Source organism: Nonomuraea sp. NPDC001636 (genome assembly GCF_040298265.1).
Classification (GTDB): Bacteria; Actinomycetota; Actinomycetes; order Streptosporangiales; family Streptosporangiaceae; genus Nonomuraea.
In genome coordinates this window covers 1-49537 of the sequence record NZ_JBEOZT010000047.1, presented here as the reverse complement: position 1 = coordinate 49537, position 49537 = coordinate 1, and the positions used below count along the sequence as shown (strand labels likewise).

Annotated in this window: 49 protein-coding genes and 4 pseudogenes; 30 read left to right on the top strand and 23 right to left on the bottom strand. The window is 70.4% G+C overall.

From position 1 onward, the window contains the following. Positions 1-291 (top strand): annotated as a pseudogene (locus ABT158_RS47745) (hypothetical protein); the annotation flags it as partial. Between the two features lie 146 nt (positions 292-437). Here the strand turns inward: ABT158_RS47745 and ABT158_RS47740 are convergent. The 4 genes from ABT158_RS47740 to ABT158_RS47725 are packed head-to-tail and all read right to left on the bottom strand — an operon-like array spanning position 438 to position 3914. Further along, positions 438-1187 carry an SDR family oxidoreductase gene (locus ABT158_RS47740; RefSeq protein WP_352365549.1) on the bottom strand — a complete coding sequence of 250 codons (750 nt, stop codon included), beginning with the start codon at positions 1185-1187 and terminating at the stop codon, positions 438-440. Between the two features lie 17 nt (positions 1188-1204). Next, positions 1205-1792, bottom strand: coding sequence for an NADPH-dependent FMN reductase (locus ABT158_RS47735; protein WP_352365547.1), 588 nt, complete (start codon positions 1790-1792; stop codon positions 1205-1207). Continuing rightward, positions 1782-2408: a DsbA family oxidoreductase gene (locus ABT158_RS47730; protein ID WP_352365545.1), complete on the bottom strand. Its 627-nt coding sequence runs from the start codon at positions 2406-2408 to the stop codon at positions 1782-1784. Before ABT158_RS47730 ends, ABT158_RS47735 begins: the two co-directional genes overlap by 11 nt. A gap of 12 nt (positions 2409-2420) precedes the next feature. Then, entirely contained in the window at positions 2421-3914 is a 1494-nt protein-coding gene (locus ABT158_RS47725; RefSeq protein ID WP_352365543.1) for an MDR family MFS transporter, read from the bottom strand. Between the two features lie 84 nt (positions 3915-3998). Between ABT158_RS47725 and ABT158_RS47720 the strand changes: the two genes are divergently transcribed. Then, complete coding sequence (locus ABT158_RS47720; RefSeq protein WP_352365541.1) at positions 3999-4742, top strand: TetR/AcrR family transcriptional regulator; 744 nt, start codon at positions 3999-4001, stop codon at positions 4740-4742. A gap of 288 nt (positions 4743-5030) precedes the next feature. After that, positions 5031-5639: a ricin-type beta-trefoil lectin domain protein gene (locus ABT158_RS47715; RefSeq protein WP_352365539.1), complete on the top strand. Its 609-nt coding sequence runs from the start codon at positions 5031-5033 to the stop codon at positions 5637-5639. Positions 5640-6079: 440 nt separating this feature from the next. On the opposite strand, the gene ABT158_RS51385 is transcribed toward ABT158_RS47715, so the two are convergent. From ABT158_RS51385 to ABT158_RS47700, 3 genes are all read right to left on the bottom strand, one after another. Further along, a complete protein-coding gene (locus ABT158_RS51385) occupies positions 6080-6289 on the bottom strand; it encodes a hypothetical protein (protein WP_502911629.1) in 210 nt (69 codons plus the stop codon). Between the two features lie 38 nt (positions 6290-6327). Beyond that, positions 6328-6504, bottom strand: a complete 177-nt coding sequence (locus tag ABT158_RS47705) for an SRPBCC family protein (protein WP_502911628.1) — start codon at positions 6502-6504, stop codon at positions 6328-6330. 88 nt (positions 6505-6592) lie between these two features. After that, positions 6593-9298, bottom strand: a complete 2706-nt coding sequence (locus ABT158_RS47700; protein ID WP_352365534.1) for a helix-turn-helix transcriptional regulator — start codon at positions 9296-9298, stop codon at positions 6593-6595. A 63-nt stretch (positions 9299-9361) separates the two neighbouring features. Here ABT158_RS47700 and ABT158_RS47695 point away from each other — a divergent pair, with 63 nt between their 5' ends. From ABT158_RS47695 to ABT158_RS47685, 3 genes are all read left to right on the top strand, one after another. Further along, on the top strand, positions 9362-10090 hold the full coding sequence (locus ABT158_RS47695) for an ABC transporter ATP-binding protein (protein WP_352365532.1): 729 nt from the start codon (positions 9362-9364) through the stop codon (positions 10088-10090). Continuing rightward, the gene (locus tag ABT158_RS47690) at positions 10084-12558 is read left to right on the top strand and encodes an ABC transporter permease (RefSeq protein ID WP_352365530.1); all 2475 of its coding nucleotides are present in this window, start codon (positions 10084-10086) and stop codon (positions 12556-12558) included. Before ABT158_RS47695 ends, ABT158_RS47690 begins: the two co-directional genes overlap by 7 nt. 341 nt (positions 12559-12899) lie before the next feature. Continuing rightward, positions 12900-13943 (top strand): CLIPPER-2 domain-containing protein, encoded by a 1044-nt coding sequence (locus ABT158_RS47685; protein ID WP_352365529.1) that lies wholly within the window; start codon positions 12900-12902, stop codon positions 13941-13943. 215 nt (positions 13944-14158) lie between these two features. Here the strand turns inward: ABT158_RS47685 and ABT158_RS47680 are convergent. The 4 genes and pseudogenes from ABT158_RS47680 to hsaA all read right to left on the bottom strand — a co-directional run. After that, positions 14159-14860 (bottom strand): annotated as a pseudogene (locus tag ABT158_RS47680) (transposase); the annotation flags it as partial. A 562-nt stretch (positions 14861-15422) separates the two neighbouring features. Next, complete coding sequence (locus ABT158_RS47675) at positions 15423-16874, bottom strand: amidohydrolase family protein (RefSeq protein WP_352365527.1); 1452 nt, start codon at positions 16872-16874, stop codon at positions 15423-15425. A gap of 83 nt (positions 16875-16957) precedes the next feature. Beyond that, positions 16958-17542 carry a 3-hydroxy-9,10-secoandrosta-1,3,5(10)-triene-9,17-dione monooxygenase reductase subunit gene (gene hsaB, locus ABT158_RS47670; RefSeq protein WP_352365525.1) on the bottom strand — a complete coding sequence of 195 codons (585 nt, stop codon included), beginning with the start codon at positions 17540-17542 and terminating at the stop codon, positions 16958-16960. Then, on the bottom strand, positions 17539-18702 hold the full coding sequence (hsaA, locus tag ABT158_RS47665; RefSeq protein ID WP_352365523.1) for a 3-hydroxy-9,10-secoandrosta-1,3,5(10)-triene-9,17-dione monooxygenase oxygenase subunit: 1164 nt from the start codon (positions 18700-18702) through the stop codon (positions 17539-17541). The genes hsaB and hsaA overlap by 4 nt, the downstream gene beginning before the upstream one ends. 161 nt (positions 18703-18863) lie before the next feature. Between hsaA and ABT158_RS47660 the strand changes: the two genes are divergently transcribed. After that, complete coding sequence (locus ABT158_RS47660; RefSeq protein ID WP_352365521.1) at positions 18864-19673, top strand: alpha/beta fold hydrolase; 810 nt, start codon at positions 18864-18866, stop codon at positions 19671-19673. Between the two features lie 491 nt (positions 19674-20164). Here ABT158_RS47660 and ABT158_RS47655 read toward each other — a convergent pair whose 3' ends face one another. From ABT158_RS47655 to ABT158_RS47630, 6 genes are all read right to left on the bottom strand, one after another. Then, positions 20165-20407, bottom strand: a complete 243-nt coding sequence (locus ABT158_RS47655; RefSeq protein WP_352365519.1) for a hypothetical protein — start codon at positions 20405-20407, stop codon at positions 20165-20167. Between the two features lie 33 nt (positions 20408-20440). Beyond that, positions 20441-21010 (bottom strand): hypothetical protein, encoded by a 570-nt coding sequence (locus ABT158_RS47650; protein ID WP_352365517.1) that lies wholly within the window; start codon positions 21008-21010, stop codon positions 20441-20443. Positions 21011-21015: 5 nt separating this feature from the next. Continuing rightward, positions 21016-21549, bottom strand: a complete 534-nt coding sequence (locus ABT158_RS47645; RefSeq protein WP_352365515.1) for a hypothetical protein — start codon at positions 21547-21549, stop codon at positions 21016-21018. A gap of 374 nt (positions 21550-21923) precedes the next feature. Further along, complete coding sequence (locus ABT158_RS47640) at positions 21924-23351, bottom strand: tyrosine-type recombinase/integrase (protein WP_352365514.1); 1428 nt, start codon at positions 23349-23351, stop codon at positions 21924-21926. Next, entirely contained in the window at positions 23348-23911 is a 564-nt protein-coding gene (locus tag ABT158_RS47635) for a DUF6283 family protein (protein WP_352365512.1), read from the bottom strand. Before ABT158_RS47635 ends, ABT158_RS47640 begins: the two co-directional genes overlap by 4 nt. A 22-nt stretch (positions 23912-23933) precedes the next feature. After that, positions 23934-24218 (bottom strand): hypothetical protein, encoded by a 285-nt coding sequence (locus ABT158_RS47630; protein ID WP_352365510.1) that lies wholly within the window; start codon positions 24216-24218, stop codon positions 23934-23936. 733 nt (positions 24219-24951) lie between these two features. Between ABT158_RS47630 and ABT158_RS47625 the strand changes: the two genes are divergently transcribed. The 8 genes and pseudogenes from ABT158_RS47625 to ABT158_RS47590 all read left to right on the top strand — a co-directional run bounded on the left by ABT158_RS47625 (position 24952) and on the right by ABT158_RS47590 (position 30738). Further along, entirely contained in the window at positions 24952-25278 is a 327-nt protein-coding gene (locus ABT158_RS47625; RefSeq protein ID WP_352365508.1) for an AAA family ATPase, read from the top strand. A gap of 88 nt (positions 25279-25366) precedes the next feature. Beyond that, the gene (locus ABT158_RS47620) at positions 25367-25717 is read left to right on the top strand and encodes a hypothetical protein (protein ID WP_352365506.1); all 351 of its coding nucleotides are present in this window, start codon (positions 25367-25369) and stop codon (positions 25715-25717) included. Between the two features lie 38 nt (positions 25718-25755). Continuing rightward, positions 25756-26478 (top strand): hypothetical protein, encoded by a 723-nt coding sequence (locus ABT158_RS47615; RefSeq protein WP_352365504.1) that lies wholly within the window; start codon positions 25756-25758, stop codon positions 26476-26478. A gap of 380 nt (positions 26479-26858) precedes the next feature. Beyond that, positions 26859-28157, top strand: a complete 1299-nt coding sequence (locus tag ABT158_RS47610; RefSeq protein WP_352365502.1) for an alpha/beta hydrolase — start codon at positions 26859-26861, stop codon at positions 28155-28157. After that, positions 28073-28465 (top strand): annotated as a pseudogene (locus ABT158_RS47605) (FAD-dependent oxidoreductase); the annotation flags it as partial. The gene ABT158_RS47610 and the pseudogene ABT158_RS47605, both read left to right, overlap by 85 nt. 28 nt (positions 28466-28493) lie before the next feature. Continuing rightward, positions 28494-28868: an oxidoreductase C-terminal domain-containing protein gene (locus tag ABT158_RS47600; RefSeq protein ID WP_352365500.1), complete on the top strand. Its 375-nt coding sequence runs from the start codon at positions 28494-28496 to the stop codon at positions 28866-28868. A gap of 243 nt (positions 28869-29111) precedes the next feature. Then, complete coding sequence (locus ABT158_RS47595) at positions 29112-30125, top strand: AraC-like ligand-binding domain-containing protein (RefSeq protein WP_352365498.1); 1014 nt, start codon at positions 29112-29114, stop codon at positions 30123-30125. 259 nt (positions 30126-30384) lie between these two features. Then, complete coding sequence (locus ABT158_RS47590; protein WP_352365496.1) at positions 30385-30738, top strand: hypothetical protein; 354 nt, start codon at positions 30385-30387, stop codon at positions 30736-30738. A 443-nt stretch (positions 30739-31181) separates the two neighbouring features. Here ABT158_RS47590 and ABT158_RS47585 read toward each other — a convergent pair whose 3' ends face one another. Both ABT158_RS47585 and ABT158_RS47580 read right to left on the bottom strand, forming a co-directional pair. Beyond that, positions 31182-31772, bottom strand: coding sequence for a GNAT family N-acetyltransferase (locus tag ABT158_RS47585; protein ID WP_352365494.1), 591 nt, complete (start codon positions 31770-31772; stop codon positions 31182-31184). 13 nt (positions 31773-31785) lie between these two features. After that, a complete protein-coding gene (locus tag ABT158_RS47580; RefSeq protein WP_352365492.1) occupies positions 31786-31995 on the bottom strand; it encodes a hypothetical protein in 210 nt (69 codons plus the stop codon). A gap of 168 nt (positions 31996-32163) precedes the next feature. On the opposite strand from ABT158_RS47580, the gene ABT158_RS47575 reads away from it, so the two are divergent. From ABT158_RS47575 to ABT158_RS47560, 4 genes are all read left to right on the top strand, one after another. Further along, the gene (locus ABT158_RS47575) at positions 32164-32712 is read left to right on the top strand and encodes a helix-turn-helix transcriptional regulator (RefSeq protein WP_352365490.1); all 549 of its coding nucleotides are present in this window, start codon (positions 32164-32166) and stop codon (positions 32710-32712) included. Positions 32713-32797: 85 nt separating this feature from the next. Further along, positions 32798-33328, top strand: coding sequence for a hypothetical protein (locus ABT158_RS47570; protein ID WP_352365488.1), 531 nt, complete (start codon positions 32798-32800; stop codon positions 33326-33328). A 199-nt stretch (positions 33329-33527) separates the two neighbouring features. After that, a complete protein-coding gene (locus ABT158_RS47565; protein ID WP_352365486.1) occupies positions 33528-33674 on the top strand; it encodes a hypothetical protein in 147 nt (48 codons plus the stop codon). Positions 33675-33912: 238 nt separating this feature from the next. Beyond that, positions 33913-34725: a class I SAM-dependent methyltransferase gene (locus ABT158_RS47560; protein WP_352365484.1), complete on the top strand. Its 813-nt coding sequence runs from the start codon at positions 33913-33915 to the stop codon at positions 34723-34725. 220 nt (positions 34726-34945) lie between these two features. Here the strand turns inward: ABT158_RS47560 and ABT158_RS47555 are convergent, their stop codons facing one another. Further along, entirely contained in the window at positions 34946-35908 is a 963-nt protein-coding gene (locus tag ABT158_RS47555) for an IS630 family transposase (protein WP_352365482.1), read from the bottom strand. A gap of 216 nt (positions 35909-36124) precedes the next feature. Here ABT158_RS47555 and ABT158_RS47550 point away from each other — a divergent pair, with 216 nt between their 5' ends. The 9 genes and pseudogenes from ABT158_RS47550 to ABT158_RS51380 form a co-directional block, all read left to right on the top strand. After that, positions 36125-36595 carry a hypothetical protein gene (locus ABT158_RS47550; protein ID WP_352365480.1) on the top strand — a complete coding sequence of 157 codons (471 nt, stop codon included), beginning with the start codon at positions 36125-36127 and terminating at the stop codon, positions 36593-36595. Positions 36596-37139: 544 nt separating this feature from the next. Beyond that, positions 37140-37298 carry a hypothetical protein gene (locus tag ABT158_RS47545; protein WP_352365478.1) on the top strand — a complete coding sequence of 53 codons (159 nt, stop codon included), beginning with the start codon at positions 37140-37142 and terminating at the stop codon, positions 37296-37298. A gap of 131 nt (positions 37299-37429) precedes the next feature. Further along, positions 37430-38713: a serine hydrolase domain-containing protein gene (locus ABT158_RS47540; RefSeq protein ID WP_352365476.1), complete on the top strand. Its 1284-nt coding sequence runs from the start codon at positions 37430-37432 to the stop codon at positions 38711-38713. A 125-nt stretch (positions 38714-38838) separates the two neighbouring features. Continuing rightward, positions 38839-39456 (top strand): thiolase C-terminal domain-containing protein, encoded by a 618-nt coding sequence (locus tag ABT158_RS47535; RefSeq protein WP_352365474.1) that lies wholly within the window; start codon positions 38839-38841, stop codon positions 39454-39456. Next, complete coding sequence (locus ABT158_RS47530; protein WP_352365472.1) at positions 39453-40349, top strand: proline racemase family protein; 897 nt, start codon at positions 39453-39455, stop codon at positions 40347-40349. The genes ABT158_RS47535 and ABT158_RS47530 overlap by 4 nt, the downstream gene beginning before the upstream one ends. A 248-nt stretch (positions 40350-40597) precedes the next feature. Continuing rightward, a complete protein-coding gene (locus ABT158_RS47525) occupies positions 40598-41695 on the top strand; it encodes a HesA/MoeB/ThiF family protein (RefSeq protein WP_352365470.1) in 1098 nt (365 codons plus the stop codon). 144 nt (positions 41696-41839) lie between these two features. Continuing rightward, entirely contained in the window at positions 41840-43051 is a 1212-nt protein-coding gene (locus ABT158_RS47520) for a hypothetical protein (protein ID WP_352365468.1), read from the top strand. Positions 43052-43092: 41 nt separating this feature from the next. After that, a complete protein-coding gene (locus ABT158_RS47515; protein WP_352365467.1) occupies positions 43093-43626 on the top strand; it encodes a serine hydrolase domain-containing protein in 534 nt (177 codons plus the stop codon). A gap of 159 nt (positions 43627-43785) precedes the next feature. Beyond that, positions 43786-44457: pseudogene (locus tag ABT158_RS51380) on the top strand (tyrosine-type recombinase/integrase); the annotation flags it as partial. Positions 44458-44512: 55 nt separating this feature from the next. Here ABT158_RS51380 and ABT158_RS47500 read toward each other — a convergent pair. After that, positions 44513-44878: a DUF4158 domain-containing protein gene (locus ABT158_RS47500; protein ID WP_352365550.1), complete on the bottom strand. Its 366-nt coding sequence runs from the start codon at positions 44876-44878 to the stop codon at positions 44513-44515. A 221-nt stretch (positions 44879-45099) separates the two neighbouring features. On the opposite strand from ABT158_RS47500, the gene ABT158_RS47495 reads away from it, so the two are divergent. Further along, positions 45100-47883, top strand: a complete 2784-nt coding sequence (locus ABT158_RS47495; protein WP_352365463.1) for a DUF5005 domain-containing protein — start codon at positions 45100-45102, stop codon at positions 47881-47883. On the opposite strand, the gene ABT158_RS47490 is transcribed toward ABT158_RS47495, so the two are convergent. Further along, positions 47876-48253: a hypothetical protein gene (locus ABT158_RS47490; protein ID WP_352365461.1), complete on the bottom strand. Its 378-nt coding sequence runs from the start codon at positions 48251-48253 to the stop codon at positions 47876-47878. The genes ABT158_RS47495 and ABT158_RS47490 overlap by 8 nt on opposite strands. Positions 48254-48294: 41 nt before the next feature. Here ABT158_RS47490 and ABT158_RS47485 point away from each other — a divergent pair, with 41 nt between their 5' ends. Next, a complete protein-coding gene (locus ABT158_RS47485; protein ID WP_352365459.1) occupies positions 48295-48843 on the top strand; it encodes a hypothetical protein in 549 nt (182 codons plus the stop codon). Here ABT158_RS47485 and ABT158_RS47480 read toward each other — a convergent pair. Next, positions 48798-49304, bottom strand: a complete 507-nt coding sequence (locus ABT158_RS47480) for a site-specific integrase (RefSeq protein ID WP_352365457.1) — start codon at positions 49302-49304, stop codon at positions 48798-48800. The two genes, ABT158_RS47485 and ABT158_RS47480, sit on opposite strands and share 46 nt — an antisense overlap. Positions 49305-49537: the final 233 nt, after the last annotated feature.

Sequence of the window (49537 nt, the reverse complement as noted above, 5' to 3'; positions counted from 1 at the left end):
GGTGCGGAGACTCTTCCCGACGGGCATCCGCGCCGCGGCATGTCCGTCGTCACCGCGCTCAGCGAGTGGCTCGTCCACACCAACCGCCGCCTGAATGGGTCCTGGACCCAGCGGTACGAGCACGGCGTGCCCGTCACCGGCCTGGAGCCCATCGCCGGCGACGGTGCCACAGGGACGACTGTGCACTTTCTGCCCGGCGTGCACCTGCTCCCACTTGCCGACGACCTGCGCCGCTTCGCGAATGGATGGCCTGGCCTGGTCATGACCGTCGACGACCGCCGTGGCGGCTGACTGATCGAGGTCTGTGCCGCCAGCCACCACGGCGACCTCACCGTCGGCTGAGCTCACCTCGCCCCTTCAGCGCAACCTGAAGCCACCACCTGCAACAGCCGAGCCGGAGCGAGCAGACGAGTACGGGGCCGCTCGGCGGCGTGGGTCTACATGGTCGTCCCGCCGGAGACGTCGAGCCGGTGTCCGGTGATGTAGCGACTGTCGTCGGAGGCCAGGAAGGCGACGGTGTCGGCCACGTCCTGCGGCGTGCCCAGCCGGCCGAGGGGCGTCTGTGACGACAGCCAGGCCAGTGCCTCGCCGACCAGGCGTCCTTGGTGCATGTCGGTGTCGATGACGCCGGGGGCGACGAGGTTGACCGTGATGCCGCGCGGCCCGAGCTGCTTGGCCAGGGCGACGGTCATGACGTCGAGTGCGGCCTTGGACATGGCGTAGTCGATCGCCCTGGGCATGGCCGCCCCGCGGGTCAGCATGGTGCCCACGGTGATGATCCGCCCACCGTCGCGCAGCCGTGGCAGGGCCTGCTGGGTGATGAGGAACGGGGCGGTGGTGTTGACCGCGAACAGCCGCTCGAAGCCCTCCCGGGTGACGCCGTCGATCTCGCTCTGGCCGCCGAGGACGCCCGCGTTGTTGACCAGGACGTCCAGCCCGTCGGCGTGCGCGTCGAAGGCCGTCCACAGAGCTTCGGCGTCGCCGGGCGCGCCCAGCTCGGCCTGGACGGCGAAGGCCCGCCCGCCGGCCGCTTCGATGGCGGCGACGGTGTCCTTGGCGGCGGCGTGGTTGCCGCCGTAGTGGACGGCGACCCGGGCGCCTTCGCGGGCCAGCCGGGTGGCGATCGCGCGGCCGATGCCCCGGCTCGCGCCGGTCACCAGCGCCGTCTTGCCGGTCAATGTCGTCATGATCATGCCTTTCTGCTTTATGCGGTGTAGGGGGTGGTGGTCTTGGCGTCGCGCAGGATGCGCGCCCACCAGGTCACCTGGTCCAGCAGGGTCTTGGCGGCCGTGGCCGGGCCGGCCGGGTCCTTCGGCTGCCCGTCGGCGTCGAAGGACTCCCAGGTGCCGTGGAAGCTGACGGTGTCGCGGGTGGTGACGGCGTGCAGCTCGGCGAAGACGGCACGCAGGTGCTCCACCGCGCGTAGGCCTCCGGAGATGCCGCCGTAGGAGACGAACGCCACCGGTTTGGCGTGGAACTGCTGGTTGTGCCAGTCGATGGCGTTCTTCAGCGCGGCCGGGTAGCTGTGGTTGTACTCGGCGGTGACCACCACGAACGCGTCGGCGGCCGCCAGCCTCGGGGTCAGCCCGCCCAGGGCCTCCAGCACCGGTGCGGGCGCGGACATGGACGGGGCCACCCCGCCGAGCGGCACCTCGGCCAGGTCGATCACGTCGACGTCGAGGTCGGGGCGGGACGCGGCCTGGGCGGCGAACCAGCGGGCCACGGTCGGGCCGAAGCGGCCGTCGCGGACGCTGCCGACGATGACGGCCAGTCGCAGCGGGTCAGTGATCACGGGATTCTCCCTTCATGGTGGCGGCCCGTCGCAGGGCCGCCAGCAAGGTGGTCTCGCTCGCCGACCCGGTGAGCGGGGGCAGGTTGTCGATGAGGAAGACCGGTACGCCGGTGAAGCCGAGGCGGCGCACGCCCTCAAGCCGGGCGCGCAGCTCGGCGGCGGGCACGTGGCCGGTGCTGATGCCGATCTCGGCGGCCAGCCGGGCGAGGGTGGCGGGGTCGCCGATGTGCAGCCCGTCGGTGAAGTGGGCGCGAAACAGGCGTTCGGCCATGAGCTCTGCCTTGCCCTGTCGCGCGGCGTCGGCGATGAGGAGGTGAGCGTCGAAGGTGCCGGTGGCGATCGCCTTGCCGTACTCCAGCCGCACCCCCTCGAGGGCCGCGCTTTCGGCGAAGGTGAGCACGTCGGCGGCCGCTTGCGGGCCGAAGGTCTGTTCCAGAACCGCCAGGAGCGGCTGCCCGTCGGCCGGGGCGCCTGGGGCGAGCTCGAAGGGCAGGAACTCCACCGCCACCGGCAGGCCCTCGGCCATGAGCCGGTCCGCGGCGCGGGTGAAGCGGGTGTAGCCGAGGTAGGAGTGGACGCAGATGACGTCCATCACGAGCTGCACTTTTATCGTCATGAGTGCCCCGCCTCACGCGGCCGCGGTGGCGGGCTCGGCCGACGGGGCGCCATCACGCAAGGGGACCTCGCGGATGAACCAAGCCAGCGCGAAGGCGACGGCGCCCAGCGCGGCGGCCCCGAGCGCCATGGCGTGGACGCCGTCGGAGACGGCGAGAGGAACGGCCACCCGCGCGGCGGGCGCGAGCCGGACGAGCGCTTCGGGCGTCAAGGCGATTCCGGTGGCGGCCTCCGTGCCGAGGCGGTCGACGAGGGTGTCCTGGAGGCGCGTGGTGTACAGGGCGCCCAAGGCGGCCACGCCCAGCGAGGCGCCCATGGTGTGCCAGAGGGTGACCGAGCCGCTGGCCGCGCCCATGTCGCGCGGCTCGGCGCTGTTGATGGTGATGATCGTGGTGGACTGCATCAGCAGGCCCACCCCAAGGCCGCCGATCAGCGTCAGGGCGGAGGCGAGCGCCAGGTTGACGCCGGGGCGCAGCAGGAGCAGGGCGAGCATGCCGGCCGTCACGGTCGCGCCGCCCAGGATCGGGTAGATCCGGTAGCGGCCGGTGCGGCTGATGAGCCGGCCGGTGCCGATCAGCACGGCGACCATGCCCAGCATCGCGGGCAGGATCAGCAGGCCGCTGGCGATCGGTGAGGCGCCGTGGACCAGCTGCATGTACTGGGGCAGGAACGTGGCCGCCACCACCATGCCGACGCCGCCCAGGAAGCGGATGACCTGGGCGAGGGTGAAGTTGCGGTCGGCGAACAGGCGTAGCGGGACGATCGGCTCGGCCGCGCGCCGTTCCACCCACAGCAGGGCGGCCAGCGCCACCAGTCCGACGAGGATCAGGGCGAGGATCGGGGCCGATCCCCAGTCGTACTGGGTGCCGCCCCAGCTGGCGACCAGGCTGAGTGCGACCAGGACCACCGTCAGCAGCAGCGCTCCGGGATAGTCGATGCGCGCCCTGATCCGGCGCGGCTCCAGCCGTACGGCGGCGCCGATGAGCAGCAGGGCGGCCGCGCCGACGGGCAGGTTGACGACGAACGCCCACCGCCAGCCCACGTCGGCGAACAGGCCGCCGAGCAGCGGCCCGGCGATGAAGGCGATCGGCATCATGACCCCGAACAGCCCCATGAGCTTGCCGCTGTGCCGGGGCGGCACGAGCTCGCCGATCAAGGCCAGCGCCCCGGTCATCAGGCCGCCCGCGCCCAGTCCCTGGACCATGCGGAAGCCGATGAGCTGGATCATGTCCTGCGCGGCTCCCGACAGCCCGGAGCCCAGGAGGAAGATCACGATCGCGGCCATGTAGACGACCTTGCGGCCGTACAGGTCGCCGAGTTTGCCCCAGATCGGCGTCGTGGCGGCCATACAGATCAGGTAGCCGGTCGCCACCCAGGAGAAGTACTCCATCCCGCCGAGGTCTTTCACGATCACCGGCAGTGCCGGGCCGAGCATCATGCCGTCCAACGGGGCGGTGATCATGCCCAGCATCACGCCGATCACGCCCACATGAAGAGATCGGTCCATGCGTCCTCCAATTCGCGTACTCCGTACGTGAATGGACCATAGCCATTCAGGTACCATGTACGCAAATAGCAGGAAGGGACGCGCATGGCCGACGAGGAACCCACCAGCATCTGGACGCAGCCCGAGGCGCACGAGCGCTCCGGCCCAGGACGGCGCCCCGGCTACAGCCGTGAGCAGATCACCCGAACGGCCGTCAAGATCGCCGACGCCGAAGGAGTGGAGGCCGCGACCATGCGACGGATCGCGGGCGAGCTGGGCACCGGCGCCATGTCGCTCTACCGCTACGTACCCCGGCGCGACGACCTGTTCGACCTCATGATCGACCTGGCGATGAGCGAGATCGAGCTCCCCGACGACCCGTCCGGTGACTGGCGCGCCGACCTGACGCTGCTGGCCTGGCAGACCCGCGCCGCCGGCCTGCGCCACCCCTGGCTGATCGCGCTGCTCACCAGCCGGCCCACGCTGGGCCCCAACCTGCTGCGCGTGCACGAGCTCGCACTCAGCGCCTTCAACGGGACCGGGCTCGACATCGACGACATCACCGGCTTCGTCGGCATGCTGAACGACTACGTACACAGCGCGATCCACCGCGAGATCGGCTGGCTGGAGGAAGCCCGCCGCACCGGCCTGGACCCCGAGCGCTGGAAGCGGGACTACATGGGACCGTACGTCCGCCAGATCGTCGAATCCGGCGCCTTTCCCCTGTTCAACCGATCCGTCCTCGACTCCCGCACCGCCCACCTCGCCCCCGAGGAACGCTTCCGGCATGGACTCGATCGCATCCTCGACGCCATCGCAGCGCTCATCCCATCGCTGTCTCCTCGTTGAGCCCTCCGCCGACGCCCACACCTGGGCCGCCACGTATGGGGGCCCACGCTCCGAAGCCGCGATCGCCCAGCAGCCGCCGGCGGCCGTCCTCGCGCGGGCGGTGGAGCGGGGAAGATTCCCACCGCGGATATTCCTCCGCGCGTGCTGCGGCTGCCGTTCGATTCGCCCGGCAACGAGCCGGTCTCGACGGGAGCTGGTGAGGGGCACCCTTCGCTCAACCGTTCCTCAACACGTTCTCAACCCCTCCCCGCGCATGCTCCCTTCCTACCCCTACGAAGGGAGCACATCATGCGACAGGCGATCAGACGGCTCGTCCTCGCGGCCGGGCTGGTGACGTTCCTGGTGGTGAACGGTGGTGCGGCGCACGCCGATCCCCTGCCCGCCTCGCCTTCCCCCTCGGCCCCCGGCTCCACGGACCCGACCCCGGACCCCACCGCTGAGCCGACCTCTGAGCCGACGGGGGAGGTGACGGCGCAGGCCAATTGCCCCTTTGGGATCTGGCCCAACAACGGCAACGGCCAGTCACTGGTCCTGGACGTCGACCGAGCCGGCGGGTCGGGTTCCAAGACCATCGTCTGGACCTGGAACGGCGGCGCGAACCAGCGCTGGGAGCACGGCGGGCAGACCAACACCACCATCGTGCCGTGCCACAACAGGTCGCTGTGCCTCGACGCCGCCGGCGGGCAGACGGCCAACGGCACATGGGTCATCGTCTACCGCTGCAACGGCGGCTGGAACCAGCGCTGGGACCTCGAACACCCATGGGGAGCGGGATGGGTACGGTTCCGCCTGCACGGCACGAGCAAATGCCTCAACGTCAACGGCGGCATCGCCCGAGGTCACAACGTGATCCTGTGGCCGTGCAACAACGAGGTCAACGAACGCTGGACCAACTAGGACCCACCGCGCCCCCGCCAGGCGGCCCCGAAGACCAGGCGGTGTCGGAGACCGGGTGGTGTCGGAGATGGTCATCTGCGGCGTCACCATGACACGTCGCTCTGAGATCGACCGGCGCTACCGCGGTGGGGGTCGCTCTTTCCCGAGCAGTGGCAGCGCTTCCGCGAGGGCGTCCCCGAGGTCGAACGCGACGGTGATCTGCTGGCCGCCTACGCGCGTCCGTGGTGCGGGTGCTGTCACAGCCCGGAGTCGATCACTATGCGGTGGCGATGGCGGACCTGGAGGGCAACGAGTTCGACGTGGTGTGACGCCACCCCGGACAGCCCGCATGTCGTAGGTGATCGCGTTCTCCTGATCGATCGTAGAGGAGACGCGGCACCGGCATGGTCACGTCAGAGCCAGGTTCCGAAGGAGTTCGCGACAGCCTCGTCGGCAGAGCGTCAGCTCTCCAGGTGCTTCTTCAACGCCTCGTTCAGTCGTACGAAGTCACGTTCGGTGCCCGCGATCGTCTTGCCCACGAACGGCACCAGGACGCCCTTGAACGTCTCACTCTGCACAAGCCGCGTCCCCATAGCCGTCGGCGTGAGGGCGAACTCGTGCGCGCCGTCGAAGATGCCGGGGACGAGGAGATGTCCCAGCCACCGAAGCACCCGGCCAGGCTCGGCCTGCAAGACCTTGGGGCGAAAGGTCATGGTTTGCCGTTCTGCGGGTGCATGCGCAAGGTCAGGGTGCTTCCCACCACGGCCTGGCCGGAGCCCTGCTGGATGAAGGGGTTCCATGCCTCGTATCCGGCGAAGTCGACGAGCACGTCCCACACGCGCTCGGGTGCCGCCTGGATGTCGATGGACGCGCTGATCTGCTTCACGGGGGTACCTGCTCTCTCATCGGAACGCGGCAACTGTACCGATCGAGGGACAGAATGCGCACAAGGCCCAGAAACCACACACCCCCACCTACGGCGAGCCAGTCAGGTCGAGGCCGGCGAGTTGGGCCCTGCTGGTGACGTTGAGCTTGGGAAAGGCCCGGTAGAGGTGGTAGCTGACGGTCTTGGGGCTGAGGAAGAGCTGGGCGCCGATTTCCTTGTTGGTCCGCCCTGCGGCGGCCAGGCGGACGATCTGCAGTTCCTGTGGCGACAGGGCCGGCGGAACGTCGCCGGTCCCGGCGGTGAGAGTGGTGTCGCCGGCGGCGCGAAGCTCGTTTCGGGCGCGTTCGGCCCACGGACGGGCGTCGAGGCGCTGGAAGTTTTCGAGCGCGGCACGGAGCTGGGCGCGGGCGGCCTTCTTGTTCCGTTCCCTGCGCAGGCGCTCGCCGTACAGCAGCGCGGTGCGCGCCGACTCCCAGGGGCGCCCGCCGTGGGCGTGCAGCCTTACGGCAGTGTGGAAGAGCTTCTCCGCACGGTCATTGTCAGGTTCCAGCAGGGCCCGGCAACGGTGCAGGACGGCCTGCGCCCACGCCAGACCGGACGCCTCCGCCCAGGCCCCATAGCGGCGCAGCGGCTCGTCGGCCGGCAGGCCGAGGCGGGCGGCGGCTTCGATCTGGTCGGGGGCGAAGTGGACGGCCTGGTACTGGTGGCGTACGGGTCCGGCCATGGCCGCGTCGAGCCGGTCCAGCGCCTCGGCGAGCCGGCCCTGCCCCAGGTCGAGCAGGGCCTGAGCCCACTGTGCCCAGGCCAGGCCGTTGACGATGCCGTTGGTGTCGTAGTGCTCCAGGGAGCGGCCGGCGAGCTCGGCGCACCGGCCGACCTCGCCACGGGCGGCGGCGAGCCAGGCGAGCATGCCCTGCATGCAACCGGCCCGGCTGTGCCGTCCCGTCTCCGTGGTCAGATGCAGCCCTTCGCTCGCGGTGGCGGTGGCGTCGGTGAACCTGCCGAGGAAGATCTCGCTGCTGGCCAGCGTGATGTGGAGCACCGCGAGCTTGCTGATCTCGCCGGCCGTCCGGCATTCGTCGGCGGCGGCGCGGGCGATCTCCCACGTGGTCTGGAAGTCGCCGGTCTGGAGCGCGAAGTAGGCGGCGTTGATGCGGCGCGAGTGCATGTCGGGGGTGATCCGGCTGCTGTTGGCCACCAGCTCCCGCATGACGGGCAGCGCGGCGGCGGGCCCGTCGGTCAGCAGCATCGCCGTGCTGAGGGCGGCCTGTCCGGCGAGATCGAGGTCGTCCTGCGGGCGTAGGTCCAGTTCCCGCAGCCGGGTGGCCGCCGCGACGATGCCGCCGGCGTCGCCGAGAAGCGTGGCGTTACGCGCCGCCTCGACCAGCATCAGCCCCGCGGCGGCACGGTCGTCGCCGGCCACATCGGCGGCGCCCTTGAGCAGCAGTTCGTGCGCCAGACGCGGTGCGCCCTGGCCGAAGGCGATCCTGGCTCGCAGTGTGGGCAGCGTGGCACGGGCCGAGACGTCCGGCACCAGGCCGGTGGCGGCGTCGAGGAGCTGTTGGGCCCGGTGCGGCCGCCCCTCTTCGGTGGCGTCCACGGCGGCGTCGAGCAGCCGCCGTCCCCTGAGTTCCGCATCCTCGCTCAGCTCGGCCGCCCGCTCGAACGCGGCGCAGGCGCTGACGTTCGCGCCCCGCTCTCTGGCCCTGCGAGCTGTCTCCTCCAGGGCTCGGGCCACGCTCTCGTCCGGGCCCGTCGCGGCGGACGCCAGATGCCAGGCCCGCCGGTCCGGATCGCCGGTCAGCAGGCGGGCCAGGACCGCGTGCACCTCCAGGCGCAGATCGTACGTGCTGAACTGGAAGGCCGCGGCGCGCATGAGCGGGTGTCGGAATGCCGCCTGCCGTCCGGCGATCCTGATCAGGCCGGCGAGTTCGGCCGCTCCCAGAGCCGCGGGCTCGATGCCGAGTCCGGCACAGGCGTTGGTGATCCTGTCCAGGTCGCCGTCGTCGACCAGGGCGGTGACCAGCAATGCGGTCTGAGCGGGCCGCGGTAGCCGGCCGATGCGGTCGGCGTAGGCCAAGCGCAGCCGTTCCGGCAGCGGCAGCGGGCTGAGGTCATAGGCCGGCACGTCGGCGGTGCGCGGCAGCTCGCGCAGGGCGAGCGGGTTTCCAGCGCTCTCCTGGAGAATCCGCCGGCGCACCGGTCCGGCCAGTTCCGGGGCGACGTCGGCGAGCACCTGGGCGGCGCTCCGGTCGTCCAGTCCGGCCAGTCGCCGTTCCGGCAGGCCCGCCGGGTCGAAGCCGTCGCGCGCACCGAACACGATCACGACTCCCTCCGCGTGCAGGCGGTGCGCGGCGAAGCGCAACGCGCGAGCGGAAGCCTCGTCCAGCCAGTGGGCGTCGTCGACCAGGCACAGCAGCGGCCGGTCCTCGGCCAGCTCCGCCAGCAACGACAAGACGGCGACGCCCACGTGGAACCGGTCGTCGGCCCTGGTGGGCGCCAGCCCCAGCGCGCCCGCGAGAGCCACCGCCTGCGGTTCGGGCAGCGCGTGGAGTCGGTCGAGCCGGCCGCGCAGGAGCAGGTGGAGGGAGGCATACGGGAGGTCGGCCTCGGTCTCGACACCCAGACCGCGCAGCACGGTCATGTCGGGCGCGCGTTCCTCGGCGTAGGCCAGGAGCGAGGTCTTGCCGATCCCCGGCTCGCCCATGAACACCACAACGCCGGAACGTCCGGCGCGCGCCTGGTCGAGCAGCACGTCGATGGCCTGCTGATCAGTCTCCCGCCCCCGAAGCATGGGACGAATCCTAGTCATTTGTCCGGTACCGCCCAGATGTCGGCGTGCCTAGTGTCGTCGTCCATGAATCCCACGCAAGCGGTCGACCTGAGCTCGGTCACCAAGCACCACGCCCACGGCGTGACGGCGCTCGACGACGTGTCGATCGGGTTCGGTGCCGGTACGTTCACCGCCGTCATGGGGCCTTCGGGGTCCGGTAAGTCGACGTTGCTGCAGTGCGCCGCCGGGCTGGACCGGCCGACCTCCGGGCGGGTGATCGTAGACGGGCGGGACCTGGCCACGCTCGGCGACAGGAAGCTGACGCTGCTGCGGCGCGACCGGATCGGGTTCGTCTTCCAGTCCTTCAACCTGCTGCCGTCGCTCACCGCCGCCCAGAACGTCGCGCTGCCGCTGCGCCTGGCCGGCCGCCGGCCCGACAGCCAACAGGTACGCCAGAGCCTGGCCTCGGTAGGTCTGGCCGAACGCATGCACCACCGGCCCGCCGAGATGTCCGGCGGCCAGCAGCAGCGCGTCGCCATCGCCCGTGCCCTGATCACCAGGCCGGCCGTCCTGTTCGCCGACGAGCCCACCGGTGCTCTGGACACCGGCACCAGCCGTGAGGTGCTGCGGCTGATGCGGGACCTGGTCGACAGGCAGGCTCAGACGATCATCATGGTCACCCACGACCCTGTGGCCGCGTCCTACGCCGACCGCGTGGTGTTCCTGGCCGACGGCCGGGTGTTCGGCGAACTGCGCGATCCGAGCGCCGAGCAGGTCGCCACCAAGATGTTGCAGCTGGAGGCGTCGTGCTGAGCATCGCCTGGTCCACTCTGCGTACCAGATCGTTGTCCTTCGTCGGCACCTTCCTCGCCCTGACGCTCGGCGCGGCCCTGATGGCCGCGCTCGGCCAGGTGCTGGCCTCCAGCCTGTCGTCCCCCGACCGTGCCCCGCAGCGGTACGCCGCCGCGCCCGTCGTGGTGGCGCCCGACGAGCGGCTGACCGTCAGGAGCTCGTACGGCGAGAGCGACGCGCCGCTCGCCGAGCCACGCGGCCTGGCCCCCGAACTGGCCGACCGGCTGCCCGGCGCCGTGGTGGACCGGATCTTCCCCGCGCGGCTCGTGGACGGGCCGGCCGCCGTCGGCCGTCCCTGGTCCGCCGCCCGTACGGCGCCCCAGCGGTTGACGGCCGGCAGGGCACCGGCCGGTGACGACGAGATCGTCGTCACCGGCGGAGCCCGCGCCGGTCAGCGCGTCCGGGTGGCGACCACGGCGGGGATCAGGACGTACCAGGTGGTGGGGCTCGCCTCGGCGAGTTCACAGCCCACCGTGTTCTTCGCCGACGAGCACGCCGCACGGCTGTCGCCCCGGATCGACGCGCTCGCCCTCTGGGATCCCGTCACGGACGTGCGCGCCGCGCTGGGCCGGGCGATCGCGCCCCGTCCGGCCCAGCCGGGCACGCCGCAGGTCTCCAGCCGGACGATGGTCCTGACCGGCCAGGACCGGGCGCTGCTCGATCCGACTCGCGACGCCGACGACCGGGCACGGAACAACAGCAACACGATCATCGGCATCGCCGCGGGCTTCGCCGGATTCATCGCCACCTTCGTGGTCTCTTCCACCTTCGCCTTCGCGGTCGGTCAACGGCAGCGGGAGTTCGCTCTGCTGCGTACCATCGGCGCGACCACCGGCCAGGTCCGACGCATGGTGTACGGCGAGGCGCTGCTGATCGCGGTCGCCGCCTCCGCGCTCGGCGCGATGCTCGGCCCTCTGGGCGCCCGGCCGATCCTGCACTGGCTGATCTCGCTCGGGATGGCGCCCGCCTGGCTCACGCCGTCCACCTCCCCCGTGCCGTCCTGTGCGGCCTTCGCCGTCGGTCTGCTGGTCGCCGTGCTTGGCGTGGTCGCCGCCGCCCGGCGGGCCGCCAGGGTACGGCCGGCGGAGGCACTGCGCGCGGCGGCGGTGGAGCCGAAAGCCATGACGATCGGACGCTGGATCGCCGGAGGCGGCCTGCTGGCCACCGCGGTCGTCAGCATGACCGTCAACGCCGTCGGCGACCCGGACGGCGCGACGAACAACAAGACGTTCATGCCCGTCGTCATGCTGCTCATCGCCGCTGTCGGGCTGCTCGCCCCGGTCTTCGTCCGCCCGGTCACGGCGCTGCTGGCCGCCCCTCTCGGCCGCTTGCGCGGCGCGGGGGCGCTCGTGGTCGCGGCATGGACGGGGGCCTCGGCGCGACGTACCGCCGCCGTCGCCGCACCGGTCCTGGTCACCGTGGCCCTGGCCGCGACCCTGCTCGGGGCCGCCGCGATGACCGATGCCGCGAAGTCGGCGATGCGGACCGCTCCCGTCCGCGCCGACTACGTGGTGGTGCCCACCGGCGCGGCCGGGCTCGACCGGCAGCTCCTCGGCCGCCTGCGCGACGTGCCCGGCGCCGAGGTCGCCGCGGTCACCTCGACCAGCCTCTACACCCTTGAGGGCGCAGGCACACAGCTCGTCAAGCGGGCCGCCGAGGCCGTGAACCCGGCCGCGCTCACCAGCGCCCTGTCCGTGCCCGTCACCGCAGGATCGCTCGCCAAGCTCGGGGAAGACACGATCGCCGTCTCACCCACCTGGGAGCTGAACCTGGGGCAGCGCGTGACGTTGTGGCGGGCCGACGGCAGCCCGGCCACCCTGACGGTCATCGCGCTGCTCGGCGCCGGCTCGGCCGCCGACGCCTACGTCGCCTCGGCCCACGCCCTGTCCGCCCCGCCGTCGGTCGCGTACGTGAAACCGCGTCCCGGCGCCTCGGCCATCGAGGTCCGGCAGGCACTGGAACGGGCCACCGACGGGCACAACGCTCGCGCGCTGACCAAAGCCACCTGGGCCGCCACCACCATCGACCGTCAGACCTCCGCCAGCCGCCTCGGCCTGCTGGTCGTGCTCGCCATCATGCTGAGCTACACCGTGATCGCCCTGGTGAACACGCTGCTGATGGCGGCCCCGGACCGAGCCGGCGAACAGGCCGCCCTGCGCCTGCTCGGCGCGGCCAAGGCTCAGGTGCTGAGGTACGTCATGGCCGAGGCGCTGCTGGTGGTGGCGGTAGGCGTGGTCCTGGCCGCCGTCGCGACCGGGCTCGGACTGCTCGGGCTTTACGCCGCCCTGGCGCAACTGTCCGGGCCCGTGGCCTTCGACGTGCCCTGGGAGCCGGTCACCGGGCTGGTCTGCATCTGCGGTGTTCTGGCGACGCTGACGGCCGTACTGCCCGCGAGCCGGACCAGGATGGTGGCGATTCCCCGAGGCTGAGCCGCCAGGGCGGCCCCTTGCCGCGCAGAGATATGTATGTAGGTATGGGGCTCCACTCGGGCGCCGCGGTGCTCACAGGCATCAAGGAGTGCCCGGCGCGACTCGCTCCGGGCGCTGCCTGGCGGATCGGCCGGCCGGGCGTGCGGCTCTTCGGCCGGTCCCGGCCGCCGCCCGCCAGGCAGCGCCCACGATCCCTCAGCAGGCCACGGCTCTCAGTCGTCTCCGGCAGTTCGTGGCCGCTGCTAGGGCTGGGCTGGCGGGACGGGCAGTGGCGCGTTGGGGCAGGCGGCGGCGATGGACGTCAGCGTGTCCTTCTCTCGCTGGTCGGCCGACAGGCCCCAGTGCCGTTTGATCGCGGTCCACTCGGTGATGTAGCGGACGTCGTCCCAGCCGGCCAGACCACCACCCGGTTCGCCTTCAAGTCCATCTCCGCCGCCGGCGGCAACCCGGCGATCGGCAACTTCCTGGACGGCATCGTCTTCGGCACCGCCCCCTGCGCCGTGCTCACCAAGGCCGCCATCCCCGAGGGCGAGGTCGAGGTCGGCGACGTCATCACCTACCGGGTGAACGCCAGGAACGAAGGCGGCGCCCCAGCCGACAACCTGATCCTGACCGACGACATCCCGGCCGGCACCAGCTACGTCCCCGGCTCCCTGCGCGTCATCGACGGCCCGGGCAGCGGCGGCAAGAGCGACGCGGCCGGCGACGACCAGGCGTACGTCGACGCCGGAGCCGGCCGTGTCGTCTTCCACCTCGGCCAGGGGGCCACCGCCCAGCAGGGCGGCAGCCTGGCCTCGACAGCAGACACGCCCGACGGAACCACGGTGGAGTTCCGTGTCCGCGTCGAACGCGCTGGCGCCGGTCGTGAGATCGAGAACCAGGCCCGCGCCACCTACGACAACACCCTCGGCAACACGCCCGACCACCTCACCTCCACCTCCAACGCCACCACCACGCCGGTGAAGCGCGTCGTCGAGCTCGCCGTCGTCAAGGCCGCCGACCGTACCGAGGCCGCCGTCGGCGAGGCAGTCACCTACCACGTGGCCGTCACCAACAACGGGCCCAACGACGCCACCGGCGTCACAGTCGTCGACCAGCTCCCCGAAGGGCTGACCTTCATCTCCGCCACTGCCACCGCCGGCAGCTACGACCCGGCCACCGGCCTGTGGGACGTCGGCGCGATGGACGTCGGCACCACCCACACCCTCACCCTGCTGGCCAAGGTCACCCAACCCGGGCCGCTGACCAACACCGCCACCGCCACCGCCAACGAGACCGACGGCCCCGTCACCGACGAAGTCGTCGTCTGCGCCCGCCCACCGGCCCCCTGCCCGCCCCACGGCGGCGGCGGGTGCGGGTGCGGGTGCGGCTGCGGCGGCTGCTGAGCCGTTAGCGCCGGGCTGACTGTTGATGTGCCTCGTCCTGGCGGACGAGGCACATCAAGGCTTTCAGGACCACGTTCTCGGCCCTCTGCTCCCGCAGCTGTCCCCAGCCCCAAAGTAGCTGTGTGAGAAATCACGATTGCGGTTCGTGATCGTCACGGAGGGGACTGTAAAAACAACGGCTCTGGCCCGTAATCGGTGGCCGCATTGAGTGATCATCACTGAAGCAGGATGCGGTGGCGCAGAAGGTCGAACCCGGCCCGGCCGTGCATCTGGCGCATGATCCTCTTCGTGCGAGTGTTGACGCCCTCGGTGCGGCCATTGTGGTGGGGAAGGGTGAGGGCGGCGTTCACGGCGGCGCGGTCAAGCTCGATCCCGTTGGCGAAGCCGTGCAGGTGAGGCAGATCGGCGACGCGGATGGTGGTGATCCAGGTGGTGAGCTTGTCGTCGTTGCCTTCAGCCGGGGACAGGAGCGCGGCGAAGTCGCGGACATGGCGGGCGAGGCCGGTCAGCTCGGGACAAGCAGCGGTGAGTTCTTGCAACAGCCGGGTGTCGCTATCACGGAGTCGGTCGGGGTGAGTGAGCAGCAGACGTGCCAGGCGGCGCGGGGTGGTGACGGGCCGTTCTCCTTCGGCTCGGCCTTGAGTGATATAGCGGTAGAGGAGATTGAGACTGCCGGTGTAGCCGAGCTGTTTGATCTCACGGAACAGCTGCTGAACGGGCACGGCTGGGTCGGTGGCGCGCCGGTCGCGCAGGTGATCGCGGTAGGGATCGACGAGCGTGGGCCGGTAGCGCGGTGCACGGCGTAAAGCCTCGGGCTTGTGGGTGCGGGTGTAGCGCTTGACGGTGTTGAGCGACAGGTTCAGGCGGCGGGCACATTCCAGCAGGCCGACACCCTTGCCCAGCAGGTCGTGGATCTGCGGAGAAGGCTCTCAGCACGGCGTTGCAGGTGGACGGCGCGGTCGGGGTGGACGCCTGGCTGACCCCGCGTGAGCGGAAGGAGGCGGAAGTGTGGTTCGGCGAGCGCCTGGCCGCCGTGCGGCACCCCCGTCTGATTGGGGCGTCGATCGCCTTGCGCGGCTTGCGGTTCTTCAGGCAGGACTCCAGATCGTCCGCAACCTCGACCCGGCGCTGGTGGCGCTCGGCGTGGAGGGCAGCAAACGTTACCGGGAGGTGTAGGCCCTGAAGGAGGCTGAGTGCAGGAATTAGCGGTAGCAACCTGGGGCTTCTTCTCGTCGAGGGTCTCGACCAGGAGTTCATCATCCCCAGGCCAACGGCAGGGGAGCACCGTCGAATACATGCCTTGGCCCACCGCGGCGCTGGACTGCCTACTGGGACAGCAGGCCGGTCGCGGCGCTGATGCCGCCGCGGCCAGGCTTCGGCTTCTTGCCCGCGGCGGGAGTGGCGGTCTCCTGGTCGGCGTTCCGAAGGTTCGGTAGTCGCCTAAGCGCCCGCTTGCGGGCGCGGATATGGCGCCGATTGTCAGGACAGGCCCGGGACGCCGTCGGCGTAGGCGGAGCCGAAGGAGCGGGTGGCCATGCGCTCGGCGGTCTCCCACCAGGCGCGCAGATCCTCCGGCCGCAGGTCCGGCAGCTTGGCGTGGCCCTCGTGGACGCGGGTGAGAGCGGCCCCGGCCCGGGCGCGCACCGCGGCCAGGTCGACACCGACCAGCTCACCGTGCCGCTTGCGGATCTCGCCGTCGACCAGGACCGTGTCCACGTCCGCCGCGGTCGACTGCAGGACCACGGTGCCGACGGGGTGGCTGGAGCGGACCAGGTCCAGCCGCGGCCTGAGCACGACGAGGTCGGCCTGCTTGCCGGGGGTGAGCGAGCCGACTTGGCCGGCCAGGCCGAGCGTGTCGGCGCCGTTGGTCGTCCCCCAGGCCAGCGCGTCCCTGGTGGACAGGCCGATCGTCCACGGCATGGTGCCGGTGCGGTGCACGCGCTGGTTGTCGAGCATGCGCTGCGTCTGCAGGCCGAGCCGCAGCTGCGAGAACAGGTCGCCCGATCCGACGCAGACGATGTCGGTGCTGACGCCGGGCGCGATGCCGGCCTCCATCGCCGGGCGGAGCGGCGGGATGCCCATGCCCATCTGCATCTCGGTCTCCGGGGCGATGCTGACCCTCGCGCCCGTGTCGGCCAGCATCCGCCACTCCTGCTCGTCCAGGGCGGGGCAGTGGATGTGCACGTGACCGGGGTGCAGCAGGCCGTGGTCGCGCATCTCGCGCAGGCCCTTGAGCAGGATGGAACCGGTCGCCGCGGCGGTGTGGGAGCTGATCAGCACCCCCAGGTCGGCGGCCAGCCGCACCTCGGCCGCCGTCTGCTCGAAGGGCACGGTGCCGAAGTCGCTCAGCAGCACCCCGGGGGTGACCAGGCCCTCGCGCAGCCCGTCGCGAACCCGGCGGAGGTCGCGCAGCCGGTCGTCGTGGCCGCCGAACGGGGTGGGCGCGAAGTCCCATTTCTGCATGCCGTAGGCGTAGACGGCGCGGATGCCCGCGGCGCGCAACGCGTCGATCGCGGCGTCGGCGTGCTCGGGGGTGTTCACGCAGTCGCAGCAGTCCATGATCGTGGTGACGCCGGCGTCCAGCGCTTCCAGCGCGCCGACGAGCGCGGCCGTCCCGAGGTCCTCGGCGGTGAGGAAGGAGCCGGTGCCGCCGAAGGTCGTACCGAGGAACTGCGGCAGCGACTGGTCGGCGGAGATCGCCCGCATCAGCGCCATCCAGGTGTGCCGGTGGCTGTCGACCAGCCCGGGAAGGACGATCGCGCCGCTGGCGTCGATCACTTCGGCGTCGGCGCCGCGCAGTTCGTCCGCGTCGCGCACGACGGCGGCGATGCGCCCGTCCTCGATGAGCACGGCGCCGTCGGGCAGGTCGCCGTAGCGGTCGTCCATGGTGATGACGTGGCCGCCGGTGACGACCTTGCGGGCTGTGCTCATGTGCGTGCTACCTCCGGGAGATGTGATGGGGCGCCGTCCGGGCGGGGCGCCCGGGACGTCGGCGGGGTTCTGCGGCCGTCCGGTCAGTGCCATTCGCCGGCGGCCGCCCAGGTGAGGAAGCCCGGCTGGGCCGCGGCGGGCCCGGCGGGGGGTTCGGTGACGGTGTAGCCGCCGCGGTAGAACAGCAGCGGGCGCTCTGCGGCGCCGGCCGCCAGGTCATGCACGCGGCCGACGACGATGTGGTGGTCGCCGCCGTCGTGCACGGCGTGCACCTCGCAGTCCACCCAGGCCAGCGCGCCGTCGAGCAGCGGCGCGCCGCCGGGGGAAGGGTGCCAGGGCGCGGCGGTGAACTTGTCGCCGCCGCTGCGGCCGAACAGGGAGCTGAGGTCGCGCTGGTCGTGGCCGAGCAGGTTGACGGCGAAGCGGCCGGCCCGCCGGATCGCCGGCCAGGTGCCGGAGGTCTTCGCCGGGCAGAAGAGCACCAGGGGCGGGTCCAGGGAGAGCGCGGCGAAGGACTGGCAGGCGAAGCCGACGGGCCGCGTCCTGTCCAGTGCGGTGATCACGGCGATGCCCGTGCAGAAGTGACCGAGGACGTGCCGGAAGGCCGCATGGCCGACCGCCGGGGGTTCGTCGCGGTGGACGTCCGGCGCGCCCGGCGTGGGCGTCACAGCATGCCCGCCGTGACGGTCTCGCCGAACTCGCCGTCGCCGTACAGCTTGAGCGCCGCCTCGGGGTCGTTGGCCACGTGCACTCGGGCGGCGTGGGCGTCGCGCCAGAAGCGCTGGATCGGCGTGTCGTCCGCGAGCGCCCCCGCGCCGGAGTTCTCGAACAGTCGGTCCAGGGCGGCGATGCACCGCTCGGAGGCGCGTACCTGGTCGCGCCGCAACCGCAGCCGCAGCGTGGTCGGCACGGGTTCCCCCGCGCGGGCGGCGTCGTAGACGTCAGTGATGTTGCGGGTGAGCTGGAGCCAGGAGGCGTCGATCTCGCTGGCGGCCTCGGCCACGCGCACCTTGGCGAACGGGTCGTCCTTGACCTTCTGTCCGGCGAAGACCCGGACCCGCTCCCGCTGGTGGGCGACGTGCGCGTCGTACGCCCCGGTGGCCATGCCGACCAGCGGCGTGGTGATCGTGGTGGTCATCAGCGAGTACAGCGGGATCCGGTACAGCGGGCCGGTGTTGACCTCCTGCCCCGGGCAGACGCAGCGGAAGGAGTCGGCGAAGCTGAGCACGCGGTGCGCGGGGACGAACACGTCCTGGACGTCCACGTCGTTGCTTCCCGTGCCGCGCAGCCCGACGGTGCGCCAGACGTCGTGCACGGTGTAGTCGCGCGCGGGCACCAGGAAGGCCGCCCAGTCGACGGGCGCGCCGTCGTCGGCGAGGATCAGGCCGCCGAGGATGGCCGCGTCGGCGTGGTCGACGCCCGAGGAGAAGCTCCACCTGCCCGACAGCCGGTATCCGCCCTCGACGGCGCTTGCCCGGCCGACGGGGGCGTAGGCGGAGGAGACCAGCGCGCCGGGGTCCTTCCCCCAGACGTCGTCCTGGGCCTGGGCGGGGAAGGTCGCGACGTGCCACTGGTGGGCGCCGAGCACGGAGGCGACCCAGCCGGTCGACCCGCAGGCGCCGGCGATCATCCGGACCGCGGTGTAGAACGTCACGGGGTCGGATTCGTGACCGCCGTACCTGGCCGGCTGCAGCAGCCGGAAGAAACCGCTGTCGCGCAGGGCCTGGATGGAGGCTTCTGGCACCACGCGGGCGTCCTCGGTCTTCTGGGCCCGCTCACGCAGGATCGGCAGCAACTCGCGGACGGCGTCAAGGACCTGCTGGGTCATGGATCGCTCCGGTACGGCGTCGGGGGTGTTGACCGAATCATCAGCCGGGCCGCGGCAGAAGGACCAATACCGCTTCGAGCGTTCCGTATACCGGCACTGTCATACCGGCACCCCGGATAGGTATTTGTCCGGAACGCCTCCGGGGGCGAGGGTGTGTTGCCATGAGGACGACAACACTGAACGGCCAAGAGATCGACTTCGACGTCACGGGAACCGCGACCGACGAGCCCGCGCTGCTGCTGCTGAGCGGCTGGTGCCAGGATCATCGGCTGTTCTCCCGCGTCCTGCCGATCCTGGCCGAGGAGCGCCAGGTCATCCGCATGGACTGGCGCGGGCACGGCAGGCGGCGGGCCGTCGCGGACGACTTCGGGCCGGCCGAGATGGCCGACGACGCCGTCGCCCTGGTGGACGAGCTGGCGGTGCGGCAGGTCGTCCCCGTGTCGACGTCGCACGGCGGCTGGGCCAACCTCGAACTCGCCGACCGGCTGGGCGCCGGGCGCGTGCCCCGCGTCGTGGTCGTGGACTGGCTGGTGGGCCGGGCCTCGCCGGAGTTCGTCGCGGGCCTGCGGACCGGCTACCACCCGGACACCTGGAGGGAGGGACGCCAGGGGTTGTTCGACATCTGGCTCGACCGTTCCGACAGCCCGGACGTGCGGCGCCACCTGGAGGAGGAGATGGCCGGCTTCGAGGAGGAGATGTGGACCAGGTCCTGCCGGGTGATCGAGGCGGCGTACGCCCGGTGGGGCTCGCCGCTGGAGCGAATGCTGGCGATCAAGGAGGAACGGCCCATCGCGCACCTGTTCTCACAGCCCGGCGACCTGGCTCATCGCCGGGAGCAGCGCGCGTTCAGCGCCCGGCACCCGTGGTTCCAGCCGCGCTGGCTGGGCGGTCCCACGCACTTCCCGACCCTCGACTCGCCCGAGCTCATCTCCGAGGCGATCCTGGCGTTCACGGCGGGCGCGGGACGCTGAGCCGCGTCCAGGCCCGGGACGGCGAGCCGCGTGCAGGGCCCGGCGCCCGAACGCGTCTCGGGGCAGCGGCGTTAGCCGCCGTCGGCGGCCGAGCGGGTGGCGGTGATCCTGTTGCTGCGCGAGGACAGGATGTCGGCTTTGCGTCCGTCGAGGGACCTGAGGCCATCGCCAAGGTCACCGAGCTCCTCGCGCCCCGCCGCCGTACCCACTGATCAGCTGAGCGGGTGGCTTGGCGGGGTTGTAGGAGGTCCCCGGCCATCACGTCACGGATCACTAACAGGCGAAGAAGCCCCAGGTCGCTACCACTAATTTCTGCACTCAGCCTCCTCGAAGGCCGGTGACACGCATGACGTCGAACTGCTCGAGTGTGAAGGCTCCGAGCGGTGCGTCGCGCCGAAGCAGGGGCACGGGCCGACGGTGCGCGCGGCGGGAGGGTGGAGTCGTCGCTGCTCGGCGCAGGGCCGCACACACTAGGTGCAGGGGTTGGCAGATCAGACATCGCGTGCGGTGCGTGGGGAGCGTTCTGGCTTCGGCCGGCGTCTCAGACGCCGGACCAGGGCGGTCCAGCTCAGCCTGGCCGCATCGTCGGCCAGGTTCTGGATGAGTGCAGTGAGGTCGCCTTCGCGCTGCAGGTCTTCCTGCTCCTGATAAGGATCGGGGCTGGCCGACGGCAGGCGGGTGCAGGCCACACGCAGGCGGCCACGGTCATCGGCCTTGAGCCGCCAGTTGGCCACGTACGCGCTGTCGAGGGCGCTGCTGTCGGTGGATCATTCGGTCTCCTGCTCCTTTTGCTCAGCCCCGAGGGAGTGCCGGTGGGCGGACAACTTCAGCAGCCGCGAGGCCTCGAGGGTGCCAACCCGCGCTGCGCTCGCCACGGCGTGCGGGGCCAGGTCCCAGCGCAGCCACCGGTCGGGAAGCGGATCGGGCAGCGGCCGACCCTCGTGACGCACGTCGGCGAGAGTCATTTCGGCCAGCAGCAGGTGTGGGGACAGACCCTCGCACACGGTCAGCGCCAGCAGCGCGCAACGGTGGTGCACCCCGGCATCGGTGACGAGCTCACCGTCCAGGTCCGCCAGCACCAGCATCCGCTCAGGCAGACGCTCCCCGCACACCTGACACAGGTGAGCCTGCTGGCAGCGCAGCAGCCGGCCGCCATGAATCTGTGTCCAGTACACCACGCCATCCAGCACTGGGGTGATCCACGGCAGCCCGTGCACGCGCGGGCGTGGCCACCCCGCGGGGCAGGCATCCACGCCGGAGGCGTGCATGGCGGCGTCCTGACGCCGCCACACCTCGCTGGGCGGCGGTGCCTTCGTCACATCCTGCACAGTGGTCACGACGGTCATCCCTCCGGAGGGAGCGGATTATTGGCCGGCGTTCCCCTGCCGCCGGCAAGCGGCGGGCGGGGGCGCACGGTGCCGTCGCGGCGGGCGGCCTGCAAGGCGGCCTGCCCGGTCTCAGAGACGCGGTACCGCATGGGGTGGGTGCCGGGGGTTGGCATCTCCAGCCAGCCTCTGTCCACCAGGGTGCTCCACCAGGCTCCGTCCGGGTCGGGAACGCCGTGGTAGGGCTGCCGGTCCGGCATGACGTCGATCTGCGGGGGATCGAGCGGCCTGCCGGTGTGCTGGTCGAAGAAGCGGCCGCTGATCCACAGGCTCAGATGTCCGTCGTCGATGTCGACCAGGGTGCGAATCAAGGCCAGGTCAGCACGGCTTCGTGAGCCGTCGTCGTTACCCGCCTGGTGCTCGGCCGCCATGTGCGTCGCCCGGGTTCGGCACGCGGGGCAGCACCGCTCAAAGGTCAGCCGTCGCTGCTCGGTGCAGGCATCCAGCGGTTCACCGCAGACCTGACAGGGCGCGAGGTCGGTGCCAGCCACGTTCGCCTTCTCTCTTCAGCAAGGTCATGCACCTTCGTCGTGCCGGGCAGATGCCAGCGGGGCCTTCTCAGGCTTCGGCGCCGGGTGGGTCTTGCCCGCGTACCGTGTCCAGGACGCTTTCCATGCGCTGGAAGCGCACCCACTCCTGGGCGTCCGGCTCGAACAGGTGGCGAGGCATCCATTCCACCTCGCAGGGCACGCACTCAGGGATCGCGACCTGCCGCGCCTGACCGTCCGGCGCCGACACAGTCAGGGTCCGGAAAGTGAGGGGCTGCAGGCACTCCGGGCAGAACCCTTCGGCCACGCTCGGCTGGGCTCGCGACCAGTGGTCACGTCCGGGATTCTCGGTGTAGGGCACGAGGACGTCCAATCCGTCAGGACTCAAGTGATTGTGCCGCAGCTGCCGCCACAGCGTCGGTGAACGTGGGCGCGGGGGCCTCGCCCGCAGGCGGTGGCCCGCCGGTCGGGGAGGTCAGGGCGGACTCTTGTTGCACAAGGTCCGCTGGGGAGCTGGGGTCGTGGCTGGGCGGATCGTGTGGCGGCGCGCCGGCGGCCTGACCGGGGGCGGAAGGGGGTTGCTGGGTGAGTAGTTCGGCGAGCCGGTGTACGGCGTGCTCGTTCAGCTGCGCTTCGCCGCGGTCGTAGCGCTGGGTGGTGACGGGGGAGGCGTGGCCCAGCAGCTTCTGGACGTCCTCCACCGGGACGCCTGCGGCGAGGAGGAGGGTGGCGGCGGTGGCGCGGAGCATGTGCGGGGTCAGCTTGGCCACGTCCAGGCCGGCGGCGCGGGCGGCGCGGCGTAGCGCGGTCTGCTGTCGCCAGCGGTCGAAGCTGCGGCCGTCGGCGCGCTGCAGCAGCAGGTCGTTCGACTTGCGGCCGGCCGTCAGCGGCCGCAGCAACGCCATGGCCACCTCGGGCAGCGGCACCACGATGACGGCGCCGCCCTTGAGCCGGAAGCGGATCACCCAGTGGCCGGCCGAGCGTTCCACCCGTCCGACGGTCAGGCTCTCCAGTTCGCCGGCGCGCATGCCGGTGATGGTCAGCAAGGCCACCGCGGCGGCGTCGGCCGGATGCTTGGCGGCGATGGCCTGGGCGCCGCGCAACAGGGTGGTGCCGTCGGTCAGGTCGAGGGCGGGGGTGGTGCCGACCTTGCCGACCTCGGGCGCCTCGACCCACTGGGCCGGACTGTGGCCGATCACCTGGCGGCGGGCGGCATAGCCGTACAGCGATTTGAGGTTGGACAGGTGCCAGGCCAGCGTGGCCGGGGCCAGCGCCTTGCCGCCGCGGTTCAGATCGGCGGCGGCGCCGCTGCCGGTGCCGAGCTGGTCGAGGTAGGCGACCACGACGTCCTCGGTGACCTGCCACAGCCCGGCGCCCGGCGCGGTCAGTGCCCACCACCGGACGAACTTGGCCACCACGGCCAGCCGGTCGCGGCGGGTGGCGGCGGTCTTGCCCGCGCGCAGCCAGGCCGCCACCGTTGGCCAGCCGGCCCGCTGGTGCGTCGCCGGGTCGTCGTCGCGGGGCAGCGCGTCGATGAGGTCGACGTCGGCGCCGGGCACCTCACCGCCGTCACGCGGCCGGCGCCGGGGACGCAGCCCGGCGATGTCGCCGACCGAGGCCACCAGCGGCGCCGGCGGCGGCAGCGGCGGCTCGCCCGCCCGGCCGAGCGGGCCGACGGCTCTGCCGCCGAACCCGCCGGAGCCCGCGACCGTCGATGCGGCAGGCGGGACGGTGCTCGCGCCGGGACGCCACACCGTGGTGGGAACGAGCACCTCTTCTTCGCGGCCCATCTGCTGTCCCGTCACGGGCGGGCTCCCGCCGTTCGGCCTGTCGGGCTGTCCACGGCATCGGCATCGGGCTCGCCAGGCGTGGCCTGGCCGGGCCCCCGCGCGGCCAGCTGGGCGGCACGGCGCTCCAGGAGTTCCTCCAGGTCGAACACCAGCGGCGGCCAGGTGGTGGTGTCGGGGTGAATGGCTTCGATCGGGAGCTGGCCAACCAGCACGCTGAGCCGGGCGCGGACGTGGTGCGGGCCGACGACGGCCAGCCAGCCCGCGCACAGCCGCAGCGGATGCGCGGTGTCCGGCTGGTCCAGATGGCAGGACATCCGGCGGCCGCCGAACATCTGCTCGGCCACCTCCAGGGTGTGGGCACCGCCCCGGGTGTCGCCCTCGCTGGCCTGAATCAGCTTGCGGATGTCCTTGTCGCTGTAGGCGGTCAGATCCGCGTCACGCCGCCACGCGCACACGCGCTCGCCCCCGCACGGCCGCGAGCGGAACTCCAGCGTGCCCGCGCCCTCCGTCGTAAAGGGCGAGGGGCGGCGTGACGCGTCGCTGACCTGCTCCGGGGCCTGCCCAGGTGCTGCCATGAACACTTCCTTCGTCACGTGCTCAGCCTTCCGTGCCGTTCGGCGGAGACGTCGGCGGAGTCTCCACCACCGGCTCGTCGGGACAGGCGAGGTGGGGTTCCGTCGGTGGCGGTGCCTGCTCGATCAGGCCGGCCGGCCGGTCGAGGGCGTCCAGCTCCGCAGCCCGCCGGTGCAACTCGTCGACGGCGTGCAGCAGCCGGCGGGTGTCGCCGCTGAACACCGTGGCGTCGGCATCGGCGAACTTGCCGTCGAGCGCCCGCAGCCGTTCGACGGCGTAGCGCAGTTCCTGGGCGAAGGCTTCACGCACGTTCCGTCGCTCCAGGTTCAGGCCGTACGTCAGGTAGCGCCGGTCCGCCGCCGGGGCTCATCGGCGACTCCTCCAGTCTCCAGGGGGCCTCTCCGCGCGGGAAGCCCGGCTGCGTGAGAGTTCTCATTCTTCTGCCAGTACCGATTCTCATCGGGTTGTCAGTAAGCCCAGATGGCGCTTCATAGGAGTCAATTCTGGCATCGGGATGGAGGAACGGGCGGCCAAGCGCGAGGCGAGCGACCCTGGGTAGTCGGGCATTTCCTCACCGTCCCAGTTTCCTGGCTTCAATCGTTACGGTATGGAATCGTCTGGATTGCTGGAGTTACCATCCGGGATGTTGGCGCATGTGACCGAACTGTCCAGTGCGGTAACGCGTCTGCACGCGTGCTCACCGTCGGCACGAGGGAGCGGCATCGCGGGAACACGTCGACACCTCGAATGGGGAAGTCTCCATCAACTCCGCGGTCCCGCCATGCGCCGCCTTCTGGCCTTCGATGAGCGTCAGGAGCTCACCACTGCGCACGTCCGCCTGCTGAGCTCCTGCATGGGGATCAGCGAGCGGACCCTGTGGCGATGGATCCGCGCCGGGTGTGAGGGACGCCTCCTACCACCAGCTGCCGCGTCACCTGCCCCGCCCCTCCGGCCTCCCGCTGCCGCCGCCTGTCGCCGGATGGGTCCGGCCCGGCGAACACGCAGAAGACCCGTCGACCGGCGATGCGGCAGGAGGATGAGCGTGGAGCGGATCTGGTCGAACGACGAACCTGACGATCACCACTTGCGGCTGCCCGGCGCCCGTTCGGTGGTCACCGGCGACGCGTTGATCATCAAGGAGAACCTCGCCCAGGTGATCAAACTTCAGGGCATGTTGTGCCTGTACGGGGAGGCGGGTGTCGGCAAGACGTTCCTGACCCGCGGCGTGCTGCGGGAGCTTGCGCCGGTGAGCACGTTCTGGGTGCGTTTTCGCGCCCACCCCTACCCGCGTGATATCCGCGAGGCGCTTTTGAGTCGCTGGGCATGGCCGGGCCGGTGCCGCGCCGTGCCGGCCAGTTCGACCGGCTGATCCTTCAGCAGCTGCGCGGCGAGTTCCGGGTCCTGGTGTGTGATGAGGCCCAGTGGTTGTCGGCTGAGTGCTTCGAGCTGTGGCGCTTTTGCGGGACGACAAGAATACGAAGATCGTCCTGGTGTTCGTCGGCGGCCATAACTGCTACAAGGTGCTGCGCAGCAAGCCGATGCTGGCCTCGCGGGTGACGATCTGGCAGGAGCTCCAGCGGCTGTCGCGCGAGGAGGTCGCGACCGTCATCCCCGCCTTCCATCCGGTCTGGGCGCACGTCGCCCCTGCAGATCTGACCTTGGTCGACGCCCGCGCGGCCCATGGCAACTTCCGGATGTGGGTGACCATCACGCGTCTGGCGGTGGAGGCGCTGACGCTCTTCGATCAGCCGCGAGTTGACCGCAAGGTGCTGGAGTGGGTGTTCAGCAAACTCGGCGGCAGCCCATGACCGCCGGTGGTGACACGAGGGACCTGCGGGCGCCGGTGGTGAGCATCGTCGTGGACCACGCCGACGACCACCGGCTGACCCGGCAGGCGCTGAATGCCCAGGATCCGGCGGCCGGGTGGATCACCGTGCATCCGACCCCATCCAGCAACAGCCTGATCGACCTGGCCCACGTGCTGCCGGCCGCCACCTTCACCGTGCTGGGACAGGTGCAGGCGTTGTTCGAGCAGGCCCGCGCGCGCCGCCCGGTGCGGCCCGAACCGCCATCGCGCCCGATGCGATGCTCCAACTTGTCCACCGACACCGCTGTGGTCACCGAGGCGCTCGCCACGCCGCTGCCGCTGCTGCCGGACAGCGGGCTGACCCGGTTCCGGGCCGATCTGCGCCGCCAGCTCGGCCCCGATGCTTCGCGCTGGCCGATGCCCTGTACCGGCAAGCGATGGACTCGGCCTGCGCGTTCCTCACCGGCCACCCGGACTATCACGCCGATCCCGTGCCGCGCGCGGCCTGCCGCGCCCGTGCGCTGGCACCGGCGGGTTCACCCGCCAACGGGACCGTGGTCTGCAACCCCTTCGCTTCGACGACTCGGCCGGTCCATTCAGTTACCTGACCCAGCTGCTGTGCGGCAGCCCCAGCCCTGCCCACTCGCTGGTCCTAGTCCCACCGAGCGCGTCGATCGCCTTGGTGAGGCCGGCCACCTGGGCGTCGGCCGCCTCCGCCGGTCAGGCGGGGCAGCGGAACGACGGTCACCTCCCCGGCGCTGACGTTGACCACGACCACGGGGCTGCGTCAGTCAACACGAGTTGCTCATCGTGCAGGCGTCCAGGCGTTGAATCTGTTCGATCTTGCTCTGGGAATAGCTCTCCTCCACTCCTCCCGCTCTGACCGCCTTTCACCAGATAAGCAACTTAGGTTGACTATCCCGGATTTAGTCAACTATGGTTGCTTGCATTCCCGATGAAGGACGTCCCACATGAATCTCCCCCATGCCCTAGTCGGCGTAGTGCTGACGGGAACCACACTCCTGCCAGGCCCCACGACCACTGCCCTGACCCGTTTCTATGACCAGCCCGTCGAATGGGCGGCCTGCGGCGACCCCCTCCTGGACCATGTGGGCGCCCAATGCGCCGAGATCACGGTCCCGTTGGACTACTCCAAGCCGCAGGGCAAGACGATCAAAGTCGCGATCTCCCGCATCAAGGCCACCGACCCGGGCAAGCGGCGCGGCGTCATGCTGTCCAACCCCGGTGGTCCCGGCGGTGCGGGCCTGAACTTCATGGGCTACATCAGTCAGCGGATGACCCCCGAGGTCACCTCCCGCTACGACCTGATCGGCATGGATCCACGCGGCGTCGGCAGGAGCGCACCGGTCGACTGCGGCTGGCCGATCGGGCACATGCTCTGGTCCGCCGGGCCGACCCGGGCGAGCTTCCGCCGGGCCGTACAGACGCAGGCCGATCTCGCGCAGCGGTGCGCGCAGCGGGAAGGCGACCGGATCGCCCACATCACCACCCGGAACACCGCGCGGGACATGGACGTCATCCGCGCCGCCCTCGGCGAGGCGAAGATCTCCTACTTCGGCATGTCCTACGGCACTTACCTCGGCGCGGTCTTCACCCAGATGTTCCCGCAGCGCAGCGACCGCTTCGTACTGGACAGCGCGATCGATCCGGCCCAGTACATGGCCGGGTCGATCAGGAACAGCGGACCGGCCAACGAGGCCGCGCTCGACGACTGGGCCGCCTGGACCGCCAAGCGCGACCCCGAATACCACCTCGGCGCGACGGCACGCCAGGTGCGGGCCCGCGTCGAGAGCTTGGTCAAGGCCCCGATCCGCATCGGAGAACATCTCGTCGACGAACGCTTCCTGCCCATGGTCATCTTCACCCTGCTGCCCGACGCCAGAGAGAACGCCCGTCTGGCCGCCCGGGTGCGGCTGCTCACCGAAGCCGCCGAGGGCAAGCCGGTCCGCCCGACCGACGACTTCGAACAGGAACTGCAGTTCACGCTGCACGGCAAGCCGCAGGGCTACTCCAGCCAGGCCGCCGTCATCTGCGGCGATGCGGCAGTGCCACGCGACCCCGAGCGGTACTGGCGCGCCATCCAGCGCAGCCGGGCCACCCAGCCGGCGTTCGGACCGTATGCGAACAACATCACCGCCTGCGCCTTCTGGCCCACTCCCCGCGAGCCCGCGACCAAGGTCGGCAACAATGTCCCCGCACTGATCGTCCAGGCCACCGGCGACACCCGCACGGTCTATCAGGAGGGCGTGAACCTGCGCCGGGCGATGCCCGCCGCACGCCTGGTCACCGTACGGGACGTGCGCATGCACGGCGTCTTCGGCCGCCTGCCCAACACCTGCGTGGAGACGGCCGTGAACACCTACTTCGCCAGCGGCACCCTGCCCGCCGACGATCTCACCTGCCGCGCCGATCCGTCCTGACCGCGTGGGCCACAACCAGTCGGCCCCGTCGTCGGTCAGCGCCTCGCCGACGCACACCCGCTTCGCCCACGCCGCCCGCGCTCAGGCGGTCGGTGGTCCTCGTCGGCGCGGGGTTCCTTGGTACGGAGGTCGCCGCCGCCGCCCGGCAGCTCGGCCTGGACGTCACCCTGGTCGATCCGCTCCGCGCGCCGTTGATCGCCCGGCTCGGCGACCGGGTGGCGCGGCTGCTGGCCGGATTGCACGCCAGGCACGGCGTCCGTCTGCGTCCCGGCACCCTGGTCACCGGCCTGACCGGCCACGACGGCCGGGTGAACGGGGTGCCGGGCCGCACCCGGCGTGGTCGCCGCCGGCGACGTCGCCTCCTGGCGGCACCCCGGCTTCGGCCGCCTGCGCGTCGAACACCGGCTGAACGCCACCGAACAGGGCACGGCCGCAGCCCGGACGCTCCTCGGCGGCCAGGCCCCCTTCGCACCCGTGCCCTACTGCTGGACCGACCAGTACGACGTGAAGATCCAGGTCCACGGCGTCACCGGCGGCGACGCCCGGTTCCAGGTCGTCGCCGGGGACCCCGCCACCGGCCGGTTCGCCGGCCTGTACGGCAGGGACGGCCACGTCATCGGCGCCATGACCTGTAACCTGCCCCGGCAGGCCCGCGCCCTCCGCCGACACGTCGCCAAACGGACCCCGTGGCGCCAGGCCACCACCGGATGACCCGGCACTCGACCGCTCCTGGGCAACGGCGGCACGGACAGCGGCACGGACAGCGGCACGGACAGCGGCACGGACAGCGGCACGGACAGCGGCACGGTCGCCGGCACGGTCGCCGGCACGCACCCCGCTGCGGTCGGCCGGCTCGGCCTCAGGATGGCCGATGATGTGGTCGGCGGGGCGCATCGGCCTGGCTTCTCGTCACACCCGAGTATGTCTCGAACGCTCGAGATCATGTCATGAGAGGTGAAATTGGGAATCGTCACCCTGCACAGCACGGACCTGCCGCCCGACCAGCGATTCGACTGGTGGTGCGACCTGATCAGCCACGACGTGGCGCCCATCCAGATCACCAGCGACCACGCCGCCGACTTCCGGGCGTCGGCCGGGGCGATCGACCTGGACACCGTCCAGGTGACGACCATGTCGTTCCCCGCGCTCAGCTCCGTGCGCACACCCGCGCTGATCCGCCGCTCCGACCCCGAGAGGTACGAGCTCGCCCTGATCGTGGGAAGCACGATGTGGATCTCCCAGGGCGGCAACGACACCCGGATGGGGGCCGGCGACCTGGTGATGTGGGACACCTCCCACCCGTACCAGGGCGGCGCGTTCGACGGGCCGGGGCCGGCACGGGCGATCATCGTGCATCTGCCCAAATCCGAGCTGCCCCTGCCGTCCGGCAAGGTCGACGCGCTCCTGGCCCACGCGATGCCCGCGAACGGCGGCGTCGACGCGATCCTGGCCGGCTACCTCAAGACGCTGGTGCGCGAGGCGCGGTCCATGTCCTTACCCGAGGTACGGCGGCTCGGTGCCGCCACGCTGGACCTGGCCCTGGCCTTCCTCGCCCACCGGCTGAACGCACAGGACCGCCTGCCCCCCGAGACCCGGCAGTTCGCCCTGGTGGCGCGCATCCGGGCGTTCGTCGAGCACAACCTCGCCGACGCCGACCTGACACCCCGCGCGATCGCCCACCGGCACCACATCTCCGTGCGCTACCTGCAACTGCTGTTCCAGCGTCAAGGCACAACGCTGACAGAGTGGATCCGCCGCCGCCGTCTGGAGCACTGCCGCGCCGACCTGGCCGATCCCCGCCTGGCCGGGCAGCCCATCCACGCCATCGCCGCCCGCTGGGGATTCACCCGCGCCGCCGACCTCAGCAAATCCTTCCGGGCCAAGTACGGCCTGTCGCCCAAGGACTATCGGCACGAGGCCCTGACCCGCGCCACACCAGAGGCGGACGACAGCCACGCGCGACGATGACGTCGAGACCTCCCCGGCTGCCGGCCGCCCGGTCAGGCCGGCCCTCTACCGGCAGCGCCATGTCGTGGAGAGCGGCATCAATCGGCCTGAACGCCATCGCGCTGTGGCGAACTCGCCGTCCGCTGTCGTGCGCTCATTGCCACAACACAGTGCGCGCCGCGCTGACGACTTCCATGATCGACCGCAACTAGGCTGCGCACGTCGGATCCCAGCGAACGGGATTCGACGTCACGAATTTCATGGGATGAGGGGAACGGGAATGACAAGAAGACTCAGGCGGTGGGGTGCCCTCGGGGCTGCGGCCGTATCCCTCGCAGGGACCATGGTCGTCGCGGGCGGCGCAACAGCGGCGCACGCGGACACCCGGTGCAGCGCGGATCCGATCTCCATCAACGACAGCCCCGGCGGGGACCCCAAACAGCGGGCGTACGGCCACTCCCACAACACCGGTAACCACTACGTCAACGGCTCCCTTTACGACGCCTATCGGGGATTGCACAAATGGTTCTGGATGGCGGACAACGACGGCGGGTCGGACGGCGACAGCGCTGACACCTTCTATGGCAATTCTTGGTGCTATTCGTCCGCGCCACCACAGCCGGGCGTTGCGTGAAGGCGGTTCTGGCGCAAAAGAGCAGGATGCCGTGACGGCACGTGTCCATGATCGCGGTGCTGTAACTGCCCGCACGTGAGAACGTCCGCTCGTGATGATCAGGTTGGATCAGAAGCCTGATCTTCACGGACGGCCGTAGGGGTTGTCGCGCGGTACTCGCTGAGGGTGACTGGCTGGAGACGGTCCCGGCGGATCGGTGGCGGTCATGACGATGGGCGGGCTCTACCCCTGGCTAACCAGCCCCACCTTCATCAGGCTGCCGCCTGCTGGGCTTTTCCAAGCCTTCCGGTCAGAGGGTGCGCAAGGTGGTGCCGGCCATCAAGACGATCAGAGCTCGCGCCAACGAGGGCTTCGGCGATCCCCGCGACGTGGCGCCCTAAGATCCCGACCAGCGGCTCGTCGAGCAACAACGGATCATCAGCTCTGCCGGCGGCCGCGCGGCCTCAATCGGCGAGTCGCATGACGATGCGGGGCACTCCGGCGGCCGTCGATCCGGTATCGGCGATCGTGACGAAGCCGGCGGACTCGGACAGAGACCGCGTACCGACGAACGCCAGCATGGTGTCGATCTTCTTGCCGGTGTTGTCGCCCGGGTGGCCCTCGACGGCCGCGGGGCGGTGCCCGCGCGAGAACCTGGCTGCGCCGTCGGTCAGCGCCTTCGCCACCCCGGGTCGCGGTGGCCGGGGCGGACGTTGAGACACCAGATCGACCAGATCGCGAGGTCGTCGTCGAGCTTGGGGATCCTGCTGGTGCGAGCGATGGAGTACACCCCGGGCGCGGGGCGCGACACTGGCCCAGCCGACGACCTCATCGACGTCATGGGCCAGGACGCCCGGCGCGACGGGCTGCCGGCACAGGCGTCGCATGTAGCCTGGCCGTGCGTCAGGGCCGAGTTCGCGGTTGACCGCGGGGTCGATGCGATGGCTCAGGCACCAGCAGGCGGTCGTGCCCGGCCTTGTGGGGGCGAGCATGATCGAGACGTCGTCGAAGTGGTCCGCCGACGCGGGCTCGATCCTGAAGGCCGGAGCGCTCATCGGCCGAGGGGCGTCAGTACGGCGATCTTCCATTGCGCCCCGTGTCGATGAGTTGATGGAGGTGGCGTTGGGTGGCGGCTCCGTCATGGCGCCAGGTGACGTCGGCCCAGGCGCTGTGAGCCGTCTCGGCGACCAGGGTGATGTCCGCCGCCAGGTCGTTCACGCCGTCGTACTGACCCCGGGCGGCGGCGAAGAACTCCTCGCTCTGTCCGGCGTCCGGCACGGCGATGGGATGGCCGGGGGGACAGGATCAACGACGGTATCGCGTATATGTCGGCCATGGTCTTCCCGTCTCGGGCGAGCAGGGCGCGAGCGTATCGGTCGACGAATGCGTGCACGACGGTGGTCATGCTCATGAGGTGTCGCGCTAGCGACGAACCTGGACAAGCTTGTGTCCTGGTTACGATCCTTCGCCAGGAAGTCGTCCGCAAAGTCCGTTGCCTCGCGCGACAATCACCTGACGATCCGCAGTGTCGAGCGCCGGCAACACCTCATCGAACGGCTCCACGCCGCCGCCGATCGGATCACCGTCGGCACCCTCGCCCGCGACTTCGGCGTCTCCAAGCGCACCATCGCCCGTGACATCGAACGGCTACGACAGTCGGGCGTCCCCATCGACGTCACCACCGGCCGCGGCGGAGGAGTGGCCATCAACCGGCACCACCGCATCCCCGCCATCGCCTTCGACCTCCGCGAGATCGCCACCCTGATGGCCAGCCTCACCGCGCTCGGCCCCACCACGAGCCCGTCCGCGGCGTCCGCCATGGACAAGCTCGCCACCGCGCTCACCGGCGGCCGCACGCACCCGGCGCTACGACACGGTTCCCAGACCTGCTGCAGGCACCGGCAACCGACGGATCACGCCCGCACAGCCCGACCTCCGCCATGGCGTTCGGCGCACCGCGCCGACGTCGCCGGGAGGCACCCGCCGTTAGCCTGATTCCCATGCTGTTCAAGCGCCGAGACCTTGAGCGCATCGCGGACGGGCCCTCACGCTGGCCGTCCGCCGCTGGCAGCGCAACGCCGTGCGTCCGGGCAGCCTGCTGCGCACCGCCGTCGGCATCGTGGCGATCGACACGGTGGAGGAGATCACCGAGGCCCAGGTGACCGCGCAGGACCTCCGGCGCGCGGGCTACGCCACGCCCGACGACCTGTGGAAGGAACTGGCCCGGCGGCCCGACGGACAGCTCTACCGGATCAGCCTGCGCATAGCCGGCCCGGCCCCCGGACAGCGCTCCGTGAACGCAGCGACCTGCACGCCGAACAGGCGGCCGAAAATACAGCGCCGCCTGGCCGGCATCGATAAGGCCGCCCGCCGCGGCCCCTGGACCCACGACCTGCTCCGCCTCATCCACGAACTGCCCGCGACCGCCGCCGCCGAGCTCGCCCAGCACCTCGGGCGCGACACCCAGGCCCTCAAACGGGACGTCCGCACACTCAAAGGCCGCAGCCTGACCGAGAGCCTGGAAGTCGGCCACCGGCTCTCCGTGCGGGGAGAGGCTCTGGTGAAGAGGGCGAAGACGGCGGCGAATGATGTTCCGGACAGCACGCCCTGAATCCCTCGGTCAGTGCTACAGGAACTCCACATTGCGTTGATGTCGAAGGAAGCGTGCGTTCAGTGCCAACGACATGAAGAGGTTGATCATGTGAGGGTCGACAGCGACATTTCGGCTCGCCTCACAACGATCGGAGAACCCGTGGCTCGTGGAAGCGCGGTCTTTGGGTCGCCGGCGTCGGCCGCGACGTCCTCGGCCCATGGGACCGCACCGGGAGAGCGCCGCGCGCTACTACAGCATGGACATGTACGACAGGTGCCCCCGGACCGGCCGCGGTCACCAGTGCGTCGAGTTCCCGGTGAAGTGGGGAGACCCGTACCTCGAACTGTGGATCCTCATGTACTGACGAAACGCGCCGGGGCCGGAGGCGGGCCAGAGATCCCCGCCATGGCCGGGTGCATGGACGCGGCGGGACGACACCCGCGCGGCGTCGCAGCAACGCTGCCACACCTCCGAAAGCGCTGGGGCTCGACATCGCGGGCGGCGAGGGACACCGCACCGAGCGCATCAAGGCCGGCCGCGACTCCCCGACATGGCCACAGAACTCCGCAGCCCGCCATCCGTTACGCCGTTAAGGAATCACCATGTACCGCTGGCAACCCGACCTCGGGCTGATCCAGGAAACGCTCCTGCTCACGCTCCACGCCAGAGCCCGGGACGCCGAACTGCCCCGCCCGATCCTCGGCGACACGCTCTCCGCCGACCTGGCCGGCAGAATCGACTATGACTTCGGCAAGCTGAAGGTCAAGACCAACGTCGTCGTCACCACGGCCCTGCGCTCCAGGAAGCTGGACGACGCCGTCCGGGCCTTCGTCGCCGCTCACCCCGGATGCGTGGTGCTCGACCTGGGCTGCGGCCTGGACACCAGGATGCGGCGCTGCGATCCGCCGCCGGGCGTCGACTGGTACGACGTCGACTTTCCCGCAGTGGTGAGTCTGCGATCCGCACTCCTGCACGGCCGCTCCCACCTCGTCGGAGCCAACCTCACCCGCTCCGACTGGCTCACGGCCATCCCCGATGACCGCCCGGCGATGATCGTCGCCGAAGGGCTGCTCCCCTTCATGCCCGGCGACTCCTTCCAGGCCCTGGTCCGCGAGCTGGCTGGCCACTTCCCTTCGGGCGAACTCGCGCTCAACGGCTACACCCGCCTCGCCGCCTGGGCCATGAAGCACCACCCGATCATGAGGACACTCGGCATGGAAGCCGCCCGGGGCTTCGACGACCCGCACGAACCCGAGTCCTGGGACGCCAGCCTCAAACTGATCGAGGAACAGATCCTCAACCGCGCACCGGAAGTAGCCCTGTTCCCGCAACCGCTACGCGCGCTGACCCGTCTCACCGCCCGTAGCACGGCCTTGTCCCGCCAAGGGGCACGCATTCTCCGTTACCGGTTCTGAGCCGGGGCTGATGGCACGGTGAACGTACGCGAGCGCGCCTGCCCAGCGAGGATCCCGGCCAGGTCCGCCGCCTGGACGGCGGGAAGGCTGACCAGCAGCTGTTCCCACTCGCGCCCCGCCTCTGTCCTTCGGAGCCCTGGCCTGATCGACAACGGCCGTCCGCCGATTCCGCACGCCATGGGCGCGTATGAGCCGTTCCACGGCCGGTCGATGGTGATCCTCACTGCATGAGCTGGCGGCGTGGACCTTCACCTCGAGGACGTCGCGGTACGGGCTCGACCCACCGGCCACAGAGCGCCGGCAGGCAAGCGGCTGGGTCAGGTCGAAGGAGATGGGCGGCGTGGTGGGCTGGATGGTGTCGACCGGATTGATGGTCCCCATCGCGGGGTCCCCGGATCCGATGTCCCGGGGGAGGGTTGGGACCGGCGTCGCACGGCTGCGTCACCCTAGTGAGCCGGTTTTTGAGATTCGGTCGCAGTAGCGGCAGATGCGGTCGAGGATCTGGTCGGCGGTCTTGGTCCACCTGAACGGCTTGGCGTCCTCGTTCCAGACTTTGATCCACTCCTCCGACGCGGCCTTGAGAGCGTCCAAGGAGCAGAAGTTGCCCCGCTCCCAGGCCCGGCTCGACCTGGCGGACGATCTCGTCCAGGAAGTCGCGGAAGTCGACGGCACGGTGACGGGCCGACAGCTTGCCGATCACTTTGCCAGTGGCGGTGTTGAGCGCGGCGAACAGATCGACGGTGCCGTGCCGGACGTGGTCGAAGCTGCGCCGCTCGGGCACGCCGGGCAGCATCGGCAGTGCCGGTGCGCTCCGCTGCAACGCTTGGATCTGCGGTTTCTCGTCGACGGCGAACACCGCGGCATGGGCGGCCCGGGGCCAGATACAGCCCGACCACGTCTTGTCGATCAGCAGCGGATCGGTGGAGATCTTGAAGTCCTGGGTGCGCCAGGGTTGGAGCCCGAACGCCCGCCAGATGCTGGCCACGCTGGTCGGCGAGATGCCCACCGGGCGGGCTAGTTCCCGCTTGGACCAGTGCGTGGACCCGGCCGGCACCTCCTCCAGGGTGCGCACCACCACCTCCTCCCCCTGGACGTCGGTGATGGTGCGCGGCACGCCCGGCCGGGGCTCGTCGGACAGCCCGTCCAGCCGATGGGCCAGGAACCGGCTGCGCCGGCGGGCCACCGCCTGCCTCGGCGTTCGCGTGCGCGCGTGACGTTGAATACGGGAGACCGACCATGGACACCATCAGAATGACCGCCTTGGCGATGGCCGCGGCGATCGTGCTCGACGGCTGCGGGGGTGACGCCGAGCCCTCCGGGAAGGCGCTTCACTCCGTCGAAGTCGGCCGCGACGGCACTGGAGAAGAGGCGCCAGTTCGAATCCGTCAAGGCGGACTGCATGAAGCAGAAGGGCTTCAGGTACATCCCCTATGTGCCACCGGAAGATCCCATGACCGACGACGAGCGCAAGCGCAGAGCCGGCGACTATGAGGCGTTGAAGGCTCAGCGGGCGAAGTACGGCTTCGGGGTCTTCTCGGTGTACGTCTACCTGAAGGGCCCGGACGCCCCCGACTTCATGCCCGACCTCTCAGGGGCCGACCCCAACGGGGATATCTGGACGAAGCTCTCCCCAGCGCAGAGAACAAGCTACTGGAAGGCCGTGGACGCCTGCATCGTCGACGCGGCCAAGCGGGTCCTCGGCAAGGAGCTGAAATCCGGCGAGGACCTGGCAGCGCAGTCCGCCGCCGCGGAGAGGGCGGGTAAGCGCGCGATTCTGGACGATCTGGAGTGCGGCAAGGACTTCTATCGGGTCTACACCCCCGAGCTGGAGGCCATCCATCAGAAAGTCGCCGAGGAGTTCGGCAACTGACGCGCTCACGCTTCGCGTTTCCGTGAACTCCGGCACGACAGGTGCGCGGCCTCCGAGGGCGTGCACGCAGCACAACACAGGCGAGTCCCGGCGACGCACAGCTCGTGTCAGCGGCCATGTCAGCACGACGACGGCCCGGTGTCAGGGCGGTCTGCGAAGGTGAACGTCATGAACGGTTCAGCGACTGAGGCCGGGGGAGATCCGCTCGGGCGATCTGACCTGAGCCGTCCAGCCCTCCGGGCACCGGCAGGGACCGCATTCCACCAGTCGTTCGTTCACTCGACCTTCATCACCGATCTCTGAGAGTCCACCACCATGTCCACCACCCCTTCCGCCGCGGGTCCCCGCCTGGAGCGCCGTCGCGCTGATGTCGACCGCCGGTGCCGCCGACTCGGCCCACCGGGTCGGCACCGACGGCTCCATCGCCCTGACCTCCGCCGCCGCCTGGGCGGGCACGTGCTGGCCAAGGCGCCCAAGGGCGTGAAGTGGGGCAAGGCCGTGGCCGACCTCGCCGACCAGAGTGCTGCCGGCTTTGACGGCTTCGATGAGCCTGCTCAAGCGGGAGGATCCGGCAGAGGCCGACCACTTCCGCAGCACCATCGTCGTCGCCATCGACGCAGCCGCCCGCACCCATCAGGGCGAGCCCAGCCCCACCCTGATGGACATGGCCCGCAAGATCACCGCAGCCCTCGACGCCGCTTGACTCAAGGCCCGCAAACGCACCTGGGCCTCCTGGTACGCGACCTGATCGATGGCCCATACCCATCCCGATCGCCCATCCCCGAATCACCGGACGAGCGCTTCGCATGAGCGCGACAACAGAGACGAGAAGCCATGAATACCCCGTCCACATCAGCGACCCAGGCACGCATCTCCGGCGTGCACCCGCGCCCGGCCAGCCGCGGCGATGCCTTCCGGCGCGTGGCGGTCACCGCGCTGGCGGCCGCGCTGCTGGCCGGAGCCGCCACCCCCGCGATGGCCACCGCGGACAGCAGAGCCGTGTCGAAGGCCGCCGCCGCACAGGACCGCCCGGAGCTGCAGAAGGCCATCCAGGCGTTCGTCGATGCCGGTCTCGCCGCCGGGATGCAGATGCGGGTGAACGATGAGCAAGGCGAGTGGGTCGGCAGCGCCGGGGTGCGCAGGCTGGGCACGAGCGCCAAGCCGCCGACGAACGGGTACTTCCGGATCGGCAGCAGCACCAAGAACTTCACCGCGACCCTGATGCTGAAACTGGTGGAGGCCGGCGAGATCGGGCTGGACGCCACGGTGGCCGACTACCTGCCCCAGTTCAAGCTGGACCGGCGGATCACTGTGCGGATGTTGCTGCAGCACACCACCGGGCTGTTCGACTACAGCTTCGACATCGACCCCGACGGGAAGCCGGTGTCCTTGATCCCCTGGCAGGGCAAGGAGTGGGTGGCCAAGCGCTTCCACACCTACACCGACGAGCAGCTGGTACGGCTGACGTTGACCAGGCCGGCGAAGTTCGAGCCGGGGACGAGATGGAGCTACGGCAACGTCAACTACGTGCTGACCAAGCTGCTGATCGAGAAGGTCACCGGCCATTCCTACGCCGTGGAGATGAAGCGGCGGATCCTGGGGCCGCTCAAGCTGCAGCACACCGTGGTGCCGGGCGCCTGGACGGGTATGCCCGCGCCGTACGCCCACGCCTACTACCGCTACCAGGACGCCACCGACCAGTGGAAGGTCATTGACGTCACCCGCCAGAACCCCTCGTGGATCTCGGGCGCGGGCGAGATCATCTCGACCACGGAGGATCTGCGTACGTTCTTCTCCGCGCTGAACAGCGGCAAGCTTCTGCCGGCCGGGCTGCTGACCCAGATGCGCAAGCCGCACCCCAACAGCGCCGGTCTCTTCGGCAGCTACGGCCTCGGGCTGTACGTGCAGGACCTGGGCCCGAACTGCGGCGGCGTCGTCTACAACCACGACGGCAGCAACAACGGCTACGGGGCGCTGATGTACAGCACGCCCGACGGCAAGAAGACCCTGACCGCCTCGATCACCACCGGTGACGCCGCCGCGGACGTGGCGACGGAGTTCCCGAAGGCGTTGAACAACCTGGTCAAGACGGTGTTCTGCGACGGGCAGGCTCAGTAGACGGGCCGAGCGGGCCTCGGGCACTGCCTGGAAGAGGGGGTCGCAGACGCACAGGGGGTGCCGGTCGGGCCGGGCCGGCTCCGCCGCACGCCCAGTTCCAGGACGTCTACACCGTCGAAGACATCATGGACGCCGAGATGGTCTACGCCGACGCGGGCCTGACCAGGCTGATGTGCTCGCCGACGTCCGACGGCTCCGGCGCCGTGGTGCTCGCCGGCGCGAGGTTCGTCGAGGAGAACGGCCTCGGTGACCGCGCGATCGAGATCGTCGGCCAGGCGATGGTCACCGACCTGCGCTCGACCTTCGACAGCAACAGCGCGATCAACCTGGTCGGCACGGACATGAGCCGGAAGGCGGCGGAGAAGGTCTACGCCCGGTCCGGGCTCACCCCGGACGACGTCGACGTGATCGAGCTGCACGACTGCTTCGCCCCGAACGAGCTGTTCACCTATGAGGCGCTCGGCCTGGCCGAGGAGGGCGAGGGGCACCTGCTGGTCGACAACGACGACACCACCTATGGCGGCCGTTGGGTGGTGAACCCGTCCGGCGGCCTCATCTCCAAGGGCCACCCTCTCGGCGCCACCGGCCTGGCCCAATGCGCCGAGCTCACGTGGCAGCTCCGCGGCGAGGCCGGCGCCCGCCAGGTGGACGGCGCAACCGTCGCCCTCCAGCACAACATCGGACTCGGCGGCGCCGTCGTCGTGACCGCCTACCAGCCCGCCAACCGTGGCGGCACGCTGTGATACCGCCGGCGTTCGGAGACGCCGAAGGCCAGCCGGTCGCCTGCTACGACGCCACGGCGGTGCCTCATTCCGGGGCGCGGATGCGCGAGGTGCCCGCCCTCATGGCGGACACGCTGGAGGAGATCCGGCGCGACTACTTCGAAGCACGGGCCGGGGACCCCGGCGCGATCGTCGCGGTCCTGGTCACGCCCGTCCGGAGCGAGGCGGACCTCGGGCTGGTCTTCATGGCCGCCGACGGACCGCTCGACGGTTGCGGTGAGGCGAGCATGTTCGCCGCGATGCTCGTTCTCGGGTCCCGGCCTGAGGTGCGGCTCGAGACGGGCGCGGGCCTGATCACCGCCCGGTCTTCGGGAGAGGCCCGCATCACCCTCACCATGCCTCCGGGGACCTCCCGGGTCGACGTCGCCGAAGTCTCCTACGAGGGCAAGCGGCTCCAGGTCCGTACCGTGACGGCCGGAGGCAACGTCTTCGCCGCGGTTTCCGCGGCCGAGCTGGAGTTGGAGGTCTCCGCCGCGGGAGCGCCCGCCCTCACCGAGCATGGCTCGGCCCTCCTCGGCACCCTCCGCGCGGGCCCGGCGCGCCCGCACATGCTCCTGCTCACCACACCGGTGACCTCCGCGCGAACGACCAGCGCGGTGGTCTGGGGCGACGCGGTCCTGCACATGGGGCCGTGCGGCACCGGCACGTGCGCTCGCTGCAGCCTGGCGGTCGAGGACGGCGACGTGGTTCCGGGCAGCCGCCTGGCAGCCTCGACGTCCTCCGGAGTGGTCTACTCCTCCTTCCAGCGCGCGTCGCAGTGCTCGCCGGGCGGGCGAAGCGCAGTCCCCATCCGTACCCGAGGCGCGGCGCCTCGGCGCGGCACTGGACCTGGCCTTGGCCTTCCTCCGCCCTGAGAGATCCACATCGTGCTTCCGACGATCAGGGCGAGTTCGTACCTCTCGGCGCTGGCTGGTGCGGCGATCGCGCCGGCTGATCGGAAGGAGGGAGCGAGCCGCTGTCCGTGCCGCCGTTGCCAAGGAATAGTGCGTGCTCCGCCAACGACTTCCATGATCCGCCGTGCGTAAGCTGCCCACGTCGACCGCGACGCCGTCTGCTCATCGAGCTTCAGGACGACGGCTTCACCGGACACATCGGAGGACGCATGCGGCCACGCCTCAAGAACGTCGCCTGGCAACGGGTGGGCGATGACCTCCACCTCGTGTACGACCTGCGAGACCGGTTGATCGTGACCGACCCCGGCGGCCAGGTGGAGAAGCTCCTCGCCCTGCTGCGCGAGGGCGGCCGCACCGTCAGCGAGCTCGCCGGCGACCTGGCGCTCCCCGTCCAGGACGTGCTCGGCGCGATCGAGGCCCTCGACGCCGAGCGACTGCTGGAGGACGGCGATCGCCTGGGCATCCTCGACGCCGCCGAAGCCGAGCGCCACTTCAGCAACCTGGCCTTCTTCGAGTCGTTCGGCACGCTGACACGCAGCCGCGAGGACCTGCAACGCCGGATGCGCGAGTCGCACGTGCTCGTCCTCGGCACCGGCGGCCTCAACTCCAACACGATCCCGCATCTCAGCGGGCTGGGCGTCGGCAGGATGACGCTGGTCGACAGGGACACCGTCGACGTGCGCAACTTCGCCAGGCAGTACCTCTACCGCTGGGAGGACCTCGGCGCCAGGAAGGTCGAACGGGCGGCGGAGTGGGTGCACGCCTTCGACCCGGCCATCAAGGTCCAGGCGATCGACACGGGCATCGAGAGCGCCGAGCAACTGGCCGAGCTCCTCGACGAGACACGCCCCGACGTGGTCGCCTCGGGGATCGACCAGCCCAAGGAGGTCGACCTCTGGGTCAACGCGGCCTGCGTGGGGCACGGCGTGCCGTTCGTACGCGGCGGCATCACGGTCACCAAGGGAATCGTCTGGTCGGTCGCGCCGGGGGAGAGCGCCTGCAGGGCCTGCGTCCCCGCCGATCCGACCAGGCCCGAAGGCCACGCCGACCCCGACGAGCCCGCACTGAGCGCCGAGATCGCCGCGGCCCGCCTGTTCTACAGCAGGCCGCAACCCAACCGCGGCATCGGCCCCGTCGCCGGTCTGCTCGGCGCGCTCGGCGCCTTCGAGGTGCTGCGCTACCTGACCGGCTTCGAGCCACCGGCATACGCCGGCAGGCCACTCACCATCGACTTCGCCGGCGCCTGCGCCATGAGTCAGGTCGAGTGGTCCCGCAATCCCGAGTGTGCGACCTGCGGAAGGAGTTGACCACAATGAAGATCGAGATCGTGCGGATCGAGAACACCCGCCTGACCGGACTGAACACGCCCGACTCCTGACCATCGCGAGCGCACCCCGGCGTCGGTCGGGGTGCGCTCTGCCTCTGTCGCTCCGCAAGCTCCAGGAGGACGGATGTCCGCCATCGCCGACCGGGACCTGCGCGAACGGGCCGCCCGGCTCACCGTCGCCTTCGACGGTGACGCCTGGATCCTGGGTCGCCCCGACCTCGGAATCTTCGTCGCGGTGCCGGAGCCGGGCGCGGTGTTCGTCACCACACTGCAGGAGGGCGGCTCGGCCGCCGAGGCCGCGAGGCGGGCGAGCGAGGTGGCGGGCGAGGAGGTCGACGGCGCCGACTTCCTCGACGGTCTCACCGGCGCCGGCCTGCTCGACCCGCCCGCACCGCTCGGAGAACGAGCCCCCAGCGGCTGGATCGAGGGACTCGGCCAGGACACGGCGGCCAGATTCTTCGGCAGGACCGCCTGGACGTGCTACGCGGCGGCAGCGGTCTTCGTCGTGACTGTCCTGGCCTTCACACCCGAGTTGCGCCCCTCGTGGAAGGACGCCTGGTTTCTGCCGAGCGCCGCACTGTCGATGCTCACCTACCTGCTCGTCGACATCGCCTTCAGCGCCCTGCACGAGGCATGGCACTGGGTCGCGGGCAGGGCGCTCGGCGTCCCCGCCACGTTCAGGGTCAGCTACCGGGGCCTCTACATCGTTTTCGAGACCGACCTGACCCAGATCGTGAACGTGCCGCGCCGCCGCAGGTATGGGGCCTATCTGGCGGGCATGGCGATCGACGTCGTGGTCGTGGCGACGGCGTTGGGGCTGCGGCTGCTCGACAGGGCCGGGGTGCTCACACTGCCTGAGACGCTGAGCGGTCTTCTTGGCGCGGTGGTGTTGTATCGGCTCGTCGGGATCGTCTGGCAGTGGGCCGCGGTGCCGATGCGCAGTGACGGCTACGCCGTGCTGGCCAACGCGTTGCGCTGCCACAACCTGTACCGGGTCACGTGGCTGACTGCCAAGGCCGGGCTCTTCCGGCTGCCTGCCGCCGAGGCGGCCGAGCTGGCCTCGGCGGGCGAGCGTGATCGGCGCGTGGCGCGCTGGTTCGCCCTGCTGTACGTGGCGGGGGTCGTGGTCATGGCCGGCATGTTCGTGCTCGTGGCCCTGCCGCTGCTGCTTGCCCTCGCTCAGTGGGGCTTGGTACGGCTGAGTGCCGGCACCATGGGTTCGGCCGCGTTCTGGGAGGCGCTTGCCGTGACGGCGTACGTGGCGACACAGCTTGCCCTGCCCCCGCTCCTCGCACTCAGGGAGCGCCGCCTGCGGAGGTCGGGCAGGCTCCTGTGAGAGGTGCTGCAGTGACGTCGTCATCTCGTCTATGAACGGACATGGCGGATGCCCAGAAACACGTGCAGCGACTGCTCGACGAGTTGGTTGCTTCTAGACGGGAGACCGGCGTCCAGGTGGCCGCCCGCCTGCATGGCGAGCGGGTCGTGAACACCGGCGCGGGCCTCGCCGACCCGTGCGCGGAGCGGCCGGTGGACGACCGAACACTGTTCCACTCCTGGTCCACCGGCAAGGGACTGACTGCGGCGGTCGTGCACGTGCTGGCCGACCGCGGCAGACTCAGTTACGACAGGCCGGTCGCCGAGTACTGGCCGGAGTTCGCCGCGCACGGCAAGCAAGGCATCACGCTGGCTCACGTTCTCGTCCACACGGCGGGCGTGCCCAGGCGCCGGCCGGAACCACGCCGGGCGACCTGCGGGACCGGGGGAGCATGTGCGACCGGATCGCCGACCTGGCGCCGCTGTGGCCCTGGGCACCGTCACCGGATACCACGCGCTGACCTTCCGCTACATCCTCGAGGAGGTCGTCAGCCGCGTTGCGTTCGTCAGACACAGTCACCGCTTCACGGACTTTGATCCAGATCGGCTAGACATCAACGAATCACGGCGGGCTCGGTCAGTTCGGGTTCTGCCCCTTTGAGCGGTGCCCGGCCTGAATGGCGAGGGTCTGGGCCGGGCTCGGGATGTCGGGACGTGACTGTGCGGCTGCCCTGCGCCCGCCCGGTTGGCGGGACGATGAAAGCGACCTCAGTGCTGTCTCCGAGGACACCAGAGCTGCGAATCGTCCATGCAGCTTCGAGGTCAGCGCGAGCGGAGAAAGGTCAGTGCGGCGAGCACTCTGCGGTGGTCGTCGGCATCCGGGCCGAGGTTCAGCTTGGTGTATACGCCGGTGACGTGCTGGCCACGGCGGCCTCTGACACATACAGGCGCTGGGCGATCGCACTGTTCGACCGATCCTCGGCAACCAGCGCGAGCACCTTGCGTTCGCGTGGCGAGAGCGCGCGCGAGAAGCCGCTGTGGCGGATGCTCCACGAAACGGCGGCCAGAGCGGCTGAGATCCTGGCGCTGAACGTCGAGGACCTCGACCTGGAGCATCGCCGCGCCCCGGTCCGGTCCAAGGGCAGCTCGATCGAGTGGGTGTACTGGGACAGCGGCACCGCCCACCCGCTGCCACGCCTGCTCCGGCTCCCGGACGGCAGCACGCGCACGCGCGGCCCGCTGTTCCTGTCCGAACGCCGCCCCGCCCGCGCCCGCCGCCCGGCGGCCGCCGACATCTGCCCGCACACCGGCCGCGCCCGCCTGGGCTACGACCGCGCCCGCGTCCTGCTGGACAAGCACGCCGGCCTCGATCTGCACCAGCTGCGCCACAGCGCCGCCACCCACCTCGGCGAGGCCGAAGTCCCCCTGCAGCTCATCATGGGCAGGACCCGGCACAAGGACCCCCGCACCGCCATGCGCTACGTCAACCCCGGCCCCGAGGCCATCGCCAAGGCCACCGAGCTCCTGGCACCCCGCCGCCGCACCCATGCTCGGTTCGCGTCTTCGCCCGCCGCCCGTAGGACCGCAGTCCGGCTGGGTCGACGGCGAGTTGGTCGGCCAGCCTGGCCACCGCCACCGGCGGCGCCGCCGACACTTTGTCCGGCACGAATCCGAGCCACGGCAACGTGGACAGGGCTACGGCCAGCCCCAGCCGATCGGCCGGACCTCGGCCCGGGCCGGGATCGACGAACGCGACATCAGCTGATGGCAGGGTGAAGAACCGAAACAGCTCGTCTCGGCCGATCTCCGGGAATCCCCGCAGCCGCTCCAGCTCCTCATTCGCGAACACCTGCGTCGCCAAGAACGACCTCCAGCCAGCCCCACAGATACCAAGCCCAGAAGCCTACTCGGCTATATCCGCCCGATTTTCGGCCGTTACTACTGAGACCCCTTCGTGGACCGGGGCTGCTTTTTGAGGGTAGTTAGTGCTGAACGCACACTTCATTGCCATGGAGCGCAACGGCATTCGATCGGCTGTCGCCGACCTGACGATCATGTGATACTCCGCGCATGAAGCGCGCGGTCTTAGCGGGTCTGCTGATACTTCTCCTCCCCGCCGTCGTTCTCTCCCGCCCGGCTCAGGCAACAAGCCTCTTCGGGCCGAACGAACGGATCGTCAGCGCCTACCAGGCGGGCGAACTGTCGGTCGACGACATGATCAGGTACGGCGTGGCGTCGGTGACCGCCCCCGAGACGGTGCCCGCGCGGCTGCGCCCGACCGGCCCGCTCTCGACGAATGCCGAGACCTATCTCACCTACCTGTCAGCGATGTCGGCGAAAGCCTCCGGCGCCGCCAAGCAGGTGCTTTCACCCCCGGGACTGCGAAGTACCGGGAATTCCTTCTTCGACTGCGCGCACGACGAGCCGTACCGATTCCTGAGAAAGGACTACCACTGCTGGGCCAACGTCGATAACTTCGTCATCTTCTACAACCTCGACACCGGTGGCGGCGGCGTGCCTCCCACGCCTGCCGAGCCGAGCGGACGCCCGACCGCGATCCAGAACGCGGTCGACGCCGTCTCCATCGCGGCCAGGACATATCGCTCGATGGGATTCGAGATCTCCGACAATCCGGCGGTGCCGCACGCCATCTTCTTCGGCACCGACCAGTTCTGCGACCCCGTGCTCGACAACCTCTGCTCCCCCAAGTTGAGGAATCCGTTCGTCCTGCCGATCGGCTACAACTTCCTGCCGACGATCTTGATGCCGTCGAATCCGGTGTACTACGACTATCTGCCGCGCCACGAGCTCTTCCACGTGTTCCAGTACTCCTACTGGAAGGCAGGAAAGGTGGCTCAGGACTTCTTCCGGCAGTTCATCGACACGGACGCCTTCGGGTCGATGAACTGGTGGATGGAGGCGACCGCGGAATGGGCGGCCCATCAGACCTACCTCCGCGCCCCCTCGCACGTCCCCTATCCCTCCCAGCGCGACATGTACGCCGATCACGTGGATGACTTCCTGGCCAAACCCATGCTGGCGTTGAACGGCTGGGACGGCCTGGGCGGGCCACGCCAGTACGGCGCCTTCCTGCTGCCCCTCTACCTGACGGAACAGGTCGGCCCTGACTTCGTGCGGAGCACCTGGGAGCAGATCCGCAGCGCGGGCTCCGCCCCCATCACCGCCATCCAGGCCTCGCTCGGCGGGCGCGACTTGCGAGTGCTTCTGCACGGCTTCGCCATCGCCAACTACCGCCTGGCCGCCCCGCAGTACGGCGCGGCGGAGAACGGCTATCGCGACCCCGACGTCGCCCTGTGGCGAAGCGAACTCGAGCAGGAGCAGGCCACGGAGGGCGACTCGCTCGGCGGCGCCCGCCCGATGAGGAGCTCGAACGCCGCGTTCGTCGGCTACAACGAGGTGGCTGGCGGCGCGCTGCTGCCGGGCGGCAGCTCCTACACCGACTTCACGGCCCAGCAGGGGGCGGCGCCGGCCACGCTCACGATCAAGGGCTTCAACGTGGCGCCCGGCCAGCCGGTGCCGCGCGTCGCGTGGAGCGTCCTGGTATGGGCACAGGCGGGAGAGGGTTCCGACACGTTGTCGGCGTACCCGACGGCAGAGTACGTGCGCTCACCCGATTCCACCGGGACGGTGGAGATCGAGAACTTCCGCTATCCGATGGTGGCGACGCTGGTCAAGACCCGCCTCGACCTTCGCACCTCCTCCGCGGCCGCGAGCAACGACTGGACCAACCCCTTCTGGAGCGTCGGCAACTACGTCCCGTTCCAGCGCCGCTCCTGTGCCCTACGACCGCCCGTGCTCGGGCCTCCCCAGCTGGACGCCTACCCGGTCGGCACGTTCAACGCCTACGCCGCCTCCACCCCGGACGGCTGGACCGGCGGCGACTCCACCTTCTCCATGCCCCTGCCAGGAGGCCGCACGCTCTGGCTGTTCTCCGACACCTTCCTCGGGCCGCTCAACGCCAACGGCACCAGACCAACGACCGCCAGGATCATCAACAACTCGTTCGTCCTGCAGGACGGGGACAAGCTCACCACCGTGCACGGCGGCACGGCCTCGGATCCCCGGGCGCTCCTGCCGCCGCCGGACGGCACGCACTGGTACTGGAGCGGCGACGGCTTCGTCACCGGCGACCGGCTGCAGGTGATGTTCAACAAGTACCGCCTCGAGGGCACCGGCCCGATGCCGTTCGCCTTCGACCAGAACGTGGTCGCTACGTTCTCGCTGAGCGATCTGACCAAGCCGAAGAGCGTCACCCCGCTGCCCTCGCGCGCCGGCGTGGCCTGGGGGTCGGCGATCCTGCCCGCGAGCCGCAGCGGCGACGGCTACACCTACGTCTACGGCGTGTCGGACGCGCCGATCAACAAGAAGATGAAGGTGGCCCGGGTGCGGGGCGACGACCTGCGCGTCGGCCGGTGGCAGTTCTACACCCCGTGGGGCTGGAGCGAGGTCGAGGAGCACGCCGCGGAAACGCTGAGCGGCATCGCGAACGAGTACAGCGTCACCCCGTGGCGGGGCCAGTTCCTCATGGTCAGCCAGGACAGCACGGAGGCGTTCAACGGTCTGATCAACGCCTTCACCTCGTGCGACCCGTTCGACGGCTTCACCAACAGGACTCCCGTCTACCGGATGCCCGAGCCCGGCCCGTTCGGCAGCTACCTCGACGGCGACGTCATCTCCTACAACCCGCACGTGCACTTCGAGCAGAGCACCGACGCCTCGCTGCTGATCTCCTACAACGTCAACAGCATGGACAACAGGGCCCAGCCGGACGCCGACCACTATCGCGACCCGAGCATCTACCGGCCACGCTTCATCCGGGTGGCGATCAGCTAGCCGTACTCGATCGTCGGGCGTCGCGCCGCTTCGCCGTACAGGCGGCGATCGCCAGCAGGACGAGTGCGAAAGCCAGGTAATAGGCCAGAGCCCACCACGGAGGCAGCGAAGAGGTCGAGGGCGTGAGGGCGGGCGGGGCCGGCTGGCCTGTGCCGGGATCGGGGGCGCCGATGAGGAACTGTTTGGCGACGTTGAAGGGCAACCACCGGTAGATCCCCGCCCCCACGCCGGGGACCGCCTGCACGAGCGACTCGGCGATCATGGCGTACCCCAGCAGCAGCGTCAGGACGGCGGCGGCGTGCCTGACCATCGCCCCGACCGCGACCGCGATGACGCCGGCGAACGCGTAGTAGCCGGCGACGCCCACCACGGGGGTGTCATCAGTGGCGCAGCCACCCCGACCTGGTGTGGATGATCACCTCGCTGGACACCGGCTTCACCAAATCCCGGTCGAACCGGGCCCGCGCCGGTACGGGTGATCGCGGACATCGGCGCGCCGGCCTTGGCAGCGGAGGTGGCGCCGCCCGCGCGCAGGCCCTGGGCGGTGTAGGCCTCGGCGTGGTCGAGATCGGCGGCTGTCGCGGCCCGTTTGACGATCAGGTTGATCGACTGCGGGGTCAGCCGTTCACGGCGGCCGCGCCCGGCAGCCGGATGGGCGCGGGCGGCGATGCGGCCGTGCCGGTCGATCGGGCGGAACAGCGGCCCGGTCGTCACGCCGGCGCTGGTCAGGTCGGCGAGCCATGCGCGGGTCACCCGGATGGGGCAGGTCTGCGGGTGCTGGCCGTAGGGGATGGCGACGATCTCGCCGTGGGCGTTCTGATCGGTCTTGCTGAACGGGACGTACACCTCCAGGCCGTCGGTGGTGAAGGTGAGGTCGTCGACGTCGATGTCGGCGATCTCCGAGCGGCGGCCCATCAGGGCGAAGCCGAGCACGAGGACGGCGCGGTCGCGGCGTCCTGAGGGGGGCCGGCGGGCAGGGCGTCGACCATCGCGCGCAGCCGGTCGACGGTGATCGGCGGAGACTTGCGGGGACGGTGGCCCTGCTGGGCGCGCTCGCGGCGGTAGGCGCGCAGGGCCAGCCGGGCCGCGGTGGTGGCGGGTTTGGCGAGCTGTGCGTGGTCGTGTGCGGCCAGTACGCAGGCCAGCGCGCGGTCGATGGTGGAGGGGGCGTAGTGCTGGGCGGCCAGGTGGGCGACGTAGTTGGCCAGGGTCGCGGGGGTGGCGGGCAGCAGGGTGCGGCCGGTGGAGGCGCACCAGGTGGCGTAGGCGCCGAAGTCGCGGGCGTAGGCCAGGCGGGTGTTGGCGGCCAGGCCCTCGTCGACCAGCCGGGCCGTCCGGCCCTCCAGGAGGTGCTCATCCGGGGCGGGCGGCGCAAGGACGCGCTCCGGCAGCCGTTCGGGAGCGCCCATATGGTTTTCCATGATCAACTTCCTGGTTAGCGATAAGAGCTTATCGAAGCCTAGGTTCGCAGAGGGTGACGCGCTCGACACGGGCCTCAGAGGAACAACGGAACTGCCGATCGCCAGGGCACCAGATCGAACGAGTCAGGACACAGACTGTGAGGTGCCCAGCAGATTCCGGACAGTCAGCTACATAAGCTGACAGAAGTCTGGAAGAGGTAGGTACGTGACGAGGCGTCGTAGGCAGTTCTCGC

Coding starts and splice junctions, on each gene's coding strand:
- ABT158_RS47540 (WP_352365476.1), top strand. CDS start 37,430: ATGAATACCCCGTCCACATCAGCGACCCAGGCACGCATCTCCGGCGTG.
- ABT158_RS47660 (WP_352365521.1), top strand. CDS start 18,864: ATGAGGACGACAACACTGAACGGCCAAGAGATCGACTTCGACGTCACG.
- ABT158_RS47700 (WP_352365534.1), bottom strand. CDS start 9,298: ATGCTTCGGGGGCGGGAGACTGATCAGCAGGCCATCGACGTGCTGCTC.
- ABT158_RS47525 (WP_352365470.1), top strand. CDS start 40,598: ATGCGGCCACGCCTCAAGAACGTCGCCTGGCAACGGGTGGGCGATGAC.
- ABT158_RS47515 (WP_352365467.1), top strand. CDS start 43,093: ATGGCGGATGCCCAGAAACACGTGCAGCGACTGCTCGACGAGTTGGTT.
- ABT158_RS47495 (WP_352365463.1), top strand. CDS start 45,100: ATGAAGCGCGCGGTCTTAGCGGGTCTGCTGATACTTCTCCTCCCCGCC.
- ABT158_RS47695 (WP_352365532.1), top strand. CDS start 9,362: ATGAATCCCACGCAAGCGGTCGACCTGAGCTCGGTCACCAAGCACCAC.
- ABT158_RS47545 (WP_352365478.1), top strand. CDS start 37,140: ATGAGCCTGCTCAAGCGGGAGGATCCGGCAGAGGCCGACCACTTCCGC.
- ABT158_RS47535 (WP_352365474.1), top strand. CDS start 38,839: ATGGACGCCGAGATGGTCTACGCCGACGCGGGCCTGACCAGGCTGATG.
- ABT158_RS47720 (WP_352365541.1), top strand. CDS start 3,999: ATGGCCGACGAGGAACCCACCAGCATCTGGACGCAGCCCGAGGCGCAC.
- ABT158_RS47740 (WP_352365549.1), bottom strand. CDS start 1,187: ATGACGACATTGACCGGCAAGACGGCGCTGGTGACCGGCGCGAGCCGG.
- ABT158_RS47485 (WP_352365459.1), top strand. CDS start 48,295: ATGATCACCTCGCTGGACACCGGCTTCACCAAATCCCGGTCGAACCGG.
- ABT158_RS47565 (WP_352365486.1), top strand. CDS start 33,528: ATGGGACCGCACCGGGAGAGCGCCGCGCGCTACTACAGCATGGACATG.
- ABT158_RS47715 (WP_352365539.1), top strand. CDS start 5,031: ATGCGACAGGCGATCAGACGGCTCGTCCTCGCGGCCGGGCTGGTGACG.
- ABT158_RS47635 (WP_352365512.1), bottom strand. CDS start 23,911: ATGGCAGCACCTGGGCAGGCCCCGGAGCAGGTCAGCGACGCGTCACGC.
- ABT158_RS47480 (WP_352365457.1), bottom strand. CDS start 49,304: ATGGAAAACCATATGGGCGCTCCCGAACGGCTGCCGGAGCGCGTCCTT.
- ABT158_RS47675 (WP_352365527.1), bottom strand. CDS start 16,874: ATGAGCACAGCCCGCAAGGTCGTCACCGGCGGCCACGTCATCACCATG.
- ABT158_RS47730 (WP_352365545.1), bottom strand. CDS start 2,408: ATGACGATAAAAGTGCAGCTCGTGATGGACGTCATCTGCGTCCACTCC.
- ABT158_RS47725 (WP_352365543.1), bottom strand. CDS start 3,914: ATGGACCGATCTCTTCATGTGGGCGTGATCGGCGTGATGCTGGGCATG.
- hsaA (WP_352365523.1), bottom strand. CDS start 18,702: ATGACCCAGCAGGTCCTTGACGCCGTCCGCGAGTTGCTGCCGATCCTG.
- ABT158_RS47585 (WP_352365494.1), bottom strand. CDS start 31,772: ATGAGCGCTCCGGCCTTCAGGATCGAGCCCGCGTCGGCGGACCACTTC.
- ABT158_RS47590 (WP_352365496.1), top strand. CDS start 30,385: ATGACAAGAAGACTCAGGCGGTGGGGTGCCCTCGGGGCTGCGGCCGTA.
- ABT158_RS47520 (WP_352365468.1), top strand. CDS start 41,840: ATGTCCGCCATCGCCGACCGGGACCTGCGCGAACGGGCCGCCCGGCTC.
- ABT158_RS47560 (WP_352365484.1), top strand. CDS start 33,913: ATGTACCGCTGGCAACCCGACCTCGGGCTGATCCAGGAAACGCTCCTG.
- ABT158_RS47550 (WP_352365480.1), top strand. CDS start 36,125: ATGAAGCAGAAGGGCTTCAGGTACATCCCCTATGTGCCACCGGAAGAT.